This is a genomic window from Mycolicibacterium palauense (genome assembly GCF_002592005.1).
Classification (GTDB): Bacteria; Actinomycetota; Actinomycetes; order Mycobacteriales; family Mycobacteriaceae; genus Mycobacterium; species Mycobacterium palauense.
In genome coordinates this window covers 1-44,868 of sequence record NZ_NVQF01000046.1, presented here as the reverse complement: position 1 = coordinate 44,868, position 44,868 = coordinate 1, and the positions used below count along the sequence as shown (strand labels likewise).

Below are 44,868 nucleotides of genomic sequence, written 5' to 3'. Positions count from 1 at the left end.
GGGTGGGAGCGACCCAGCGTTGGTGGGTGGGAGCGACCCAGCGTTGGTGGGTGGGAGCGCGAATATCCATGCCTTCGAGGAACTTCTGGCCGACGAGCCGATGGCGGGGGTGCTCGCCACCGATCCGGCCGGGCCGGTGCTGATCGCCTACACCTCCGGCACGACGAGCGCACCGAAAGGGGTGATCCACAGCCACCACAGCCTCGTACACGAGACCCATCAACTGGTCGGGCAGAACCGAACGGACATGGGAAAGCAGCTGATCGCCACCCCGGTCGGGCATTTCATCGGGATGGTCGGCGGGCTGCTGATGCCACTGCTGGGCGGCCAACCGATCCACCTGGCCGACGTCTGGGACCCCGGCACGGCGCTGGCGCTGATGAAGAGCGACGGGCTGGCCCTCGGCGGTGGGCCGCCCTACTTCGTGACCAGCCTGCTGGACCACCCCGACTTCACCGACGAACACCTGTCGGGGGTACGTACCGTCGGGCTCGGCGGTTCCACGGTCCCGGTCGCGGTGACCCGGCGGCTGAACGACAAGGGAATCAACACCTACCGCTCCTACGGCAGCACCGAGCACCCGTCGATCACCGGCTCCCGCTACGACGCCCCGCAGGATAAGCGCCTCTACACCGACGGCTGTCCGCTGTCCGGGGTGGAGGTTCGCCTCGCCGACGACGGTGAGGTGCTCTCCCGCGGGCCCGACCTGTGCCTGGGATACACCGACCCCGCCCTGACCGCACGGGCATTCGACGACGAGGGCTGGTACCACACCGGCGACATCGGGGAGTTCGACGAGGACGGGTATCTGACGATCACCGACCGCAAGTCCGACATCATCATCCGCGGCGGCGAGAACATCAGTGCCGTCGAGGTCGAGGAGACCCTGCTGGGCATGCCCGGTGTCGCCGAGGCGGTGGTGGTCGCCGCGCCCGACCCGCGTTACGGCGAACACGCGACTGCGGTGCTGCGCATGCAGCCCGGACACGAACTGCCCGGGCTGGAGGACGTGCGTGCGCATTTCCTGGCCTGTGGGATGGCCCGCCAGAAATGGCCCGAGGAGTTGCGCCGGATCGATGAGCTGCCCCGGACCGCCAGCGGGAAGGTGCAGAAGTTCAAGGTGCGCGAAGCCGTGCGGAAGGGTGCTGCCAGTGTCTCCTGATGAGTCCAACGCTGAGTCCGCCGCTGAGTCGACCGGTGAATTCACCGGGAACTCGACCGGCAAATCGGGCAAGAAACTCGTCATCGGCGCCAGCGGCTTCCTGGGTTCACACGTCACCCGCCAGCTGGTGGAACGCGGCGACGACGTCCGCGTCATGCTGCGCAGGACCAGTTCGACCGAGGCGATCGACGATCTCAACGTCGAGCGGTGCTACGGCGATCTCTTCGACCGCGAGGCGCTGCGCGCGGCGATGAGCGGCTGCGACGTCATCTACTACTGCGTGGTCGACGCGCGGATGTGGTTGCGCGATCCGGCCCCGCTGTTCGCCACGAACGTCGAGGGTCTGCGCAGCGTGCTCGACGTCGCCACTGAGCCCGAGATCGCCGCGGGCCTGCAGAAGTTCGTGTTCACCAGCACCATCGGCACCCTGGCGATCAGCGACACCCGCCCGGTGACCGAGGAGGACCCGCACAACTGGACCGAGGGCGGTGCGTATATCGAATCGCGGGTGGCCGCCGAGGACCTGCTGTTCGCCTACGCCAACGACAGGGGTCTACCCGCTGTGGCGCTGTGTATCTCGACGACGTACGGCCCGGGCGACTTTCAGCCCACGCCGCACGGCTCGCAGATCGCCATGGTCGCCGCCGGCCGTTTCCCCGCCTACGTCGACCACTCGCTGGAGGTGGTCGGAATCGAGGACGCCGCCCGGGCGATGCTGCTGGCCGCCGACCACGGCCGCGTCGGTGAGCGCTACATCATCTCCGAGAAGATGATGAGCATGTACGACATCCAGAGCGTGGTCGCCGACGCCGCGGGCGTCGCGCGGCCGCGGGTGAGGATCCCGATGTGGGCGTTCTACGCGGCCGCGCGCACCAATGACGCGCTGGTGTCGCTGCTGCGCCGCGACCTGCTGCCGATCGCCCTGCCTGGGGTCAAGATGGCCGAGTTGATGTCGGAACTGGATCACAGCAAGGCCGAGCGTGAGCTGGGCTGGAAACCCGAGCCCGTCGAGGACTCGCTGGCCCGGGCGGCGCACTTCTTTCTCGGCCGGGCCTGACGACCTAGGACTCACGGTGGGACTCACGGGTAGGGCGCACGGTAGGGGGCGCGCCCGCCCCTCCCCGCCGAGACCGCCCTCCGGGGCTGTGATTCAGGGATTGTCGACAGCCCCGGTGGCCGGTACTAGCTCACCGATTCGCCGGTGGCGGCGTGGTGTCCGGCCCGGAAGCCGAAGACCATCGCCGGGCCCAGCGTTCCGCCGGCGCCACCGTAGGCGCGGCCGGTCGCACCGGCCATGGCGTTGCCGGCCGCGTACAGGCCCTTGATCACCTCGCCCGAGACGTGGATGACCCGGCCGTCGCGATCGGTGCGGGGACCGCCCTTGGTGCCCATCGCGCCGAGCGCCACGGGCACGGCGTAGTAGGGCGGGGTGTCCAGCGGGCCCAGGGTGCGCCCGGCCGGCGTCGAGGCAGCGGGGTCGCCCCAGTAGCCGTCGTAGGCGCTGGCGCCGCGCCCGAACTCGGGGTCGTGCGGCTGGCCGCCGCTGCCCTCGCAGTCGTCGCCGGCGACGTGCCGGTTCCACTCGGCCAGCGTGGCCGCCAGCCCGTCGGCGTCGATCCCGGTCTTCTCGGACAGATCGGCGAGATCGCGTGACTTGCAGAACCAGTCCGGGGCCTCCTGGTCGGGTTCGACACCGAGGAATCCGTACCGCTTGAGGTGCTGGTCGTCGAACACGATCCAGGCCGGGTCGTTGACGTAGCCGTCGCGGGGGTGCAGGTACTGGAAGGCCCCGGCCATCGAGTTGTAGTCGCAGGCCTCGTTGATGAAGCGGCGGCCCGACCGGTTGACGATGATGCTGCGGGGGCGGGTCCGCTCCAGCCGGACGCTGCGGCTGCGCTGGTGGCCCTCGATGGTGTCTCCGGGGATCTGGATCACCGGCACCCACCAGGCCTCACCCATGTTGGCCAGGTCGGCGCCGTGGGCCATCGCCATCCGCAGCGCGTCGCCGGTGTTGTAGGGCGGCGACACCGGCCCGTGCATGGGCCCCCGCAGGAACGCCTCCACCATGTCGGTGTCCCATTCGAATCCGCCGTTGGCCAGGATCACGCCGCGCCGGGCCCGCACGTCGATCATGGTGTCCCCGAGCGCGATCCGCGCTCCGGTGATGGCGCCGTCGGAGCCCAGCAGCTGCACGGCGCGGGCCTCGGTGACGGGCACGACACCGGCGTCGAGCACGCCCCTGAGCAGGCCGGCGATCATCGCGGTGCCGGCGATGACGATGTCCGCCGAACTGCTGTCCTCGGAGTTGGCCTGGGCGTTGACGATGTCGCCGTGCAGGCGCGCGCGGGTCTCGGCGTCGATGCCGACATTGCTGAAGTCCGGGGGAAACGAGGTGATGCGGTCCCGCCACTCCGGGACGCGGCTGACGTCGTAGGGCGCGGGGCCCAGTGAGCGTCCGCCGCCGGGCCGACCGCCGGGAAGCTCGGGCTTGTAGTCGGGAAAGCCGGTGGCGATCTCGAAGCGCATGTCGCTGTGCGCCTCGACGAAGTCGATCATCGCCGGTCCGCTGCGCACGAACGTCTCGACCAGCTCGTCGTCCATGGCGCCGAACGACTGGGCGCGCAGGTAGGCCAGCGCGTCCTCGACGGTGAGCGGTGCGTCGGGCGAGCGGTGGTGGGCGGGAATCCAGGCGATCCCGCCGGAGACCGCCGTGGTTCCGCCGACGGTGGGGGCCTTCTCGAACAGTGCCACCTCGGCGCCGTCGACGGCGGCGGCCAGCGCGGCGGTCAGCCCGGCGCCGCCGGTGCCCAGGACGATGACGTCGACCTCGCGGTCCCAGTCGGTGGCGGTGTCGCCCAACGTAGTGCTCCCCATATTGCTCACAGTGCCAATCCTTTCGGTAGACGGCGCGTCAGCTCAGCAGCGCCGAGAGGTCCTCAGCCGCGCGGATCACCGCGTCCCTTCCCCGGGAAACCACGTCCTCGCGGTGTGAGATCAGGTTCAGACAGGTCGGCGGCGCCGGCGGCAGCCGGTGCACGGCGACGGCCAGTCCGTAGGTGTTCGGCTCCACCTCGCCGTGGGTGATGACCCAGCCCCGCTCCCGGGTCAGGGTCACCAGGTCACGCTCGTCGGGCCGCGGCGGCATGCTGGCCAGCAGCGCGATCCCGGCCGCCCCGCGGTCCAGCGGGTAGCGGCTGCCCTCGTGGAAGGACAGTTGGTAGGACAGCTGGGTCGGCACGATCACGGCGATGGCGACCTGCTGGTCACCCTCGGCGACCAGCAGCGACACGGTGGTCGACAGTTCGTCGGCCAGCGCGCGCAGCCGCGGGAGGCAGGTGCCCCGCAGGTTGTTGTCGAAGGAGGCGCCCAGCGTGGCCAGCGCCGACGCCGGCCGGTACCTGCCGTCCTCGGCCTTGGCCAGGAAACGGAACTGCGCCAGCGTGGACAACAGTCGGTAGGCGATCGTGCGGTGCACGCCGATCTTGTCGGCGACCTGTTGGACCGTCAGTCCGTCCGGTGTGCCCGCCACGGCCTGCAACGCGATCAGGCCGCGGGCCAGGGTCTGCGAGCCGGGCGTCGTCGTCACCGACTCACGGTCGGCGGCCCCATTGGCCGGCGGCCGATCCGCGGCGGGTGCTCCCTTGACAGACATCACACTGAGAGTGATGCTCTATAGATAGTGCACATTGGTGTCCGATATTAGCACACATCGGTCGCAGAAAAAGAGAATGTCATATTCGCAGGCAGAGGGGCATTTAGTGGCAGAGTTCGAGAGCATTTGGAGCGATCTTCAGGGCGTTCCGTTCTCGCAGGGATACCTGGACGCCGGGGGAGTTCGAACCCGGTACCTGCACGCCGGCGACCCCGACAAACCGCCGTTGGTACTGCTGCACGGATCCGGCGGCCACGCCGAGGCCTACATCCGAAACCTGGAGTCGCACGCCGAGCACTTCTCGACGTGGTCGATCGACATGCTCGGCCACGGCTACACCGACAAGCCGGGGCATCCCCTGGAGATCGCGCACTACGTCGAGCACCTGCTGGCGTTCTTCGACGCGATCGGCGCCGAGCAGGTGAGCCTGTCGGGTGAATCCCTGGGCGGGTGGGTCGCCTCGCGGGCGGCCAGCGCCCATCCCGACCGCATCCGGCGCCTGGTACTCAACACCGCCGGCGGTTCGCAGGCCGACCCGGAGGTGATGAAACGCATCATCACGCTGTCCATGGCGGCCGTGGAGGATCCGACCTGGGAGACCGTGCAGGCCAGGATCAAATGGCTGATGGCCGACAAGTCCAAGGACTACGACGACATCGTGGCCAGCCGCCAGCGCATCTACCGGCTGCCCGGCTTCGTCGCCGCGATGCGCGACATCATGGCGTTGCAGGATCCCGAGATCCGCGCCCGTAACCTGATGGGCCCCAACGACTACGGCGCCATCACCGCGCCCACCCTGGTGCTCTGGACCAGCGATGACCCCACCGCCGACGTCAGCGAGGGGCAACGGATCGCCTCGATGATCCCGGGCGCGCGGTTCGAGGTGATGGCCGGCTGCGGGCACTGGCCGCAGTACGAGGATCCCAAGACGTTCAACCGGCTGCACCTGGACTTCCTGCTCGGGAGGTCGGCGTGAGCGTCTCGCCCGAAGATGTCCGTGAAGACGTCCGCGAAGACGTTGACGTCCTGATCGTCGGGGCCGGTCCGGTCGGCCTCACCCTGGCCAATGTCCTTGGCCGGCAGGGTGTTCGCACTCTGCTCGTCGAGGAACGCGACACCCTCATCGACTATCCCCGCGGGGTCGGTCTCGACGACGAGTCGCTGCGCACGTTCCAGTCCATCGGGCTGGTCGACGCCGTGCTGCCCCACACCGTGCCCAACCAGATCCTGCGGTTCTTCGACGCCGACCGTCGCCTGTTGGTGGAGATGGCGCCACCGGACGCCCGCTTCGGCTGGCCCAAGCGCAACGGTTTCGTCCAGCCGATGGTCGACGCCGAACTGCTGCGCGGCCTGGACCGCTTCGACCACGTCCGGGTCCGCTGGGGTTCCCGGATGACCGAGTGCGCCGAGGACGGTGAGGGTGTCACCGTCACCGTGGCCGACGCGTCGGATGCCGAATCCACGGTGCGGGCGCGCTATGTGGTCGGCTGTGACGGGGGGCGAAGCGCCACCCGCCGTCTGATGGGCGTGTCGTTCGAGGGCACCACCTCGCCGACGAGGTGGGTGGTCATCGACCTGGCCAACGATCCGCTGGGCCACCCCAACAGCGAGGTCGGTGCCGATCCGCAGCGGCCGTACGCCTCCATCTCGATCGCGCACGGAATCCGGCGTTTCGAGTTCATGATCCACGACGACGAGCCCGACGAACTGGCCTCCGACCCCGAGTTCGTGTCCAAGCTGCTGGCGCGGTTCGTGCCGCACCCCGACCGGGTCGACATCATCCGGCACCGGGTCTACACCCACCATTCCCGCATCGCGGGTGCCTTCCGCAAGGGGCGGCTGATGCTGGCCGGCGATGCCGCACACCTGATGCCGGTATGGCAGGGCCAGGGATACAACAGCGGCATCCGCGACGCGTTCAACCTGGGCTGGAAGCTGGCCGCGGTGGTCAACGGGCGCGCCACCGACGCGCTGCTGGACACCTACGACGTCGAGCGGCGCAAGCATGCACGGGCGATGATCGACCTGTCCACCATGGTCGGCCGGGTCATCTCGCCGACGAACCGCCAGGTCGCGCGGCTGCGCGACATCGCCATCCGCGCGGCCTCCGTCGTGCCCACCCTCAAGCGCTACGTGCTGGAGATGCGGTTCAAGCCGATGCCCCGCTACGAGCAGGGCGCGGTGGTGCACGCCAGCACACCGCCGGCGCCGGGATCGCCCGTGGGCACCCTGTTCATCCAGCCCCGGGTCGACACCCGCGGGCAGCAGAACCTGTTGCTCGACGACGTGATCGGTCCCGGCTTCGCCGTGCTGTGCTGGAACAACGACCCGCGGAAGCTGCTGGGGTCGGAGGCATTCGCCGGCTGGAAAGCCCTGGGTGCCACGTTCATCGCCGCGCGGCCCCTGACCCAGCTGCACTGGACGGCCGACGGGGACGAGGGTGACGGCGTCATCGTGGTCGGTGACCGCACCGGTGCGCTCAAGAAGTTCTTCGACGTACATGCCGAATCCGTGCTGGTGCTGCGTCCGGACCGCTGTATCGCCGGCGCCTGCATCGCCCAGCGTGCCCCCGAACTCAGTGCGCAGATCTTCGCGGAGCTGACGCTGCGCGCCCCGTCGCCGGTGGAAGGTGGTGAAAACAATGGCGCAACTGGCCCTGTGCTGCATGTCGCACAGCCCGCTGCTGAATCTTCCGGGACCCTCGGCTGAGCTGCTCGACGACATCAGCGGCGCGCTGGACCGGGCGCGGGAGTTCGTGACCGAGTTCGACCCCGACCTGGTGGTCACCTTCTCGCCGGACCACTACAACGGTTTCTTCTACCGCCTGATGCCGCCGTTCTGCATCGGTACCGCGGCCACCGGGGTCGGCGACTACGGCACCCAGTCCGGGCCGCTGCGGGTGGACCCGGACCTCGCCACCGCCTGCGCGGCCGCGGTTCTCGACGCCGGCGTGGACGTGGCGATCTCGGCGGGCATGGACGTCGATCACGGCACCGTCCAGCCGCTGCAGTCGCTGTTCGGGGACGCCACCGCGCGCCCGATCATTCCGGTGTTCGTCAACTCCGTGGCCACCCCGCTGGCCCCGATGCGCCGCGTTCGTGCCCTCGGTACCGCGATCGGAGAATTTCTTGTCAACCTTGAGGCCACCAGCGCGACCACCGCGGATGGCACCGCTCCCCAGCGGATCCTGCTGGTCGGGTCGGGGGGACTGTCCCACGACCCGCCCGTCCCGACACTGGCCACCGCCCCGCCGGCGGCCCTGGACCGAATCGTGCGGGGTGCCCCGATGAGCACCGAACAGCGCGCCGCGCGCCAGCAGGCCGTGATGACCGCCGCACACGACTTCGCGCACGGTGAATCGGCCCTGCAGCCCCTCAACCCCGACTGGGACAGGGCGTTCCTGGACCTCGTCGACGACAACCGGCTCGCCGAGGTGGACTCGTGGACCGCGCAGTGGATGGCCGCCGAGGCCGGCAACTCCGCACACGAGGTCCGTACCTGGGTGGCGGCCTTCGCCGCGCTGGCGGCCGGCGGTGCCTACCGCACCGACGCCCGCTACTACCGGCCCGCTCCCGAACTGATCGCCGGCTTCGCGATCCGCACGGCGGTGCCCGCATGAGCGCCAAGGCATTCGACCCGACCGGCTTCGACCACGTCGTCGACGTCCTGGTGATCGGCAGCGGCGGCGGCGGTATGACCGCGGCGCTGGCCGCCGAGGCCGCCGGGCTGGACACGCTCGTCGTCGAGAAGTCGCCGCAATTCGGCGGTTCCACGGCGCTCTCCGGCGGCGGGATCTGGGTGCCGGGCGCGCCCTCCCAGCGCCGGGAGGGGTACTCCCCGGATCCCGACGAGGTGTTCGGCTACCTCAAGCAGATCACCGGCGGCCTGGTCAGCGACGCCCGGTTGCGCAAGTACGTCGACGCGGCGCCGGAGATGATGGAGTTCCTCGAGGACCGCAGCCGCTGGTTCGAATTCGTCTGGAAGCCCGGCTATGCCGACTACTACCCCGAGCTGCCGGGCGGATCGGCCCTGGGCAGCACCATCAACGTCCCGGCCATCGACCTGCGTGAGCTCGGCGAGGACGAACGGCACCTGCTGCAGCCCCTGGCGCTGGCCCCGAAGGGAATCTGGTTCGCACCCAAGGATCTTCGGCTGTTCTACCAGGTCAGGCAGAACTGGCGGGGCAAGGCGGTGCTGGTCAAGCTGATCTGGCGGATGTTCCGCGCCAGGGTGTTCGGGGACCGGATGGCGGCCATCGGGCAGTCGCTGGCCGCCAGGCTCCGGCTGGCCCTCAAGGATCGCGGAGTCCCGTTGTGGCTGTCGACGCCGATGACCGAACTGATCACCGACACCGACGGTCCCGACGCCACCGTCGTGGGTGCCGTCGTGGAGCGGGACGGCCGGGCCTGGCGCATCGGTGCCCGCGGGGGAGTCATCGTGGCCGCCGGCGGATTCGACCACGACCTGCAGTGGCGGCGCGAGCACCTGCCCGAGCTGGAGAAGGACTGGAGTTTCGGCAATCCCGCGGCCACCGGCGACGGGATCAGGGCCGGGGAGAAGGCCGGCGGCGCCACCGACCTGCTCGACGAGGCCTGGTGGTTCCCGGCGATGTGCTGGCCCGACGGCCGGCTGCAGTTCATGCTCAACGAACGGATGATGCCGTCGCAGTTCGTGGTCAACGGTGCGGGCAAACGGTTCGTCAACGAGGCCGCTCCCTACATGGACTTCGCGCACGCGATGATCGAGGGCCAACAGTCCGGGATCACCCACATCCCGTGCTGGCTGATCACCGACACGCGGTCCTTCCACCGTTACGTCGTCGGTGGCCACCTCCCGATCCCGAAGATCCCGTTCGCCCCGGTACCCACCGGCTGGAAGGTCCCGAAGGCGTGGCTGGAGTCGGGAATCGTCAAGGAGGCCGACAGTTTCGAGGAACTCGCGGCCAAGATCGGTGTGCCCGAGCCCGCGCTGCGCGCGACCGCGACGCGGTTCAACGAACTGGCACGCAAGGGCCACGACGACGACTTCAACCGGGGGGACAGCGCCTACGACAACTACTACGGCGATCCGACTCTGCCCAACCCCAACCTGTACCCGCTGACCAAGCCGCCCTACTACGCGTTCCAGATAATCCTCGGTGATCTGGGCACCTCGGGGGGGTTGCGCACCGACGAGTTCGCCCGGGTGCTGGACTCCACCGAACGGAGCATCCCGGGCCTCTACGCGGTCGGGAACGCCTCGGCGGCGGTGATGGGCCGAAGCTACGCCGGTGCCGGAGCCACCATCGGGCCGGCGATGACCTTCGGTTATGTCGCCGCCCGCCATATCGCCGAACACCGGGTGCGCCACCCGATCCGGGCGGTGCCGACCACCTAGTACACCGGCCCTGCCCACCAGCCCTGTCCCACGATCCCAACCATCAGCACCCGATCCGCACCCAATCAGCACCCATGACCTCGACCTGATCTAGGAGGAAAACCGATGAAGATTTCCCTGTTCTACGAATTCCCACTGCCGCGCCCGTGGGCCGAGGACGACGAGCACCAACTGTTCCAGCACGGCCTGGACGAGGTGGAACTCGCCGACAAGGCCGGGTTCTCCACGGTGTGGCTCACCGAGCACCACTTCCTCGAGGAGTACTGCCACTCCACGGCCCCGGAGATGTTCCTCGCGGCGGCGAGCCAGCGCACCAAGAACATCCGGCTCGGCTTCGGCGTGATGCACCTCCTGCCGGCGATCAACCCCCCGGCCCGTATCGCCGAGCGCGTCGCCACCCTCGACCACCTGTCCAACGGCAGGGTGGAGTACGGCACCGGCGAGGGTTCCTCGGTGGCCGAACTGGGCGGCTTCAACGTCGACCCCGCCGACAAGCGGGCACAGTGGGAGGAGGCCCTGGAGGTCTCGATCCGGTGCATGGTCGAGGAGCCGTTCAGCGGGTTCAAGGGTGAGCAGATCGAGATGCCGGCCCGCAACGTGGTTCCCAAGCCGCTGCAGAAGCCGCACCCGCCGGTCTGGGTCGCCTGCACCCGGCCGTCGTCGGTGCAGATGGCCGCGCAGAAGGCCATCGGTGCGCTGAGCTTCGCCTACACCGGCCCGGAGGCGCTCAAGGAGCGCGTCGCGGGCTACTACCAGGAGTTCGAGGAGAAGGGCGCCCCGGTCACCCCGGCGATCAACCCGAACATCCTGGCCATCGGCGGTGACCTGTCGATGATGGTCGCCAAGTCCGACGACGAGGCCCTCAAGCGCCTGGGCATCGGCGGCGGCTTCTTCTCCTTCGGGATCATGCACTACTACCTGACCGGAATGCACACCCCCGGACGCACCAAGGTCTGGGAACGCTACGAGCAGGCGGTCAAGGACGATCCGTCGCTGGCCTACGGACCCGGCCGCGGCGCGATCGGGGGGCCGGAGACCGTGCGTGAGTTCCTGCGCGGCTACGAGGCCAGCGGCGTGGACGAGATCATCCTGCTGCTCAACCCGCGCAGCCACGAGGGCACCATGGAGTCCATCGAGATCATGGGCAAGGAGATCCTGCCCGAGTTCATCGAGCGCGACCAGAAGGCGGTCGCCGAGAAGAACAAGCGCCTGGAGCCGGTGATCGAGAAGGTGGAGGCGCGCCGGGCGCCGTCGGATGCGCCGCTGTTCGACGAGACCTACTCCTTCGGCGGGCTGCCCACCGGTCGCGGCAAGTTCACCGCCGGGGAGATCCCCGAGGCGATGGCCGAGATCAACGAGGGTCGCGTGAAGGCCGCCCAGATGGATAAGGAAGCGCGGGAGAAGGCCGGCCGGGAAGCGGGCTGACGGTGGCTGCACTCGAGGAGCTGGTGCGCTACGACGGCAAGCACGTCGTGGTCACCGGCTGCGCGTCGGGGATCGGCCGGCAGGTGGCCGGCCGGCTGGCCGCCCTCGGCGCGCGGGTCACGGGTCTGGACGTGCACGCGCCGGCCGATCCGGTGCCGGACTTCGTCGCGGTCGACCTGGCCGATCCGGAGTCGGTGGCGGCCGCCGCCGACTCCGTGGCCGGACCGGTCGACGCGCTGTTCAACGTGGCCGGGGTGTCGTCGGGGATCGGCAACCCGCTGCTGGTGGTCAGGATCAACTTCCTGGGCACCCGGCAGCTCACCGAGGCGCTGCTGGACCGGATGCCGGCGGGCTCGACCATCACCAGCGTCTCGTCGCTGGCGGCCGCGGGCTACCGGGACAACGCCGCGACCACCGTGGGACTCGTCGACACCGGTTCGGTCGCCGAGGGGCTGCGCTGGTGCGACGAGCACCCCGAGGCCCTGGCCGACGGGGGCTACCGACTGTCCAAGGAGGCGCTGATCCTCTACGGCGTGCGCAATGTCAGCCGGCTGGGCGCCCGCGGGATCCGGATCAACTGCACCGCACCGGGGGTCACCGAGACACCGATCCTCGACCAGCTCCGCTCGGCCTACGGCCAGCAGTACCTGGATTCGTTCTCCACCCCGCTGGGACGGGTGTGCGACGCCGACGAACAGGCCGCCATACTGGTGTTCCTGGGCAGCCGGGCGGCCAGTTACCTTACTGGTCAGGTAATTTGGGTCGACGGTGGTACCGTCGCCCAGCGGTTGTCCGACGCGCTGGACTCCGGGGACGCCCCGGGGCCGGCGGGTGCCGAGACGGTCGACGCGACGCAGAGGAGCTGAGCATGGCCGGCAGCATGAAAGACTTCCGGGCGCTGGCCGACCAGGTTCGCAACTGGGGACGCTGGGGCGCCGACGACGAGCTGGGCACGCTCAACTTCATCACCGCCGACATCGTGGCCGGGGCGGCGACGCTGGCACGCCACGGCAAGGTCTTCCCCCTCGGGGTCGACTTCGGGTCCTCGGGCCCGCAGGGCGCGTTCAAGTTCCGCAACAACCCGGTGCACGTGATGACCGTCGACGGTGGCGATGCGGACACCCTGGTGCAGTACGGCCCCGAGTGGCTGCGCAACGCGGTGGCCCACGATGTCAGCGCCTTCTTCGCCGACAACCCCTTCCGGTTCAACGACGACATGATCGTCATGCCGCTGCAGGCCGCCTCCCAATGGGATGCCCTGAGCCACGTCTACTACGAGGACAAGCTCTACAACGGTTTCCCGGCGGGGTCGGTGACCAGCTTCGGCGCCTACCACTGTGGCATCGACAAGGTCGACGGCAAGGGCATCACCTCCCGTGGGGTGCTGCTCGACGTGGTGCGTCACCGCGGCGCCGAGGTGTTCCTGGAACCCGGCAACCCGGTGACCCCCGAGGAGCTCGACGCGGTGGCCGCCGCCCAGGGCGTCGAGGTGCGCCGTGGCGACATCGTGGTGGTGCACACCGGGTGGTGGACCCGCTTCGGCATTTCCGGTGACGGCGCCGAGCCCGGTTCCGGCCTGGACTGGCGGTGCGCGGGCTGGTTGCACGAGCACGAGGTGGCCGCGGTCGCCGCCGACAACCTGATGGTGGAGGACCCCGACCCCGCCTCGGGGGTGGAGGGCACCTTCCTGCCGATGCATATGCTGTGCCTGCGGGACATGGGGCTGATGCTCGGCGAATACTGGGACCTGGGTGCGCTGTCGGCCGACTGCGCGGCCGACGGGGTCTATGAGTTTCAGCTCATCGCACCACCGTTGCGGGTGGTCGGCGCCGTCGGCGCCCCGGTCAATCCGATTGCGATCAAATAGGAATTCGATGACAACCATGACTTCACGCGACGCCGGCGCCACCTCGCCCGGGAGGACCCCGCTGATCGTCGGCCTCGGCGGCACGCTGCGGGCCGGCTCGTCGACCGAACGGGCGCTGCGCTTCTGCCTGGAGGCCGTCGAGCGTCAGGGCGGCCGGACCCGGCTGTACGCCGGCCCGGACCTGGACCTGCCGATGTACGCCCCGCACGAACTGGAACGCACCCCCAAGGCCGCCGAGCTGGTCGCCGCGCTGCGCGAGGCCGACGCGGTGGTGGTGGCCTCACCCGGCTACCACGGTGCCGTCTCCGGGCTGGTCAAGAACGCCCTGGACTACATCGAGGACCTGCGCGAGGATCCGCGGGTCTACCTCGACAACACACCGTGGGGAGTCATCACCTGCGCCTACGGGTGGCAGGCGGCGGTGGGCACGCTGGGCCAGCTGCGCGGCATCGGGCACGCGTTGCGCGCCTGGCCGACGCCGCTGGGTGTGGCGATCAACTCCGCCGACCCGGTGTGGGACTCGACCGGTGCGCTGACCGACGAGACGGTGCGCAACCAGCTGGAGCTGCTGGCCAACCAGCTGCTGACCTTCGCGAGGTCCAGCGGGAGCTCGCGGGCGTGAGATTCGTCCTCGTCCACGGCGGTTTCCACGCCGCGTGGTGCTGGGACCGCACCGTCGAGGAGCTGCGGCGCCGGGGCCACGACGCGGTCGCCGTCGACCTGCCCGGCCACGGTGCCAGGCTCGACGAGGAATCGACACTGCAGAACCGCCGTCAGGCGATCGTCGAGGTGCTGCGCCCCGGCGATGTGCTGGTCGGGCATTCCGGGGGCGGGTTCGATGCGACCCTGGCCGCCGACGCGGCGCCGGGACTGGTGGGCCACATCGTGTATCTGGCCGCGGCGCTGCCCCGGGAGGGCCGCACCTACCCCGAGGCGATGGCGATGCGCAACAGCGAGGAGGGCCGGTTCGACGCCGACACCGGAGAGATGCTGGCCTACCTGCGATTCGACGACGACGGCGCGATGACCTTCGCCGACTTCGACGGGGCGTGGAAGTACTTCTACCACGACTGCGACGAGGCGACCGCGCGTTGGGCCTTCGAGCGCCTGGGACCCGAACGCTTCGGTGACACCACCGTGACACCGGTGTCGGTGCCCGCCTTCTGGGCGGCCGACCTGCCGCGCAGCTTCATCGTCTGCGAGCAGGACAGGTCCATGCCGCGGTGGCTGGCCGACACCGTCGCCCAGCGCCTGGGGGTGGAGCAGCTGAGCATCGACACGTCGCACTCGCCGTTTCTGAGCCGCCCGGGTGAGCTGGCCGAGCTGCTGGTGCACGCCACCACGACGACCCCCGTCGGCGCATTGATACCGGACTGAACAGGAAACCGAAGCTGTGGAATTCGAACGCAAGACCATCGTGGTCGACGGTCTGACGACCGGCTACCTGGAGGCCGGGGAGCGCGACCGCGACGCGGTGGTGCTCCTGCACGGTGGGGAGTTCGGGGCCAGCGCCGAGCTCGGCTGGGAACGCACCATCGGTGCGCTCTCGCAGCACTACCGGGTGCTGGCCCCCGACATGCTGGGCTACGGTTCCTCGGCCAAGGTCATCGACTTCGTCGACGGCCGTGGGATGCGGATCCGCCATGTCGCGGCGTTCTGCGCGGCGGTGGGGGTCTCGTCGGCGCACTTCGTGGGCAACTCGATGGGGGCCATCAACCTGCTCGTCGACACCACCTCGACGGGACCGGTGCTGCCGGTGCGGACCATGGTGGCGATCTGCGGCGGCGGCGAGATCCAGAGCAACGAGCACATGCGCGCGCTCTACGACTATGACGCCACGTTCGAGGCGATGCGGCGCATCGTGCGGGCGCTGTTCTTCGACGCCTGCTATCCCGACGACGAGCAGTACGTGCGCCGCCGCCAGGAGTCGGCGACGGTGCCGGGGGCCTGGGAGGCCATCGCCGCGGCCCGGTTCCGCCGGCCCGGCTCCGAACCGCCCGCGGCGGCGTCGTCACGGCGTGCCTACGAGCGGATCTCGGTGCCCACCTTGATGATCGAGGGTGGTGGGGACAAGCTGCTGCCCGCCGGCTGGGCGGCCGGGATCGCGTCGCAGATCGCGGGCGCGCGCTCGGCGGTGGTCGACGGCGCGGGCCATTGCCCGCAGATCGAACAGGCTGCGGCCGTCAACGAGCTGTTGTTGTCGTTCTTCTCCGAACACGGCGGTGTCAATCCGGATGTCAACCCGGATGTCAATCCGGATGTCAACCCGGATGCCGACCCGGAATCCGATCGAAAGGATGGTGCCCGCGCATCATGAGTTCAGAGCTGATGGGGAAGGTGGCGGTGGTCACCGGCGGTGCGTCGGGTCTGGGCCGGGGCATCGCCGAGCGTTTCCTGGCCGAGGGCGCGCGGGTGGTGGTCGGCGATCTCGCCGAGGGTGCGCCGCTGGGCGGCGAATCCCGGTTCCTGGCCACCGATGTCGCCGACCTCGCGCAGGTCTCCCGCCTGGTCGATGCGGCGATCGACGGCTACGGCGGTCTGGACATCATGGTCAATAACGCGGGGGTGTCGGGCACCATGCACCGGCGTTTCCTCGAGGACGACCTGGCCGACTTTCACCACGTGCTGGGCGTGAACCTGCTGGGGGTGATGGCCGGCACCCGGGACGCGGGGCGCTACATGGCCGAGCACGGCGGAGGCTCGATCCTCAACATCACCTCGATCGGTGGCATCCAGGCCGGCGGCGGTGTGCAGACCTACCGGGCCTCCAAGGCCGCGGTCATCCAGTTCACCAAATCGGCGGCGATCGAACTGGCCATTCACGACATCCGGGTCAATGCGATCGCGCCCGGCAACATCCGGACGGCGATCGTGTCCAAGTCGGCCTCGGCCGAGGACCGGCAGCGCATCGAGGAGTTCGAGGAGAAGATCCGGGCCCAGATGCGTCGCGACCGCCCGCTCAAACGGGAGGGCACCGTCGAGGACGTCGCCGAGGCGGCGCTGTACTTCGCCGGCGACCGGTCCCGCTATGTCACGGGCACGATCCTGCCCATCGACGGGGGCACCGTCGCGGGCAAGGTCCTGGTCAGCTCGAAGGCGGACCGGCCCGGGAAGGCGGGCTCTCAGTAGACTTCCCGGGGTGGCATCGACCCGACGGGGCCGCCCGACGCAGGCGGAGGCCGAACAGCTCGACCGCGCGGTAAGGGAGGCCGCGGTCGCCACGTTCGTGGAATCGGGCTACGCGGGGGCCAGCATGGACGCGATCGCCCGCACCGCCGGCATCACCCGGAAGTCGTTGTACGCGCGCTATCCCGACAAGCGGGCCGTGTTCGTCGACGTGATTCCGTGGGCGCTGGCCCGCCTCGAGGACGACGACGCGGCCGGGGTCGTGGAGAGCGACGATCTGGAGGCCGACCTCGTCGCGTTCGGGCGGATGGCGATCCGGCGCGCCACCCGGCCGGAGAACGTGGCGCTCAAGCGCATCGCGATGAACGAGGCCGAGCAGTTCCCCGAGTTCGCCGTGACGGCCGACTCGATGATGTGGGCCGCCCGCCAGCGCGTGCTCACCGAACTGCTCCGCCGTCACCGCGCCAAGGGCAATCTGGCGGCCGGGCTGGCCGACGAGGACGTGGAACTGGCCGCCGAACACTTCCTGGCGCTCGTGGAGGGGGTGCCCTCGCGGTTGGCCGACTTCGGCATCCACCGCTCGGCGGCCCGGGAGGAACACCACCTGCGCCGGGCGGTGCGGTTGTTCCTGCACGGGGTGGCCGCGCCGGACCCCGCCGCCGATAAGTAAACAGTGTTGTTTCTTTTTTCCGCAGAAGTCGCTAGTGTTGGGGATGCAACGGCCGTGCCGGCCGCTCCGGCCGCCGGCCCGCGACAGTCACCACCGCTCCCGCATCGAGCGACCACCGGAAAGGAATCGAGTAGATGACATCCACCCAGCAGCGCGCCGCGGTCGTGACCGGTGCGGGCAAGGGCATGGGCGAGGCCATCGCACGCCGCCTGGCCAGTGACGGCTACGCGGTGGCGGTTGTGGACATCGACGCCGAGAACGCCAAGCGTGTTGCGGATGAGATTGTCGCCCAGGGTCTTCGGGCGATCGCCGTCGGCGATGTCGACGTCTCCGACCGGGCCAGCGTCGATGCCGCCATGCAGCGGGTCCGTGACGAGCTCGGCCCGATCCTGGTGTTGGTCAACAACGCCGGCATCAGCGGATTCAAACGCTTCATGGACATCACCGACGAGATGTGGGAGAAGATCTTCGCGGTCAACCTGACCGGGACGTTCTACTGCACCCAGGCGGTGATCCCGGACATGGTCGACGCGGGCTGGGGCCGCATCCTCATGATCTCCTCGTCCAGCGCGCAGACCGGTTCGCCCTACATGGTCCACTACTCGGCGTCCAAGGGCGGGATGGTCGCGATGACCAAGTCCCTGGCCCAGGAGTTCGGGCCCAGCGGCATCACCGTCAACACGATTCCGCCCGGCTCGATCGTCACGCCGATGATGCAGGAGTCGGCGGACAACGGGAATCTCGGTGATCTCGACGAGCTGGCCGCGCGGTTGCCGGTGCGGCGGCTGGGGAAGGTCGAGGACATCGCCGCGGCCGCCAGCTACCTGTGCTCGGACGAGGCGGGCTATGTGACCGGTCAGATCATCGGGGTCAACGGCGGCCGCGTCATCTGACCCCGTACCGGACCGCTCTAAATCAGTCGATTGACTTAACAGGCGGTTCTTGGTTGACTGGGGTGGTGACTCCGCCCGCCTCCAAGTCCCGGTCTGTGTCCCGGTCCGAGTCCCGGTCCGAGTCCCGGTCCGAGTCCCGGTCCGAGTCCCGGTCCGAGTCCCGGTCCGAGTCCCGGTCCGACCGGGCGACCGGCACCCGGGAGGCGATCCTGGTGGCCGCCGAGCGCCTGTTCGCCGAGCAGGGTGTCTTCGCGGTGTCCAACCGCCAGGTCAGCGAGGCGGCCGGGCAGGGCAACAACGCCGCGGTGGGGTACCACTTCGGCACCAAGGCCGACCTGATCCGCGCCATCGTGCGCAAGCACAACGAGCAGGTCGAGCGGGTGTGCCAGCAGATGGTCGACGGCGTCGGCGATTCGGCCGACGTCCGCGACTGGGTGGAACCCCTGGTGCGGTCCTTCGCCGTGCACCTGACCGATCTCGCCGGGGACGAGGGGGAGACCACCTGGTATGCCCGGTTCTCCGCCCAGCTGATGCCCGACCCGGCCCACCGTGACATCGCCTCCGAGGAATCGCTGGCGTCGTCGTCGGTGCTGCAGATCATCCAGGGTCTCAATCGCTGCCTGCCCGATATGCCCGCCGGCGTGCGCGTCGAGCGCAACGCGATGGCGCGGCATCTGATCGTGCACATGTTCGCCGAGCAGGAGCGGGCCCTGGCCGACCGCGACCCCACCGTGCGTCCCGGATTCGACGACACCGCCGATGCCCTGGTGGACGCCATCACCGGCCTCATGCTCGCCCCCGTCACGCGGAAGGAATCCCCGTGAAAGTCACCGTAGACCAAGCCAAGTGCGTCTCCGCCGGTAACTGCGTGGCGCACGCGCCCGACGTCTTCGACCAGGACGAGGACGACGGCAGCGTGGTCCTGCTCGACGACAGCCCGCCGGCCGACCGTGCCGAGGCCGTCCGCGAGGCGGCCGCGGCCTGCCCCGCGATGGCCATCTCCATCGAGGAGTAAGTCGAGGACTGGGGCACCGTCCCCAGACCGTGAACGCCAGCCCCACCACACGTCAAGGAGCGTCATGACCGACACCGTGAGCGACACCGCCACCGAGATCCCCGAATACCCCGTGCCGCGCTCGGCGCAGTGCCCCTTCGCCCCGGCGCCCGAGGTGATGGATCTGGCTGCGCGCGCACCGCTGTCGCGGGTGCGCATCTGGGACGGCAGCACCCCCTGGTTGATCACCGGCTACGAGGCCGCGCGTGCGCTGTTCGCCGATTCGCGCGTCAGCGTCGACGATCGCAAGCCCGGGTTCCCGCACTGGAACGAGGCCATGCTGTCCACCGTGAACAAGCGGCCCCGTTCGGTGTTCACCTCCGACGCCGAGGAGCACACCCGCTACCGCCGGATGCTCTCGCGGCCGTTCACCTTCAAGCGGGTGGAGGGCCTGCGTGCGGCGATCCAGGAGGTGACCGACGAGTGCATCGACGCCATCCTCGCCGGCCCGCAGCCCGCCGACATCATCACCGAACTCGCGCTTCCGGTGCCCACCAAGGTGATCAGCGAGATGCTGGGTGTGCCGTATGAGGATCACGAGTTCTTCCAGCACCACGCCAACGTGGGTCTGGCCCGCTACGCGACGGCCGAGGACCACGCCAAGGGCGCGATGGGCCTGAACAAGTACCTGATCGACCTGGTCCAGAAGAAGATGGAGAAGCCCGAGGAGGACGCGGTTTCCGACCTCGCCGAACGTGTCACCGCGGGCGAGATCGACGTCAAGGAGGCCGCCCAGCTGGGCACCGGTCTGCTGATCGCCGGCCACGAGACCACGGCCAACATGATCGGGATCGGCGTGCTGGCGCTGCTGGAGAATCCCGAGCAGGCCGACCTGCTGCGCAACACCGAGGACCCGAAGCTGATCGCCAACGCCGTCGAGGAGTTGATGCGCTATCTGAGCATCATCCAGAACGGTCAGCGCCGGGTGGCCCTGGAGGACATCGAGATCGCCGGCGAGACCATCAAGGCCGGCGAGGGCATCATCATCGACCTCGTTCCCGCGAACTGGGACCCCGCGGAGTTCCCGCACCCGGAGCAGCTGGACCTGACCCGCGAGAACGCCGGGCAGGAAATCGGTTTCGGCTACGGCCGGCACCAGTGCGTGGGCCAGCAGCTGGCCCGCGCCGAGATGCAGATCGTCTTCCCGACGCTGCTGCGCCGCATCCCCACGATGCGCCTGGCGATCCCGTTCGAGGAGGTTCCCTTCAAGAACGACACCCTGGCCTACGGCGTCTACAGCCTGCCCGTCCAGTGGTGAGCACGCTCAGCCGACGTCGATGACGACCTTGCCGATCGCCTTGCGATCGGCGACCCGACGCAGCGCCTCGGCGGCGCGGTCGAGCGGGAACCGGGCGCCGATATAGGGCCGCACGGCCCCAGTGGTGAACATCCGCTCCAGCTCGGCGTCGTCGCGGCGGGCGGCGTCGGGATGGTCGGCGGCGAACGTTCTGATCTCCATGCCGCGCACGGTGATGCCCTTGAGCAGCACCAGGTTCAGCGGGATCGCCGGGATGGTGCCCGACGCGTAGCCCAGGGTGACGAACACCCCGCCCCGGCCCAGCCCGCGCAGGGCGGGTTCGGAGTAGGGGCCGCCGACCGGATCGACCACCACCTGGGCCCCGGCACCGTCGGTGATCTCCCTGATCCGCTCGCGCAGATTCTCCCGGTCGTAGTCGACGACCGCGTGGGCCCCGCGCCCGCGGCACACGTTCAGCTTCTCGGAATCCGATGCGGCGGCGATGACGCGTCCGCCCAGCGCCACCGTCAGGTCGACGGCCGCCAGCCCCACTCCGCCGGCCGCGCCGAGGACCACCACCCAGTCGTCGTGGTGCACCGGCGCCACGGTGTGCAACGTGTAGAAGGCGGTGCGATAGGTGACCCCGAACGCCGCCGCGTCGGCGAAGTCGACGCCGGCGGGCAGGCGGGTCAGCGTCTTCGCCTGTGTGCAGACCTGTTCGGCGAAGGCGCCGACCATCACCGAGCCCGACACGTGCTCTCCCGGACGGAAGTCCACGCCGTCGCCGACGGCGAGCACCTCGCCGGCGAACTCACTGCCCGGCGCGAACGGGGGCGGGACCTTCACCTGGTAGCCCCCCGACATGAACAGCACGTCGGGGTAGTTGACCGCGGCGGCGCGCACCCGCACCACCGCCTCGCCCGGGCCGGGCAGCGGATCGTCGACCTCGGTGAGCCGCAGGCTTTCCGGGGGTCCGTACTTCTGGCACATCATCGCTTTCACGGCAGCGGGTCCTCCTGTTCTGTCGGGTCCTGTGCCGGCAGTCCCAGCCCCTGCAGGCAGAACTGCACCAGGTGGGCGATGTCGCCCGGCCGCGGCCCGGTGGTGGTTCCGACGTAGCGGCGCATCCTGGCGACGGTGAGGTCGAACACCGCGTCGGCGTCGCGCCGCGGATCGCCGCTTCCCAGCGCGGCGACGGGTTCGGTCAGCAGGGCGCGCATCGGGGCCATGATGTCGGCGATGGCGTCGCCGGCGGTCGGGGCGGTCATCTGCTCGGCGACCGCCCGGCTCATGCTGATCAGGTGCGGATCGGCGACCTGGGCCAGTACGCCCTCGATCCAGCGGGTCACCTTCTCCCGCGGCTCGGCCGTCTTGGCCATCTGATGCTCCAGGTAGGAGACGACCATGCCGACACCGCGCTCCATGACCGCCAGCAGCAGTTCGTCCTTGCCGGTGAAATACCGGTAGAACGCCTTCTTCGACGAGCCGGCCGCGGCGACGATCTCGCTGACGGTCGGCGGCTCCGGTGCGTTGCGTTGCATCACGTCGACGGCGGCGGCCAGGATGCGCTCCACGTCGTCGGTGGCCTCGCGGTGGCGCTCGACCAGAGCCCGGTCGACCGCGCGCGCCGCGCGGGTGCCGGCGGTGCTCACGGTGCTGTCCGCCGGGCTGTCCGCCGGGATGTCCGGAGAGGTGCTCGCGGTGGCGTTCACGGGGACACCGGCACGCAGGGGATCCGCTCGATCCGGTCGCCGTATTTCTTTCTGGCGGCGGCGATCCGGTTGTCCAGGAACTCGCTGGGCCACTCCGGATCCTCGGGCTGGTAGTCCTTGAGCAGCAGCCGCGCCAGGTTGACCTTGTGCGCCTCGGTGGGGCCGTCGGCCAGACCGAGGGCCACCCCGCCCAGCAGTACGTTGGTCAGCGGCATCTGCTCGGTCAGGCCCATCGCGCCGTGCACCTGGATCGCCCGCAGACCGATCGACTTGAGCACCTGGGACGCCAGGATCTTGCATGCGCCGATCTCGGCGCGTGCGGCGTGTTCTCCGGCGGTGTCGATCAGCCAGGCGGTGTGCAGCACGGTCAGCCGGAACTGCAGCAGTTCGGTGTAGGAGTCGGCGATGAACGCCTGGACCAACTGCTTGTCGGCCAGCGGGCTGCCCTGGGTGAAGCGGCTCTTGGCGCGGCGCGCCATCATGTCGACGGCGCGCTGGGCCACCCCGATGGAGCGCATGGCGTGGTGGATGCGCCCACCCGCCAGCCGTGACTGTGCCACCAGGAAGCCCTGTCCGGGCTCGCCGAGCATGGCGGAATCCGGTATCCGCAGATCCTCGTAGCGCACCAGGGAATGCCCCGGGTCGTGCGGCTGCGCGCCGACAAGGTGGTGGGTGGCCTCGATGCGCAGGCCCGGGGTGCCGGCGGGGATCAGGAACGTCGACGCGCCCTTGTGGACGGGTACCTCGGGGTCGGTGATGGCGACGACGATGAAGAACGACGCCACCGAGGCGTTGGAGGAGAAGTACTTGCGGCCGTTGAGCACCCAGTCGGCGCCGTCGCGAACCGCGCGGGTGGTGAACACCCGCGGGTCGGACCCGCCCTGCGGCTCGGTCATCGAGAAGCACGAGAAGATCTCGCCGGAGAGCAGCCCGGCCAGATAGCGCTCCTTCTGATCGACCGTGCCGAAGCGCGCCAGGATCTCGGCGTTGCCGGTGTCGGGGGCCTGGGTGCCGAAGACGATCGGTGCCCAGCTGCTGCGGCCGAGGATCTCGTTGATCAGGGTGAGCTTCACCGCCCCGAACCCCTGGCCGCCCAGCTCGGGCCCCAGGTGGGGCGCCCACAGGCCGCGGTCGCGGACCTGCTGCTTGAGTGGGTCGACGATCGCGCGCCGCTCGTCGTCCAGTGGCAGGAATTCACAGCCGGGGAACAACACCTCCAGCGGCTCGACCTCGTCACGGACGAAGTCACGGATCCAGGCCAGCTTCTGTTCGAACTCCGGTTCGGTGGAGAAATCCCATGCCATGTGTCGCTCCTATCGGCGGGTGTGCTCGGTGCTGTCGTGTTCTCGGGCCGGCATCGTCGGGGGAACCGTCACGGGATGCCGCCGTCGGCCCGCAGGATCGAGCCGGTGGTGTAGCTGGAGGCGTCCGACATCAGAAACAGTGCGGCCCCGACGATCTCGTCGGGGTTTCCCGCGCGCTGCAGGGCGAAGTGGCCGAACGGATTCCCGGCGCCCTCGAAACTCCAGGCGCGGCTGATATCGGTCAGGAACGGCCCGGGCATCAGCGTGTTGACCCGCACCGCGGGGCCGAAGGCGTGTGCGAGCCCTTCGGTCATGGCGTTGAGCCCGGCCTTGGAGGCCGCATAGGGGATGAACGTCGGATGCGGACGCAGCGACCCGTGGGTGCTGACGTTGATGATCACGCCGCCCCCGTCGGCGACCATCCGCTCGCCGACCAGCGCCGAGAGCCGGAACGGGCCCTTGAGGTTGAGGTTGACCACGGCATCGAACATCTTCTCGGTGACGTCGGTCTGCTTCTCGTAGACCGGTGACATCCCGGCGTTGTTCACCAGGATGTCGACCTTCCCGAACCGCTCATAGGCCGCCGCGACCAGGCCGTCGAGCTGATCCCAGCGGCCGACGTGCACCGCATAGGGCAGGGCGGCCCGGCCGGTCTCGGCCTCGATCTCGCGCGCGGTGGCCTCGCACGCGTCGTACTTGCGGCTGGCGATCACCACGTCGGCCCCGCACCGGGCCGCCGCCAGCGCCATCTCCCGGCCCAACCCGCGGCTGCCCCCCGTGATCAGCGCGACCCGGCCGGTCAGATCGAACAGCTCGTGTGGGTAGCCCATGTCAGAGCCCCCCGTTGTCGCGGGCGAGGTCGGCCGCGGTGGCCATCAGCTGCAGCACCATCGGGCCCATGGCCTCGGCGACGCGGGGGTCGACCTTGCTGTCCGGGGCCAGTGAGGCGGCATAGGTCTTCTCCAGCATGATTCCCAGCTTCCAGTTGGCCAGCACCAGGTAGTAGCCGATCTCCGCGGTGGAGCGGCCGCTGACCCGCTCGTAGTGCGCCAGAAGCTCGCTGCGGGTGGGCATGCCGGCCATGTCGAGATAGAAACCCTCGCTGCGGGGATTTTCGCCGTCGTAGCCCAGCAGCGCCCATCCGACGTCGAGCAGGGGATCGCCGATGGTGGTCATCTCCCAGTCCACGATCGCGGCCAGCCGGGCGGGCGCGCCGTGGGCGTACATCACGTTGGCGAACTGGTAGTCGCCGTGCATGATTCCGGGTGTCCACCGGGTCGGCCGGTGCCCGCGCAGCCATTCCGCGGCGACGTCGAGACCCGGCAGATCGCGAACCTGGTAGGCCGACAGGAACGTCAGCCACCGGTCGACCTGGCGCTCATGGAAGCCGTCGGGACGCCCGAAGCCTTCCAGGCCCTGCGCGCGCCAGTCCACCCGGCCGAGCCGGGCGGCGCCGTCGATGAGGGCGAACGCCAGCTCGCGGCGGGCGGCCAGGTCGGTGTCGAACGGGGGCTGCCACCCGCCGTGCATCGGGCTCCAGCCGTCGATCTCGGCCATCACGTAGAAGGGCCTGCCCAGCACGGAGCCGGTGTCGTCGGCGGCGATGAGCTCGGCGTGCGGAACGTCGGTGCCCTTGAGCGCCCGAACGAGCCGGATCTCGCGGAGCAGCCCGTCGGTTCGGCTGTCGTCGGCGGCGGCCCCGGGAGTGCGCAGCACCATGCTGTGCCCGCCGCGCCGCACCCGGTACAGGGTGTTCTGCGAACCGCCGGTGAGCAGTTCCAGCTCGGGCCGCTCACCGTGCCCGGGCGCCTGGTTTTCGTCCAGCCACCGGCCCAGTGTGTCGGCGTCCGGAGCGGAGACCTGCGACGTCTTCGTCATCGGAACCTCATAACCTCTCGGTGTTCTTCGTGGAGAACGCTGTTCTCTTCAGAGATACCATAGTTCTCTCACCGACTCCAGGCCCGTTCGCCCGATGGCCTGTGCGGATATCGAACGGGCCGGGGCGGGGTGATCCTGGCAAATCCGACGGAGAACGTATTCTCTGAAAAAGAGAACAGTATTTCCGCAGGAAACCGTCGTGGTCGGGTGGTTTCTCTCGGGACGGTTGCTGTTCCGCGAGCACACTTGGTGGTAACGTCATTACCCATGAGCGAGCACGACGCTTACGGTGCGCTCTGGGTACCGGTGCGGCGGTGAGATCAGCCCCGTCCGGCGGCGTCGTGCAACGAACCGACGAATCCGGATCCCTCCCGGATTGACACGAAAGTCGACACACAACCACTCAGAACGACCACTCAGGACCACTACACAGGACCACTACACAGCCCACAGCCAGACAGAGATCCCAGACTGGGAGTCACGGAAGGTCAACGATGTCCATTCAGTCCAGCGCAGCCACGTTGTACCCGCCCGGCGGATTCGGAGCGCCGAAGAATCGTCACGGCCACGCGACGGGCGCGATCGGCCTGCCCGTGGGGACGGAGGTGTTCTCCGCCGACAATCACATCTCGGTGGCCGACGACATCTTCTACGAGCGCTTCCCCGAGGAACTCAAGGGCGCGGCGCCGCGCATCTGGTACGAGGACGGCGCCTACATGGTCGGCATGAAGGGCAAGGCCTGGACCGGCGGCGACTTCGGCCGTGTGCTGATGCAGTACGACGACCTCGCCGGCGCGGCCACCAACAACATCGAGGCCCGCATCACCCAGCTCAAAGAGGACGGCATCGACAAGGAGCTGGCCTTCCCGAACGCCGTGCTCGCACTGTTCCACTACCCGGACAAGGCGATGCGTGAGCGCGTGTTCCGGATCTACAACGAGCACATCGCCGAGCTGCAGGAGCGGTCCAACGGGCACTTCTACGGCGTCGGCCTGATCAACTGGTGGGATCCCAAGGGCACCCGGAGCACGCTGGCGGAGCTGAAGTCCCTGGGCCTCAAGACGTTCCTGCTCCCGCTGAATCCGGGCAAGGACGACGAGGGCAACATCTACGACTACGGCAGCACCGACATGGACGCGGTGTGGGACGAGATCGAGGAGGCCGGGCTGCCGGTCAGCCACCACATCGGCGAGACCCCGCCCAAGACGCCCTGCCAGAACAACAGCGTCGTCGTCGGCATGATGGTCAACGTCGACTCGTTCCGCGAACAGTTCGCCAAGTACGTCTTCTCCGGCATCCTCGACCGCCACCCCAAGCTGAAGGTCGGCTGGTTCGAGGGCGGAATCGCCTGGGTGCCCACCGCCCTGCAGGACGCCGAGCACATGCTGGCCTCCTACCGGCACATGTTCAACCACGAACTCCAGCACGACGTCCGGCACTACTGGGACCACCACATGAGCGCCTCGTTCATGGTGGACCCGCTGGGCCTGCGACTGATCGACGAGATCGGGGTCGACAACGTCATGTGGTCCAGCGACTACCCGCACAACGAGAGCACCTACGGCTACTCGGAGAAGTCGCTGGCCACCGTCGTCGATGCGGTGGGCCCGGAGAACGCGGTCAAGATCGTCAGCACGAACGTCAAGAATTTCCTGGGACTCACCGAATGACCTCGGGGGCGACCACCACCCATTCCGGCGTCACCCAGATCGCCCGCACCGGCCTGACGTGGCTCGACATTCCCGCCGAGCCCGACCTGGCCCGGATGCGCCGCGAGACCAGCGCTCGGCTGCACGCCGCAATGGCCGATCAGGGTGTGGATGCGCTGGTGCTGCTGGGCAACGGCAACGTCGTGTACGCGACGGGCATCAGCTGGCCGCTGGCCGATGCGGGGCTGTCCCACGTGGAGCGGCCGGTGGCGATCCTGCTGGCCGACGACGAGCATCCGCATCTGTTCCTGCCGTTCCGTGAGGGCGCGGCGATGGAATCGGGGATACGCGACGACCACCTGCACGGTCCGGTCTATCTCGAATTCGACGAGGGTGTCGCGGACTTCGCGAAGATCCTGGCCGGGTTCGTGCCCGCCGGCGCGACGGTCGCCGTCGACGAGTTGACCGGCGCCATGCGCCGGGCCGGCACCGCGTTGTTCCCCGCCGGCGCGCCGGTCGATGCCGCCCCGGTGGTGGGCGCGGCGAAGCTGGTCAAGACCGTCGACCAGATCGCCTGTGTCCGCCGGGCCTGCCAGATCACCGAACAGGCCATCGTCGACATCCAGAAGTCGCTGGCGCCGGGTGTGCGACAGATCGACCTGTCCGCCGAATTCGTCCGCCGTGCCTTCGAGCTCGGCGCCACGACCAACATGTTCGACTCGATCTGGCAGGTCATGCCCTCGTCCCGGGCCGAGGGAACCTGGACCACCACCGGTGATCTCGCCCTGCCGCTGCTGACCACCGAGCGCGAGCTGCAGCAGGGCGACGTGCTGTGGACCGACGTGTCCATCGCCTACCACGGCTACTGCTCCGACCACGGGCGCACCTGGATCGTCGGGCAGGACCCGGATCCGCGTCAGCAGCAGCAGTTCGACAAGTGGAGCCGGATCGTGGACGGGGTGCTCTCGGTGACCCGCGCCGGCGCCACCTGCGGCGACCTCGGACGCGCGGCGATCGCGGCCGCCGACGGACAGAAGCCCTGGTTGCCGCACTTCTACCTCGGCCACGGCATCGGTACCAGCGCCGCCGAGATGCCGATGATCGGGACGGATCTCGGGCAGGAATGGGACGACAACTTCGTGTTCCCGGCGGGCATGCTGCTGGTGTTCGAGCCGGTGGTGTGGGAGGACGGCACCGGTGGCTACCGCGGCGAGGAGATCGTGGTGGTCACCGACGACGGTTGGATGCCGCTGACCGACTATCCGTACGACCCCTATGAGGTAACCCGTGGGAATTGACATCGAGGCCGACAGCCGGGCACTGCGTTTCAGCCGCCGGGAACGGGCGCTGGCCCAGATGGACGCCTATGACCTCGACGTGCTGGTGCTCGGCAGGCAGGCGAACGTGCGGTACATCTCGGGTGCGCCGCAGCTGTGGGTGGTGGGCACCCGCCCGTTCGGCCCGATCTGTACGTTCGTCCGGTCCACCGGCGCGATCCATCTCAACAGCACCTGGGACGAGGGCATGCCCGAGGAGATCCCGCACGAGAATCTCTACGGACTGGCGTGGAATCCGATGACTCTCATCGGGGTGCTGCAGAACATCGAGGGCGCCGCCACCGCCCGCCGGGTCGGAACCGACGCGCTGACACCGACGTTCGCGAAGCTGCTGCCCATGGCGTTCCCGCAGGCCGAACTCGTCGACGGCGAACAGGCGATGCGCGCCGCGCGGCGGGTCAAGACCCCCGAGGAGATCGAGGCCCTACGGCGGGCGCTGCGCGTCGCCGAGGGTGGCCTGGCGACCGCGCAGGCCCAACTGGCCGCGGGGGTCACCGAGAAGACGCTCGCCGGTGCCCTCCTCGAAGCCGAGGCGGCCGGCGGGGTGAGCACGCCGGCGACCCAGGACGCCGCCTGGGTGACCTCGAAGGAACACCCGTGGCGACGGGCCGAGGGCGACGGGCGGATTCGCGAGGGCGATCTGGTGGCCCTGTCGGCCGGTGTACTCGCCGACGGCTACGTCGGGGAGGTGGCACGCACCTCCTACGTCGGAGATCCCACCGACGCCGTGCGGGCGCTGTACCGTCGACGGGATGACCTGTGGGACAGGCTGCTCGAGGCCTGCCGCCCGGGCAAGCCGACCAGTGCTCTGCTCGACGCCTACCAGGCCGCGGGTGAGCCGCTGCCGGCGATGCCGGTGGCCCATGGCCTGGGCCTCGGCTTCGATCCGCCCGTCGTGTCGCCGAACCTGCGGACGACCGCCGAGCAGGACATCCTGGTGGAAGGGATGGTGCTGGCGTTGACCGGATACGTCTGGCAGAGCGGTGTGGGCGCGGTGTTCACCCGCGACGCGGTGGTGGTGGGTGCCGACGGTCCGGAGGTGCTGACCCGCACCCCGTCGGCCAGCGGCGTCGCCGCCGCCCTCTGACCGGATTCGAGCGAGCAAAGGAGCTGATCGATGGCGGAGCGGCCCTCCCCGGAGGACATCATCCTCTACGAGAAGGACCCGAAGACCAAGATCGCCACCATCACCTTCAACCGGCCGGAGTTCCTTAACGCCCCGACCTCGTTGGCGCGGCTGCGCTATGCAGACATCCTGCGCGCCGCCAACGCCGACAACGACGTGAAGGTGGTGATCATCCGCGGTGTGGGGAGCAACCTGGGCAGCGGAGCAGATCTGCCGGAATTCATGGAAGGCAACGACGATCCGTCGGTGCGGTTGGCGGAGCTGCGCCTCGAGGACGACGGCGTCGGTGCGGTGACGTATCCGCCCAAGGGCACCTTCCGCAACGGGGCCACCATCTCCGCGTGGTACGCCAACTCCCAGGCGGGCAACCGGGCGCTGCAGGACTTCAAGAAGATCAGCATCGTCGAAGCCAAGGGCTACTGCTACGGCTGGCACTTCTATCAGTGCGCCGACGCCGACCTGGTGATCTCCAGCGAGGACGCCCTGTTCGGGCACCCGTCCTTCCGGTACCACGGCTGGGGACCCCGGATGTGGACGTGGGTGCAGATGATGGGCCTGCGCAAGTTCCAGGAGATGGTCTTCACCGGTCGGCCGTTCACCGCGGCGGAGATGTACGACTGCAACTTCCTGAACAAGGTGGTGCCCCGCGAGGAGCTCGAGTCCGAGGTCGCCAAGTACGCCATGGCCTGTGCCCGCAACAGGCCGGTGGACACCGTATTCCAGCAGAAGATGTTCTTCGAGGTGTTCAAGCAGCACCAGGGCGAGTACATGGGCAGCCTGCTCAGCGCGTTCTTCGAGTCCATGGGCAACGGCGTGGCCAATGACGCCGAGGACGACATGGACATGTTCGAGGCGATCGACAGCGGGCTCTCCGACGCCGTCAACGACAACGACATGCGCTTCCCGCCCGAGTTCCGGCTCAGCAAGTCCAACCGCAACGAGAAAGACTGACCGTGGCACCACTTTCCGGCTACACGGTGGTCGATCTCTCGTCGGGCATCGCCGGCGGGTACTGCACCAAACTGCTCGCCGACGGCGGTGCGCGGGTGATCAAGGTGGAGCCGCCCGGCGGCGACCCGCTGCGCTCCTGGTCGGCCTCGGGCGCGCGGGTCGACCCGGTCGCCGGGGGCGCGTTGTTCAGCTACCTGGCCTCCTCGAAGGACAGCGTGGTCGTCGATCCGGCCGACGCCGAGGACCTCGATCTGCTCGAACGTCTGCTGGCCGCGGCCGACGCCGTGCTGTGGACCCCGGGCGGTGCCCTGACCTCACTGGAAAGCCTTGCTCCGCACACGATCCGGGATCGCCACCCCCAGCTGTTGGTGACGTCGCTGACACCGTTCGGTCTCGGCGGGCCGTGGACCGGCCGGGCCGCGACCGAGTTCACCCTGCAGGCATGGTCGGGCGGAGCGCTGGGGATCGGGCGCGGCGAACAGGGCCGGGCGCCGGCGCATGTCGGCGGCCAGGTCGGCGACTGGGTCGCCGGCGTCTACGCCGCGGCTCTGACGCTGGCCGCCCGCGAGCGGGTGCTCGCCACCGGAACCGGTGACCTCGTGGACATGTCGATGCTGGAGGCCCAGATCCTGGGCCTGACCTACTACCCGGTGACCTTCTTCGAGATGCTCGGCCGGCCCTGGCGCACGGAGCGCAAACCGACCGTGCCGGGCGTGGCCGAGGCGGCCGACGGGCTGGTGGCACTGGGATGCGGCACCGCCCAGCAGTGGTTCGACCTGTGCGCCATGTCGGGGCATCAGGAGTGGATCGACGAGGAGTCCGCACTGTCGATCACCGAGCAGGCCAACCTGCACGCCGAGGAGCTCTTCGAATGGCTCCGCCACGAACGGGTCGACGACGTGCGGGAGCTGGCCTCGGCGTTCCGCATCCCGAACTCCCCGGTCGGCAACGGCGAGAACGTCACCGGCATGGACCATTTCCAGGAACGGAAGACGTTCGTGACCAACCCGCGTGACGGGTTCACCCAACCCGGGTTCCCCTACCGGCTCAGCGGGGTCGAGCTGCGTGCCCCCGAACCGGCGCCGCGGCTGGGCGAGCACACCGACGCCTACCGGCAGACCTACGCCGACCGTCCCGCGGCGGTCGCGAGCACCGCCACCCCCGGGCCGGCCGCCTCGGTCCGCCTGCCGTTCGAGGGCCTGCGGGTGCTGGACATGACGACGTTCTGGGCCGGCCCCTCGTGCACGCACCTGCTCGGCATGCTCGGTGCTGAGCTGATCCATCTGGAGTCCACGGTGCGCCCGGACGGTACCCGGCTGATCGCCGGTATCCCGGTCACCGAGGACCAGTGGTGGGAGAAGTCGCCGATCTTCTCCGGGCTGAACACGAACAAGAAGAGCCTGACGCTGGACTTCCAGTCCGAGCGCGGCCGGGACCTGTTGCGGCAGTTGGTCTCCACCTGCGACGTCGTGATCGAGAACTTCACCCCGCGGGTGATCGACCAGATCGGGCTGGACTACGAGAGTCTGCGCGCGGTGCGCGAGGACCTGATCATGGTCCGGATGCCCGGATTCGGCCTCGACGGCCCGTGGCGGGACAACCCGGCGTTCGCCTACATCATCGAGGACGCCGCGGGGCTGAGCTGGCTCACCGGCTATCCCGACCGGACCCCCTACGAGCCGTACTCGGTGGGCGACCCGAACGCGGGGATCCACGCCTTCTGCGCGCTGCTGCTGGCGCTGGATAATCGCCGCTCCACCGGGCGCGGCACCCTGATCGAGGCGTCGATGATCGACGCCGCCCTCAACATCGCCGCCGAGCAGGTGATCGAGTTCTCCGCCTACGGCGCACTGCTGCAGCGGGACGGCAACCACGGCCCGGCCGCCGCCCCGCAGAACCTCTACCAGACCTGCGATATCGACGAGTTCGGTCGGGACGACACCTGGGTGGCGATCGCCGTCGCCACCGACGAGCAGTGGGACGCGCTGCGTGAGGCGCTGGGCCGGCCCGAGTGGGCGATGAGCCCGGCGCTGGCCGGCGCCGCCGGCCGCCGTGCGGCCCAGGACGAGATCGACGCGGCGCTGGCGGCGTGGTGCCGCCCCCGCACGGCCGACGACGTCGTGGCAACGCTGTGGCCGGCCGGTGTCCCGGTGGCCAGGGTGATGCAGCCGCACCGTCAGACCGAGCTGGCGCAACTGGATGCCCGGCACTTCTTCGAAGACGTCGCCCATCCGGTCAACCCCACCGCCCCGCATTCGACCATGCCGGCCCGGTTCACCGCCGTGGGCGAGCCGGTCCACCGTCGGCACGCACCGCTGCTGGGCGAACACAACGTCGAACTGCTGACCGAACTCGGCCTGGACGCCGGGGAGATCGCCGCGCTGGAGGCCGACGGCGTCATCGGCACCGCACCGGCGATGGGGTCGCGCCGCAAGGCGGCCCGGTAACCGGTCGACGTCCGCACCGCCGGCCCGCACCGCCGGCCCGCACCCACAAGGGCGCACCCGAATAGGTGCGGGCCGGGGCACCTCCCCGCGCCCCGGCCCGCTCGGAAATGGTCTACTTCAGGCAGCTGCCCGCATCCACCGGGAGGGTGACCCCGGTGACGTACCGCGCCTCGTCGGAGGCGAAGAACAGCACGGCGTTGCTGATGTCCTGGGCCTCGACCCACGGGATCGGCAGCGTGTGGAACATCTGGCAGATGGGCGCCATGTCGTCGGGACCCGGGTTCTCCAGATCGGGCCGGAACATCTTGAACGTGCCCTCGTTGTGCAGCATCGGAGTGGCCACGTGCGTGGGATGCACCGAGTTCACCCGGATCATGTGCTGGCCGAGCTCGACGGCGAAGGAGCGCATGATGCCCACGACGCCGTGCTTGGCCGCCACGTAATTGCCGCAGTGCGGATACGCCTTGAGCCCACCGACCGAACTTGTCAGCACGATGGAGCCGCCGCGACCGCCGGCGATGATGTGCGGCACACCGGCCTTGACCGACTTCCACACCCCGGACAGGTTGATGTCGATCATCTCGTCCCAGTCCTGCTCGCTGGTCTGATCCAGCGTGTCGCCGCCGTTGCCGATGCCGGCGTTGGCGACGATGATGTCGAGCCGGCCCAACTGCTCGACGCCGCTGTCCACGGCGGCCTTGACCGCCGCGAAGTCGCGAACGTCGGCCTCGGCGGTGACGATGCGGCGGTTCAGGGCCTTGACCATGTTCGCGGTCTCGGCCAGGTCGTCTGGCGTCGACGCCGGGATCGCGGTCTCGGTTCCGGGCCGGATCGGGCCGCAGATGTCGATCGCGATGATGTCGGCGCCCTCCTCGGCCAGCCGCACCGCGTGGCTGCGGCCCTGGCCGCGGGCCGCGCCGGTCACGAACGCGACCTTGCCTTCGAGTCGTCCCGTCATGTCACTCCTCTTGTCTTTTTCGTGGTTCGAACTTGGGTTGAACGTGGTTTGAATCAGGAAACGAAGGTGGGCATGGTCTCCCAGCCGCGCACCGCCGTCGTCTGCGACGGTTTGGCGTTGGCCCAGTCGACCTCCCACTCGGGGAAGCGTTTGAGGATCTCCTCCAGGGCGATCCGGCCCTCCAGGCGGGCCAGTGCATTCCCCATACAGAAGTGGGTTCCCGCGCCGAAGGTCATGTGGGAGCGTTGTTCCCGGTGGATGTCGAAGACATCCCCGTCCGGCGCGAACCGGCGATGGTCGCGGTTGGCGGCGCCGATGAGCATCAGCATCGCCGAGCCCTCGGGCACCGTCTTCCCGTAGTACTCGACGTCGCGGGCGACGTAGCGGGCGATCTGCAGCGCCGGGGGCTCCCAGCGCAGGATCTCCTCGATCGCCTGCGGGATCAGCGTCGGGTCCTGCGCCAGTTCGCGGCGCTGATCGGGGTAGTCGGCCAATGTCTTTCCGGCCCAGCCGATCAGCCGGGTGGTGGTTTCGGCCCCCGCGGTGGCGACCACCGTCAGGTACATCAGCAGTTCCTCGCGCCGCAGCGTGCGCAGCGTGCCCGTCTCGTCGGTGAACTCGGCGTTGAGCAGGTCGGTCATGATGTCGTCCGAGGGATGCTCGGTGCGGTAGTCGATGAACTCGGCGAACACCTCGCCGGTGGCCAGCAGGTCGACCTGTTCGTTCATCAGGGTGGCTTCGCCGTGGTCGGTGACCCGGCGCTGATGCTCCTCGGGAATGCCCAGCAGCATGCCGATCACCCGCATCGGCATCTGCTCACCCAGATCGTTGACGAAATCGAACTTCCCGGCGCCGACCAGCGGGTCCAGGCAGCGTGCGGTGAACTCGCGGATCTGGGGCTCCAGCGCCAGCACCTTGCGCGGGGTGAACATCCGCGACAGCAGGTTGCGGTGGATGTTGTGGATCGGCGGGTCCTCGAAGATCAGCGTGCCCGGCGGGATCTCCATGCCGGATTTGATGATCTCCAGCAGCGCGCCCCGGCCCGAGATGAACGTCTCGTGGTCGATCACCGCCTTGTTGACGTCGTCGTAGCGGCTGACCGCGTAGAAGTCGTGCTGCTCGTTGTAGTAGAGCGGTGCCTCTTCCCGCATCCGCGCGAAGACCGGATACGGGTTCATGTTGAGCTCGACGCTGTACGGGTCGTAGTACAGCTCTGCGGTGTCGGCTGTCGTGGTCACTGGAGGCGTCCTCTGTTCTCGTTGACGGGGAGGCGGGTCACGCGGTGGCGGCGTGGGGTTGCACGGGGGTGAAGGTGATGTTGATCTCCGTCAGCCCGCGCAGGATGAACGTGGGCTCGTAGTTGAAGTTGTGGTCGCCGGCGGGTCCGTGCTTCTCCTCGTCGAGCCGGATGTCGGTCATGCGGTCGAGGATCCGCTCGATGGACACCCGGCCCTCGACCCGGGCCAGCGGACCGCCCGGGCAGGAATGCGCGCCGCGCCCGAACGCCAGGTGCTCGCGCACGTTGGAGCGGTCGAAGTCGAACTCGTGGGGGTGGTCGAACCGGCGCGGGTCGCGGTTGATCGCCCCGGGGTTGACCATCACGATCGTCCCGGCGGGCAGCTCCACGCCGCCCAGCACGGTGTCCTTCTTGACCAGGCGGAACGCCGACTTGACCGGGCTCTCCATCCGCAGCATCTCCTCGACGAAGTTGGGGATGCGGCTGCGGTCGGCGCGCAGGCGTTCCACGACATCGGGACGTTCGGCCAGCAGCCGGATGGACGCGCTGAGCAGCTTGGTGGTGGTCTCCTGGCCGGCGGCGAACAGGAACGTCGCGCTCTTGACCACGTCGATGATCTCGGGGGTGTCGCCCTCGGGGTACTTCGCGGTGGCCAGCCCGGTCAGGATGTCGTCGCGGGGGTTGGCGCGCCGGTCCTCGAGGTAGGCGCAGAACTTGTTCTCCAGCCACTCCAGCGGGTTGTGGTCGAGCGTCTCGCCTTCCAGCGATCCCACGTTGGCGCCGGGGCGCGGCGCGCCCAGCATCTCGCGGAACTCGTCGTGGTCCTCCTCGGGGACCCCGAGCAGGTCGGCGATCACCAGCAGCGAGAACGGCTTGGCGTACTCGGAGAGGAACTCGCAGTGCACCGTGCCGGTCTGGTCGCCGATGATCTCGTCGAGCTGCTCGTCGGCCAGCCGCCACATGAACTCCTCGTTCTCCTTGAGCCGTTTGGGCGTCAGGAGCCGGTTGAGCAGCGAGCGGGCCCGGGAGTGCTCCGGCGGGTCCATGGTGACCATGTGCTCACTCATCGGGAGTTCGCCGCGGTGCGCCTCGATCTGGGCGCTGATGTCGTGGCCCTCCGGGGTGAACGGCAGCGGGGGAAACGGGCCGCCGACGGCGATGCAGGACGAGTAGACCTCGGCGTCCTTGTAGACCACCGAGGCCTCCTCGTGGCCGGTCACCGCGACCACGCCGTAGTTCGAGGTCTTGAGCACCGGGCAGCGGGACCGCAGGTGGTCGAAGTAGGGGTAGGGATTCGGCACCAGCGACTGATCGGTGAAGAAGTCGAGGGTGTCGTAATCGCTTTCGGGCAAGACGAACCTCCTGCAAAGGGCTGACAGGTGCTGAGCACTTGCTTAGCATGTGGTCTGGCACACGGTCAAGGTGATCGGGCCGGCATTACGATGTCTGTCAGCGAAGAACCAGACACGAGCGAGGCACGACCGCGGCGCAACCGGGCCGCGTGCGGACGAGGCGACCCCGGGACGAGCCCGGGACGAGCCCGGAAACGAGACAGTAGGGAGGCGGGGCATGGCTTCCCCGGCCGGCACGACGCGCAGGTTGGGCGCACCCGACGCCAAGAATCGGGTGGTGCTGCTCGACGCGGCCGAGGCGCTGATGCGCGAGGAGGGCTATGCGGCGGTGACGTCTCGCCGCGTGGCCGACCGGGCCGGTCTCAAGCCGCAGCTCGTGCATTACTACTTCCGCACGATGGATGATCTGTTCCTCGAGCTGTTCCGGCGCCGGGCCGACACCATGCTGCACTACCACCAGCTGGCGCTGAAGTCGACGCAGCCGCTGTGGGCGCTGTGGGAACTGAACACCGATCCCGCCGGCACCGGGATGACGATGGAGTTCATCGCCCTGGCCAACCACCGCAAGGCGCTGCGCGCGGAGATCGCCCGCTACGCCGAGATGTTCCGCCGCGAGCAGATCAACACCTTCACCGCGGCCATGGCGCGCTACGACGTGCCGTTCGAGGAGTTCACCCCCACGGTGCTGATGGTGTTGATGACCGGCGCCACGCAGGTACTGGTGCAGGAACAGCTGCTGGACATGAGGGTCGGCCACGAGGAGACCCTGGAGTTCGCGCGGCGTTGGCTGACCTTCCTGGAAGGCGAGTGCCGACTCGACCCGGGCTGGCGCCACGAAGCGCTCGAGGACGACGGAGATGGTGCGTCGAGTGACGGCGGGTAGCGCCGTCGGTTCAGACCTGATGCCGGTGAATGTCGGCTCCGGGGCGGTCTGAGGTCTGACTGGATGCCCCGAGGTGGGGCCGGGGTGCTACTTGGCCCGTGACATCACCCGGTCGGCGGCCGCCCAGTGCTCGTCGGAGACCCACAGCCGGGCGAAGGCGCCGATCGCCTCCTCGGGGGTCACGCCCGACAACACCCTCTTGATGTCGCCGGCGGGGTGATTGGTCAGTGAGCGGGCCACCGCCCGCCAACCCTCGTCGAACGAGGCGCGCGGCAGCACCTGATCCACCAGGCCCAGGCGGGCGGCCTCGTCGGCCTCCAGCACGGTGCCGCTGCCGGCCAGCAGCAGGGCCCGGCCCCGCCCGACCAGCGCGGCCAACCGTTCGGCCCCGCCCCAGGCGGGCATGATGGACAGCGCCACCTGGTTGAATCCGATCCTGATGTCGTCGGCCGCGATGCGGATGTCGGCGGACACCGCCACCTCGGCGCCGCCGCCCAGCGCGTGACCGTTGAGGGCGGCGATCACCGGCGCGGGAAACGCCGCGATGCGGTCACAGATCGTGCGCATCCGGCGGGCCATCGCGGCGGCCTGTTCCTCGGTGCGCAGCTTGGCCAGTTCCTTGAGGTCGCCGCCCGACACGAACGCGCGGTCGCCGCCGCCGCGGATGACCAGCGCCAGCGCGCCCGCGGCCCGGTCCAGGGCGGCGTCGAGCTGGTCCATGGTCTCCGGCGCGATGGCGTTGCGCGCCTGCGGCCGGTCGATCGTGATGACGGCGAGTCCGCCGTCGAATTCCAGGTCGACCATGGACACATTCTCCTGAATTGATATTGGCATTCTCGCAAACTGAGAATAACATCGCGCACAGGCACCGGGCCGCCGGGCGCCGCCCCGTGCGGCGCCGACGCGCGAGCCCGCTGATTGCCACCGACCGCCGTCGAGAATATGATTCTCATTGACCGAAAAGGAGCATTCCAATGGGGCAACTGTCGCACAAGGTCGACATTCCGTTTCCGCTGTTCGACGCGGACAACCATCTCTACGAGCCGCCGGAGGCGATGACCAAGTACCTCCCCAAGGAGTACAAGGACATCGTCCAGTACGTCGAGGTCAACGGTCGTACGAAGATCGCCATCCGCGGTCAGATCAGCAACTACATCCCGAACCCCACCTTCGAGGTGGTCGCCAAGCCGGGCGCCTGGGAGGAGTACTTCAAGTTCGGTAACCCGGACGGCAAGAGCAAGCGCGAGCTGTTCGGTGAGCCGATGAAGTCCATCCCGGCCTTCTTCGAGCCCGCGCCGCGGCTCAAGCTCATGGATGAACTGGGTGTGGACCGCTCGCTGATGTTCCCGACGCTGGCCAGCCTCATCGAGGAGCGGCTGCGCGACGACCCGGTCGCCATCCACGTGCTGATCCACTCGCTGAACCAGTGGCTCGACGAGGTCTGGGGCTTCAACTACCAGAACCGCATCTTCACCACCCCGGTGATCACCCTGCCGATCGTGGAGAAGGCGATCGAGGAGCTGGAGTGGGCGGTCAAGCGCGGCGCCCGCGCCATCCTGATCCGTCCCGCACCGGTTCCCGGCTTCCGCGGGCCGCGCTCGTTCGCGCTGCCCGAGTTCGACCCGTTCTGGCAGAAGTGCGTCGAGTACGACGTGTTCGTGGGCATGCACTCCTCGGACAGCGGGTATTCGCGCTACACCTCCGAGTGGGACGGCGCCACCCAGGAGATGCTGCCGTTCCAGACCAACGCGATGCAGATCCTCAACGAGTGGCGTCCCATTCAGGACGCGGTGGCCTCGTGGGTGATCCACGGTGCGTTGTTCCGGTTCCCGAAGCTCAAGGTGGGCATCGTCGAGGCGGGCTCGAAGTGGATGTTCCCGCTGCTGGACTCGATGGCCGAGGTGTACAAGAAGGCGCCCGAGGCCTTCCCGGCCAACCCGATGGAAGAGATCAAGAACCGCATCTACATCAGCCCCTTCTACGAGGAGGGCATCGACGAGCTGGTCAACCTCGTCGGCGTGGACCAGGTTCTCTACGGGTCGGACTGGCCGCATCCGGAGGGCCTGGCCGAGCCCACCCACTATGTGACCGCTCTGGAGCATCTGTCCCTGGAGGACCAGGCGAAGATCATGGGCGGCAACCTCGGTCGCCTCGTCACGGTGTGACCCGGACGGCACGCGACAACGGCGCCTCGTGGCAGACCATCCCCGAGATGGTCTTGAGCGTCGGCGACCGCTTCGGTGATGCCGAAGCGGTCGTCGACGGGCCACTGCGGCTGACCTTCCGCCAGCTCACCGAGCGGGTGCTGACGGCGGCGGGGGCCTTTCGCGACCTCGGTGTCGCCAGGGGCGACCGGGTCGCGATCTGGGCCCCCAACTCCGCGGAGTGGATGATCGCGGCCTTCGGCCTGCTCACCGCCGGCGGCATCGTCGTACCGGTGAACACCCGGTTCAAGGCCGAGGAGGCCGCCGACGTCATCACCCGCAGTGGGGCTCGGGCCGTCCTGGTCCAAAAGGGCTTCCTCGGAATGGATTTCGCCGCGCCGGCCGGCGTCCCCGTGATCGACCTGAAGTCCGATTTCCTGAGCGCGGCCACCCCGTTCGACTACCGGGCCGGCGATCTGCAGGGCTCCGACATCGCCGACATCATCTACACCTCCGGTACCACCGGGCGCCCCAAGGGCGTGATGATGAATCACCTCCAGACGTTGCGCCTCTACGCCGAGTGGTGCGATCTGGCCGACCTGCGCGAAGGCGACCGCTACCTGATCGTCAACCCGTTCTTCCACACCTTCGGCTACAAGGCGGGCTGCATCACGTCGATGATCCGGGGTGCCACCGTGTTCCCGGTGCCCGTCTTCGACGTCGACACGGTGGTGGACCTCATCGACCGGGAGCGCATCACCATGCTTCCCGGCCCGCCCACGCTGTACCACTCGCTGCTGGCGGTGGAGGACAAGTCCAAGCTGGCGACGCTGCGCGCGGGGGTGACCGGGTCGGCGGACATCCCCGTCGAACTCATCCGGCGGGTCCACGAGGAACTGCCGTTCCAGACGCTGGCCACGGGTTACGGCCTGACCGAATGCGGCACGGCGACGCTGTCGCGTCCGGGCGACTCCTTCGAGGACGTCGCCACCACCGTCGGTGTGCCCTGCGCCGACATCGAGGTACGCATCGCCGACGACGCCGAGGTGCTCGTCCGCGGTTACAGCGTCATGCAGGGCTACCTGGACGATCCGGACGCCACCGCGGAGGCCATCGACGGCGACGGGTGGCTGCACACCGGCGATCTGGGGGAGTTCACCGATGGCGGCCGGCTGCGGATCATCGGGCGCAAGAAGGACATGTTCATCGTCGGCGGGTTCAACGCCTACCCGGCCGAGATCGAAGGGTTCCTGCTGGAACACCCCGCCGTCGCGCAGGCCGCCGTCATCGGCGTTCCGGATGACCGCATGGGTCAGGTGGGCAGGGCCTACGTGGTGCTCAAACCCACCCGGAACGGCCGCGGCGGCGCACCCTCGGAGGCGGATCTGATCGCCTGGAGCAAGGAGCGGATGGCCGGCTACAAGGTGCCCCGATCGGTGGTGTTCCTCGAGGCGCTGCCGCTCAACGCCAGCGGCAAGGTGATGAAGGACCGGCTCGGGTGAACATCGCCGAGGTCTACCGGCATTCGATGGTGATCGCCTCCGATTACCGGATCCCCGATCCGTCCCGGGTGGCCCCGCTGCTGCAGAAGCGCCGCGCCGAGCTCTCCCGGATGGGCGCCCACCACGTGCTGGTGTACCAGTCGACCCGCGAGCCCGGCCGGGTGCTGGTGATGATCGGGGTCCGCAGCCGGGAACCCGTCGTGGAGCTGCTGCGCTCCCGGGCCTTCTTCGACTACTTCGACAGCGTCGGCGTCGAGGAGTTCCCGGCGGTGTTCGCCGGGGAGATCGTCGAGAAGTTCGATCTGACCGATCCGCGGCAGGGCCCCGAGTCGCCGGGGGTGATCGTCTCGGCGTTCGTGTCGGTCTCCGACGTCCAGGCCCTGGTCGGTGGTCTGCGGGCCGCGGAGAGCCGGTTCCGCGACGCCGGCATCCGCCGGCTGTGGGTGTTCGGCGCCTTCGACGACGCCCAGGAGGTGATGGTCCTGCAGGAGATCGACGACGAGGACAGCGCCCGGCGCTGGATCGACCGTCCCGACGCCGCGGCCGAGTGGATGTCGCACGCCGGGGTGGGGGTGTACCCGCCGTTGTTCGTCGGCGAGTTCGTCAGCATGATGGCCATCGACCGACCGGAGTGAGCACAGCCGCATGTACGTCTGCCTGTGCAGGGGAGTGACCAGTCATACCGTCGCCGACGCCGTGGCCGCCGGCGCCACCACGTCCAAGGAGGTCGCCGCGGCGTGCGGTGCCGGTTCGGACTGCGGCCGGTGCCGGCGCTCCGTGCGGGCGATCATCGAGAACGCCGCCCGATCACGGTCCTAACGGGATCGAGCTACACGGGATCGAAGGAGGAGATCAGCCACTTCCCGTCGACCTTGGACAACGTCACCAGGACGCTGCTGGCCGCCATCGCCGGGTCGGGGCGGTCCTGGCTGGTCGTGGTCTGGTTGACGAACACCAGTACCACCGCCTTGTCGGGCTCGATCTGCGAGACCGCGGCGCGGACGACATTGGCGTCGGTCTTGACCTTCTTCTGCGCGACGGCCGGGCGCACGACCTCGTCGGTGAAGTTGCCGTAGTAGTCCAGGAAGTCGCCGGTCAGATGTGACTTCGCGTTGGCGAGGTCCTGGTCCAGCGAATCGGGACCGTAGCTGAGCACCGCCACGGTGCCGTCCTTGGCCGCCTGCAGCGCAACCTGCTCGGCGTGGGGGCCGGTCTGCTGGTCCACGCGGTACCAGAAGAAGTACAGCCACGCGGTCAGCCCCGCCGAGGCCACCAGCAGCACCGCCAGGAGCGCCGCACCGGCGATGACCCATCGGCGGCGCCGTGCGGGCCTGCCGCCCGCGCCGGCCGTGTCCTCGGCCGCGCCGTCCGTGCCGGGTTCGCTGCCCGGGTGCGGGTCTGAGTCCGGGTTCTCGACGTCGGCTGCGGCGTCCGCGCTGTCCGCCTCCTCGGTCACCTCGGGCGCGGGATCCACGGGATCCACGGAATCTGTGGGATCCACCGTGGCGCCGGCGTTTTCTCCCGCGTCGTCCTGATCGGTGCGGGACTTCTGGTCAGCGGTCACGGTGTGAACTCGACTTTCGACATCTTGATTCCGTCGCCCACTCGCTCGACGGTCACGCTGAGGCGCCAGGCGCGCGGGGTGGGTTGCTTGCTGGCCTGGTTGGCGACCTCGGACTTGGCCGCGACCAGCACCACCGCCGAGTTGTCGTCCATCGACTCGATCCCGGCGGCCTTCACCTCGGCCGTGGAGACCACCTTGGACTCCTTCATCACGGTCATGAAGTCCTTGGCGCTGTTCTGGAAGTCGTCGTGGAATGCCCCGGTGGTGGAGTCCATGACGCGCTGCAGGTCGGCGTCGGCGTTGTTGAAGTCCAGCGACATCAGGTTGGTCACGCCCTGGCTTGCGGCCGCGGTGAACGCGGTGATCTGCTGCTGGCGGGCCACGGCCTTGTCGTGCTGCCAGATCATCAGACCGCTGACGGTGCACAGGGCGATGATCAACCCGATCACGGCCGCCGTCGCCGCGATCGGCGCCGCACGGCGGTACCACCGTCGCCGTCGCCCCGCCGGAGGGCTGTCGTCCCCGGCCGCTTCGGTGTCTGGGGGTTCTGCGGCGGTCTCGGCGTCGTCAGGGGCGCCGGCGGCCCCGGTGTCTTCAGTGTCTTCAGCGGCCTCGGTGTCTTGAGTGGCCTCGGCGTTTCCGGCCCCCGCCGCCTGCTGCCGCTCCTGCTCCTGCTGCTTGCGGAGCCGGCTCAGTTCCGCGGCCCGCGCGCGTGCGCGGGCCGCCTCGGCGGCCGCTTCGGCGGCGGCGGCCTCGGCCTCGGCGGCCTCGGCTTCGGCGAGGAGGGCGTCCTCGGAGTCGGTGCGATCGCTCGATGTGGTCACGGTCGGTTCTCCGGTGCCGGGCGAACATCGGCAGCGGCGACGCGTGCAGCACGGTACGGCTGCTGAGCCGGCATCGCTACCTCCTGGTCCCTCCATAGGGTACGGGCGAGAATGACGTTACTCCCTGAGTCTGAGGGCGAAGCCCATCGTGCCCGTCCGCGACCACAGAATTCCTCTTGACCTGCGATAACGGTATTTCCGATTTGTGAGACTGCGAATCGGGCCGATCCCGGCGGGCGGGAAATTCGAGGTCTTGGGCAGTGGCCTGCGCCGGCACGAGGATGACGTTTCGGTTGCCGATTGTCAAGCAAGTTGCGACCCGCGGGCATCGGGACGAACCGCGGCGACCCGCGGGGCCGTGTGGCCCGTCCTGACGGCCGCCCCCGGTCGGTAATCTCGGGCCGGCCGAAGCGGATGACGCGGCGGTCGGGCGAGCGATCGGATTCAACTGCCAGGAGGAGGCCGTCGATGTGTACCCGTGTGGTGTATCTGGGAGCCGAAGACCGCGTGGTCACCGGACGGTCGATGGACTGGAAGTTCGAGATCGGCACCAACCTGTGGGCGTTTCCGCGGGGCATGCACCGGCAGGGCCGGGCGGGCGCCAACTCGCTGGAATGGACCTCCAAGTACGGCAGCGTCATCGCCTCGGGATATGACATCTGTTCCACCGACGGGCTCAACGAGGCCGGCCTGGCGGTCAACCTGCTGTGGCTGGCCGAGTCCGAGTACCCCACCGAGGACACCGGCGCGCCGGCGCTGTCGCTGGCGGTGTGGGCGCAGTACGTGCTGGACCGCTTCGGCTCGGTGGCCGAGGCGGTGGACGCCCTGACGGGCACCCCGCTGCAGGTGCGCTCCGCCGAGGTGCCCGGACAGGACCGACTGGCCACCCTGCACCTGTCGATGTCGGACCGTTCCGGGGACAGCGCCATCGTCGAGTACATCGCGGGCCGGCAGGTGATCCACCACAGCCGCGACTACCAGGTCATGACCAACTCGCCGATCTTCGAGAAGCAGTTGGCCATCAACGAGTACTGGGACCAGATCGGCGGCGAGGTGATGCTGCCCGGAACCAACCGCGCCGCCGACCGATTCGTGCGGGCCTCGTTCTACATCAACGCGATCCCCAAGACCGGTGAGGCGCAACTCGCGGTCGCCGCCGTCCTCAGCGTCGTGCGCAACGCCTCGGTGCCCTACGGCATCGCCACCTCGGCCGAACCCAATATCTCCTCGACACGCTGGCGTACCGCGGTGGACCACAAGGACATGCGCTACGTCTTCGAGTCGGCGCTGGCGCCCAGCACCTTCTGGGTCGACCTGGCCAAGCTCGACCTCGGCGAAGGCTCGCCGGTCCGGAAGCTGCCGCTGGGCGAGGGGGAGAAGACGGTCTACGCCGGCGACGCCAGCGGCTCCTTCGAGGAGCTGCCTCTTATACACATCTCTTATACACATCCCCGAGCCCCGATCCAGTACGCCCTGTCCTGCTTGAAAAACAACATACACCATCTCGCACTTTATAACAAAAACTTCGCGTCAGAACA

The 44,868-nt window shown here is 69.0% G+C and carries 42 protein-coding genes; 29 read left to right on the top strand and 13 right to left on the bottom strand.

Translation table 11 applies throughout. The features are described 5' to 3' along the window. Together CSR00_RS18090 and CSR00_RS18085 are read left to right on the top strand one after the other, a co-directional pair. A partial coding sequence (locus CSR00_RS18090) for an AMP-binding protein (protein ID WP_141564396.1) occupies positions 1-1,162 on the top strand: 1,162 nt, incomplete at its 5' end. A gap of 82 nt (positions 1,163-1,244) precedes the next feature. Continuing rightward, positions 1,245-2,219: an NAD-dependent epimerase/dehydratase family protein gene (locus tag CSR00_RS18085; protein WP_245906215.1), complete on the top strand. Its 975-nt coding sequence runs from the start codon at positions 1,245-1,247 to the stop codon at positions 2,217-2,219. Positions 2,220-2,344: 125 nt separating this feature from the next. On the opposite strand, the gene CSR00_RS18080 is transcribed toward CSR00_RS18085, so the two are convergent. Together CSR00_RS18080 and CSR00_RS18075 are read right to left on the bottom strand one after the other, a co-directional pair. Then, on the bottom strand, positions 2,345-4,036 hold the full coding sequence (locus CSR00_RS18080) for an FAD-dependent oxidoreductase (RefSeq protein ID WP_099023806.1): 1,692 nt from the start codon (positions 4,034-4,036) through the stop codon (positions 2,345-2,347). A gap of 37 nt (positions 4,037-4,073) precedes the next feature. Then, positions 4,074-4,814, bottom strand: a complete 741-nt coding sequence (locus CSR00_RS18075; protein ID WP_099023805.1) for an IclR family transcriptional regulator — start codon at positions 4,812-4,814, stop codon at positions 4,074-4,076. Between the two features lie 106 nt (positions 4,815-4,920). Here CSR00_RS18075 and CSR00_RS18070 point away from each other — a divergent pair, with 106 nt between their 5' ends. The 16 genes from CSR00_RS18070 (at position 4,921) to CSR00_RS17995 (ending at position 20,483) form a co-directional block, all read left to right on the top strand. After that, a complete protein-coding gene (locus CSR00_RS18070) occupies positions 4,921-5,790 on the top strand; it encodes an alpha/beta fold hydrolase (RefSeq protein ID WP_099023804.1) in 870 nt (289 codons plus the stop codon). Beyond that, the gene (locus CSR00_RS18065) at positions 5,787-7,523 is read left to right on the top strand and encodes a bifunctional 3-(3-hydroxy-phenyl)propionate/3-hydroxycinnamic acid hydroxylase (protein ID WP_099023803.1); all 1,737 of its coding nucleotides are present in this window, start codon (positions 5,787-5,789) and stop codon (positions 7,521-7,523) included. Before CSR00_RS18070 ends, CSR00_RS18065 begins: the two co-directional genes overlap by 4 nt. Continuing rightward, complete coding sequence (locus CSR00_RS18060) at positions 7,456-8,433, top strand: 3-carboxyethylcatechol 2,3-dioxygenase (protein ID WP_099023802.1); 978 nt, start codon at positions 7,456-7,458, stop codon at positions 8,431-8,433. The genes CSR00_RS18065 and CSR00_RS18060 overlap by 68 nt, the downstream gene beginning before the upstream one ends. Next, on the top strand, positions 8,430-10,190 hold the full coding sequence (locus CSR00_RS18055) for an FAD-binding protein (RefSeq protein ID WP_099023801.1): 1,761 nt from the start codon (positions 8,430-8,432) through the stop codon (positions 10,188-10,190). Before CSR00_RS18060 ends, CSR00_RS18055 begins: the two co-directional genes overlap by 4 nt. A 105-nt stretch (positions 10,191-10,295) precedes the next feature. Then, on the top strand, positions 10,296-11,615 hold the full coding sequence (locus tag CSR00_RS18050; protein WP_099023800.1) for an LLM class flavin-dependent oxidoreductase: 1,320 nt from the start codon (positions 10,296-10,298) through the stop codon (positions 11,613-11,615). Between the two features lie 2 nt (positions 11,616-11,617). Continuing rightward, the gene (locus CSR00_RS18045; protein ID WP_099023799.1) at positions 11,618-12,481 is read left to right on the top strand and encodes a coniferyl-alcohol dehydrogenase; all 864 of its coding nucleotides are present in this window, start codon (positions 11,618-11,620) and stop codon (positions 12,479-12,481) included. A 2-nt stretch (positions 12,482-12,483) separates the two neighbouring features. Continuing rightward, positions 12,484-13,482 carry a cyclase family protein gene (locus CSR00_RS18040; RefSeq protein WP_176562130.1) on the top strand — a complete coding sequence of 333 codons (999 nt, stop codon included), beginning with the start codon at positions 12,484-12,486 and terminating at the stop codon, positions 13,480-13,482. Positions 13,483-13,498: 16 nt separating this feature from the next. Continuing rightward, the gene (locus tag CSR00_RS18035; RefSeq protein WP_099023798.1) at positions 13,499-14,104 is read left to right on the top strand and encodes an NADPH-dependent FMN reductase; all 606 of its coding nucleotides are present in this window, start codon (positions 13,499-13,501) and stop codon (positions 14,102-14,104) included. Further along, complete coding sequence (locus tag CSR00_RS18030; RefSeq protein WP_099023797.1) at positions 14,101-14,859, top strand: alpha/beta fold hydrolase; 759 nt, start codon at positions 14,101-14,103, stop codon at positions 14,857-14,859. Before CSR00_RS18035 ends, CSR00_RS18030 begins: the two co-directional genes overlap by 4 nt. Positions 14,860-14,875: 16 nt before the next feature. After that, positions 14,876-15,799: an alpha/beta fold hydrolase gene (locus CSR00_RS18025; protein WP_099023796.1), complete on the top strand. Its 924-nt coding sequence runs from the start codon at positions 14,876-14,878 to the stop codon at positions 15,797-15,799. Beyond that, a complete protein-coding gene (locus CSR00_RS18020) occupies positions 15,796-16,611 on the top strand; it encodes an SDR family NAD(P)-dependent oxidoreductase (RefSeq protein WP_099023795.1) in 816 nt (271 codons plus the stop codon). Before CSR00_RS18025 ends, CSR00_RS18020 begins: the two co-directional genes overlap by 4 nt. 10 nt (positions 16,612-16,621) lie before the next feature. Further along, positions 16,622-17,278, top strand: coding sequence for a TetR/AcrR family transcriptional regulator (locus CSR00_RS18015; RefSeq protein ID WP_245906207.1), 657 nt, complete (start codon positions 16,622-16,624; stop codon positions 17,276-17,278). A gap of 134 nt (positions 17,279-17,412) precedes the next feature. Beyond that, positions 17,413-18,171, top strand: coding sequence for an SDR family NAD(P)-dependent oxidoreductase (locus tag CSR00_RS18010; RefSeq protein ID WP_099023793.1), 759 nt, complete (start codon positions 17,413-17,415; stop codon positions 18,169-18,171). Positions 18,172-18,383: 212 nt separating this feature from the next. Then, positions 18,384-18,995 carry a TetR family transcriptional regulator gene (locus tag CSR00_RS18005; protein ID WP_328514728.1) on the top strand — a complete coding sequence of 204 codons (612 nt, stop codon included), beginning with the start codon at positions 18,384-18,386 and terminating at the stop codon, positions 18,993-18,995. Continuing rightward, on the top strand, positions 18,992-19,186 hold the full coding sequence (locus CSR00_RS18000; RefSeq protein ID WP_099023791.1) for a ferredoxin: 195 nt from the start codon (positions 18,992-18,994) through the stop codon (positions 19,184-19,186). Before CSR00_RS18005 ends, CSR00_RS18000 begins: the two co-directional genes overlap by 4 nt. A gap of 64 nt (positions 19,187-19,250) precedes the next feature. Further along, positions 19,251-20,483, top strand: a complete 1,233-nt coding sequence (locus tag CSR00_RS17995) for a cytochrome P450 (protein ID WP_099023790.1) — start codon at positions 19,251-19,253, stop codon at positions 20,481-20,483. Positions 20,484-20,489: 6 nt separating this feature from the next. On the opposite strand, the gene CSR00_RS17990 is transcribed toward CSR00_RS17995, so the two are convergent. From CSR00_RS17990 to CSR00_RS17970, 5 genes are all read right to left on the bottom strand, one after another. After that, positions 20,490-21,455, bottom strand: coding sequence for an NADPH:quinone oxidoreductase family protein (locus CSR00_RS17990; RefSeq protein ID WP_407662469.1), 966 nt, complete (start codon positions 21,453-21,455; stop codon positions 20,490-20,492). A gap of 5 nt (positions 21,456-21,460) precedes the next feature. Beyond that, on the bottom strand, positions 21,461-22,114 hold the full coding sequence (locus CSR00_RS17985; protein ID WP_099023811.1) for a TetR/AcrR family transcriptional regulator: 654 nt from the start codon (positions 22,112-22,114) through the stop codon (positions 21,461-21,463). 56 nt (positions 22,115-22,170) lie between these two features. Next, positions 22,171-23,478 carry an acyl-CoA dehydrogenase family protein gene (locus tag CSR00_RS17980; protein WP_099023788.1) on the bottom strand — a complete coding sequence of 436 codons (1,308 nt, stop codon included), beginning with the start codon at positions 23,476-23,478 and terminating at the stop codon, positions 22,171-22,173. 68 nt (positions 23,479-23,546) lie between these two features. Next, the gene (locus CSR00_RS17975; RefSeq protein ID WP_099023787.1) at positions 23,547-24,308 is read right to left on the bottom strand and encodes an SDR family NAD(P)-dependent oxidoreductase; all 762 of its coding nucleotides are present in this window, start codon (positions 24,306-24,308) and stop codon (positions 23,547-23,549) included. A 1-nt stretch (position 24,309) separates the two neighbouring features. Next, positions 24,310-25,356, bottom strand: a complete 1,047-nt coding sequence (locus CSR00_RS17970) for a phosphotransferase family protein (RefSeq protein WP_099023786.1) — start codon at positions 25,354-25,356, stop codon at positions 24,310-24,312. A 494-nt stretch (positions 25,357-25,850) separates the two neighbouring features. On the opposite strand from CSR00_RS17970, the gene CSR00_RS17965 reads away from it, so the two are divergent. The 5 genes from CSR00_RS17965 to CSR00_RS17945 are packed head-to-tail and all read left to right on the top strand — an operon-like array spanning position 25,851 to position 32,866. After that, on the top strand, positions 25,851-27,026 hold the full coding sequence (locus CSR00_RS17965; protein WP_099023785.1) for an amidohydrolase family protein: 1,176 nt from the start codon (positions 25,851-25,853) through the stop codon (positions 27,024-27,026). Next, entirely contained in the window at positions 27,023-28,303 is a 1,281-nt protein-coding gene (locus tag CSR00_RS17960; RefSeq protein WP_099023784.1) for a M24 family metallopeptidase, read from the top strand. Before CSR00_RS17965 ends, CSR00_RS17960 begins: the two co-directional genes overlap by 4 nt. Continuing rightward, positions 28,293-29,429 carry a M24 family metallopeptidase gene (locus CSR00_RS17955; RefSeq protein ID WP_099023783.1) on the top strand — a complete coding sequence of 379 codons (1,137 nt, stop codon included), beginning with the start codon at positions 28,293-28,295 and terminating at the stop codon, positions 29,427-29,429. The genes CSR00_RS17960 and CSR00_RS17955 overlap by 11 nt, the downstream gene beginning before the upstream one ends. A gap of 30 nt (positions 29,430-29,459) precedes the next feature. Beyond that, positions 29,460-30,419 carry an enoyl-CoA hydratase/isomerase family protein gene (locus CSR00_RS17950; protein ID WP_099023782.1) on the top strand — a complete coding sequence of 320 codons (960 nt, stop codon included), beginning with the start codon at positions 29,460-29,462 and terminating at the stop codon, positions 30,417-30,419. Then, entirely contained in the window at positions 30,416-32,866 is a 2,451-nt protein-coding gene (locus tag CSR00_RS17945; RefSeq protein WP_176562131.1) for a CaiB/BaiF CoA-transferase family protein, read from the top strand. The genes CSR00_RS17950 and CSR00_RS17945 overlap by 4 nt, the downstream gene beginning before the upstream one ends. A 112-nt stretch (positions 32,867-32,978) precedes the next feature. On the opposite strand, the gene CSR00_RS17940 is transcribed toward CSR00_RS17945, so the two are convergent. The 3 genes from CSR00_RS17940 to CSR00_RS17930 all read right to left on the bottom strand — a co-directional run bounded on the left by CSR00_RS17940 (position 32,979) and on the right by CSR00_RS17930 (position 36,413). Further along, on the bottom strand, positions 32,979-33,824 hold the full coding sequence (locus CSR00_RS17940; RefSeq protein ID WP_099023780.1) for a mycofactocin-coupled SDR family oxidoreductase: 846 nt from the start codon (positions 33,822-33,824) through the stop codon (positions 32,979-32,981). Between the two features lie 53 nt (positions 33,825-33,877). Beyond that, positions 33,878-35,002 (bottom strand): cytochrome P450, encoded by a 1,125-nt coding sequence (locus CSR00_RS17935; protein WP_245906210.1) that lies wholly within the window; start codon positions 35,000-35,002, stop codon positions 33,878-33,880. A gap of 97 nt (positions 35,003-35,099) precedes the next feature. Beyond that, on the bottom strand, positions 35,100-36,413 hold the full coding sequence (locus tag CSR00_RS17930) for a cytochrome P450 (protein WP_099023778.1): 1,314 nt from the start codon (positions 36,411-36,413) through the stop codon (positions 35,100-35,102). A 217-nt stretch (positions 36,414-36,630) separates the two neighbouring features. On the opposite strand from CSR00_RS17930, the gene CSR00_RS17925 reads away from it, so the two are divergent. Further along, positions 36,631-37,296 carry a TetR/AcrR family transcriptional regulator gene (locus CSR00_RS17925; protein WP_099023777.1) on the top strand — a complete coding sequence of 222 codons (666 nt, stop codon included), beginning with the start codon at positions 36,631-36,633 and terminating at the stop codon, positions 37,294-37,296. Between the two features lie 87 nt (positions 37,297-37,383). Here CSR00_RS17925 and CSR00_RS17920 read toward each other — a convergent pair whose 3' ends face one another. Then, positions 37,384-38,100, bottom strand: coding sequence for an enoyl-CoA hydratase/isomerase family protein (locus CSR00_RS17920; protein ID WP_099023776.1), 717 nt, complete (start codon positions 38,098-38,100; stop codon positions 37,384-37,386). Positions 38,101-38,270: 170 nt separating this feature from the next. Between CSR00_RS17920 and CSR00_RS17915 the strand changes: the two genes are divergently transcribed. From CSR00_RS17915 to CSR00_RS17900, 4 genes are read left to right on the top strand one after another with little or no spacing between them, the layout of a single operon-like run. Further along, a complete protein-coding gene (locus CSR00_RS17915) occupies positions 38,271-39,461 on the top strand; it encodes an amidohydrolase family protein (protein ID WP_099023775.1) in 1,191 nt (396 codons plus the stop codon). Further along, a complete protein-coding gene (locus CSR00_RS17910) occupies positions 39,458-40,942 on the top strand; it encodes a FadD3 family acyl-CoA ligase (protein ID WP_281259733.1) in 1,485 nt (494 codons plus the stop codon). The genes CSR00_RS17915 and CSR00_RS17910 overlap by 4 nt, the downstream gene beginning before the upstream one ends. A 26-nt stretch (positions 40,943-40,968) precedes the next feature. After that, entirely contained in the window at positions 40,969-41,577 is a 609-nt protein-coding gene (locus tag CSR00_RS17905) for a fatty-acid--CoA ligase (RefSeq protein WP_407662467.1), read from the top strand. A gap of 10 nt (positions 41,578-41,587) precedes the next feature. Continuing rightward, the gene (locus CSR00_RS17900; protein ID WP_099023773.1) at positions 41,588-41,761 is read left to right on the top strand and encodes a (2Fe-2S)-binding protein; all 174 of its coding nucleotides are present in this window, start codon (positions 41,588-41,590) and stop codon (positions 41,759-41,761) included. A 10-nt stretch (positions 41,762-41,771) separates the two neighbouring features. Here the strand turns inward: CSR00_RS17900 and CSR00_RS17895 are convergent, their stop codons facing one another. Together CSR00_RS17895 and CSR00_RS17890 are read right to left on the bottom strand one after the other, a co-directional pair. Beyond that, positions 41,772-42,506 (bottom strand): Rv1363c family protein, encoded by a 735-nt coding sequence (locus CSR00_RS17895; RefSeq protein WP_245906205.1) that lies wholly within the window; start codon positions 42,504-42,506, stop codon positions 41,772-41,774. Beyond that, a complete protein-coding gene (locus CSR00_RS17890; protein ID WP_099023772.1) occupies positions 42,503-43,330 on the bottom strand; it encodes an Rv1363c family protein in 828 nt (275 codons plus the stop codon). The genes CSR00_RS17895 and CSR00_RS17890 overlap by 4 nt, the downstream gene beginning before the upstream one ends. A gap of 468 nt (positions 43,331-43,798) precedes the next feature. Between CSR00_RS17890 and CSR00_RS17885 the strand changes: the two genes are divergently transcribed. Beyond that, on the top strand, positions 43,799-44,868 hold a 1,070-nt coding region (locus tag CSR00_RS17885), incomplete at its 3' end, for a bile salt hydrolase (RefSeq protein WP_141564395.1).

Coding starts and splice junctions, on each gene's coding strand:
- CSR00_RS18075 (WP_099023805.1), bottom strand. CDS start 4,814: ATGTCTGTCAAGGGAGCACCCGCCGCGGATCGGCCGCCGGCCAATGGG.
- CSR00_RS18010 (WP_099023793.1), top strand. CDS start 17,413: ATGACATCCACCCAGCAGCGCGCCGCGGTCGTGACCGGTGCGGGCAAG.
- CSR00_RS18020 (WP_099023795.1), top strand. CDS start 15,796: ATGAGTTCAGAGCTGATGGGGAAGGTGGCGGTGGTCACCGGCGGTGCG.
- CSR00_RS17925 (WP_099023777.1), top strand. CDS start 36,631: ATGGCTTCCCCGGCCGGCACGACGCGCAGGTTGGGCGCACCCGACGCC.
- CSR00_RS17980 (WP_099023788.1), bottom strand. CDS start 23,478: ATGGCATGGGATTTCTCCACCGAACCGGAGTTCGAACAGAAGCTGGCC.
- CSR00_RS17970 (WP_099023786.1), bottom strand. CDS start 25,356: ATGACGAAGACGTCGCAGGTCTCCGCTCCGGACGCCGACACACTGGGC.
- CSR00_RS17960 (WP_099023784.1), top strand. CDS start 27,023: ATGACCTCGGGGGCGACCACCACCCATTCCGGCGTCACCCAGATCGCC.
- CSR00_RS17915 (WP_099023775.1), top strand. CDS start 38,271: ATGGGGCAACTGTCGCACAAGGTCGACATTCCGTTTCCGCTGTTCGAC.
- CSR00_RS18055 (WP_099023801.1), top strand. CDS start 8,430: ATGAGCGCCAAGGCATTCGACCCGACCGGCTTCGACCACGTCGTCGAC.
- CSR00_RS17920 (WP_099023776.1), bottom strand. CDS start 38,100: ATGGTCGACCTGGAATTCGACGGCGGACTCGCCGTCATCACGATCGAC.
- CSR00_RS18040 (WP_176562130.1), top strand. CDS start 12,484: ATGGCCGGCAGCATGAAAGACTTCCGGGCGCTGGCCGACCAGGTTCGC.
- CSR00_RS17965 (WP_099023785.1), top strand. CDS start 25,851: ATGTCCATTCAGTCCAGCGCAGCCACGTTGTACCCGCCCGGCGGATTC.
- CSR00_RS17990 (WP_407662469.1), bottom strand. CDS start 21,455: ATGATGTGCCAGAAGTACGGACCCCCGGAAAGCCTGCGGCTCACCGAG.
- CSR00_RS18060 (WP_099023802.1), top strand. CDS start 7,456: ATGGCGCAACTGGCCCTGTGCTGCATGTCGCACAGCCCGCTGCTGAAT.
- CSR00_RS18080 (WP_099023806.1), bottom strand. CDS start 4,036: ATGGGGAGCACTACGTTGGGCGACACCGCCACCGACTGGGACCGCGAG.
- CSR00_RS18050 (WP_099023800.1), top strand. CDS start 10,296: ATGAAGATTTCCCTGTTCTACGAATTCCCACTGCCGCGCCCGTGGGCC.
- CSR00_RS17940 (WP_099023780.1), bottom strand. CDS start 33,824: ATGACGGGACGACTCGAAGGCAAGGTCGCGTTCGTGACCGGCGCGGCC.
- CSR00_RS17995 (WP_099023790.1), top strand. CDS start 19,251: ATGACCGACACCGTGAGCGACACCGCCACCGAGATCCCCGAATACCCC.
- CSR00_RS17905 (WP_407662467.1), top strand. CDS start 40,969: ATGGTGATCGCCTCCGATTACCGGATCCCCGATCCGTCCCGGGTGGCC.
- CSR00_RS17900 (WP_099023773.1), top strand. CDS start 41,588: ATGTACGTCTGCCTGTGCAGGGGAGTGACCAGTCATACCGTCGCCGAC.
- CSR00_RS18035 (WP_099023798.1), top strand. CDS start 13,499: ATGACTTCACGCGACGCCGGCGCCACCTCGCCCGGGAGGACCCCGCTG.
- CSR00_RS17935 (WP_245906210.1), bottom strand. CDS start 35,002: ATGAACCCGTATCCGGTCTTCGCGCGGATGCGGGAAGAGGCACCGCTC.
- CSR00_RS17950 (WP_099023782.1), top strand. CDS start 29,460: ATGGCGGAGCGGCCCTCCCCGGAGGACATCATCCTCTACGAGAAGGAC.
- CSR00_RS17975 (WP_099023787.1), bottom strand. CDS start 24,308: ATGGGCTACCCACACGAGCTGTTCGATCTGACCGGCCGGGTCGCGCTG.